This window comes from Brevibacillus sp. GCM10020057 (assembly GCF_042683565.1).
In the GTDB taxonomy this organism is placed as follows: Bacteria; Bacillota; Bacilli; order Brevibacillales; family Brevibacillaceae; genus Brevibacillus.
The window spans coordinates 113,730-169,734 of the sequence record NZ_JBHUJW010000023.1; the positions used below are offsets into that span (position 1 = coordinate 113,730).

Below are 56,005 nucleotides of genomic sequence, written 5' to 3' on the forward strand. Positions count from 1 at the left end.
ACGCACGTCATTTTCTTGCACATGTTCAAAACCCACTGCCAATGCAGGCCGACATGGACCCCGACTAGCGCCAGTACCAGGAAGGACACCGAGATATGGGTCATTTTAAACCAGCCTTCATTGCCCACGTGAATATTCGGAAATACGATACGGGAAACCAAAATTCCGCTGACAATAATAAAGGTCATGGAGAGCAGCAACAGCAGATTCAACGCATAACTGCCGCGAACTCTCCACGATAAGCCGCGATCGAACATTTTTACAGTGACTCGCTTCACCCAATCCAAATTCAGAAGAACATGCGTGATGTAGGCAGCAGCAAAAAAGAGACCCGCGATTTCATGAAAGGCTAACCCGCCTAGCACATTTTTGTTGAAGAACAAGACAAACAATACGGCCATGACAACATCAAGCAAAAACTTTACATCATTGATTTTTTTCATTCTCTCCACCCTCCATAATTGCCTGTAAGTACTGTAGCGCTCGAATCTTTCATTCACCTTTGAAAAATTGGATTTTCGTAATAAAATTTATGATAGGCAATTCAAGAGGGATGAATATTTATGTAACGTATACAATATTTGCGCAGCAGCTTAACATGAAGACCATGGTTATGATACAGGAAAAAATAGCGATTTTATCAAGTTTCCCCATGGCAATCCAACTTAACATACCCTCTTGTCCATGTAAGATACCATTGCATAATTGCATGAAATACTCAACACTTTACACGCACATTTAACAATATTTGCCATTTTAATTTAATTTATTTCTCAATAACCTTTTGTATATTTCTGGGAGGGCTGTTTATGAATCCAGCTGATTTTGCGCCGACCCCGCAGAACTTACAGCAAGTCCTGATAAAAGCATGGTCTCTCCAATCAAGCTCAAAGTGGACTCCAAATAACCCTGCACGGGGACAGTGCGGAGTGACAGCTTTAGTCGTAAATGACTTACTCGGCGGCGAAATTGTGAAAACGCCATTACCTGATGGCGTTCACTTTTACAACCGCATTTCGGGACAGCGATACGACTTCACCGAGTCTCAGTTCAGAGAACCTATCGTCTATGAAGATCAGTTATCAAGTCGGGAAGAAGCCTTCCGTGATACGAATGCAGAACAATACAACTACCTGAAACATGCGGTAGTAAATTTTCTGTCCCAATATCTCCCCTGACAAATAAAAAAAGAGAACCCCGTATATAGGGGCTCTCCCGTTTTGGCAGACTAGATACCGTCCTTCTCCAGATCGGCGATCAGCGTCTCGAAAGTGGCTTCGACTTGCTCCCACTCTTCGTCGTCTTCGATCGGCTGGAGCATGTCCGTGCCGTCGTAGCGCAGGAAGTGAACTTCATACTCTTCCTCGTCCTCCTGGTCGACAGGCACCAGCACCAGGTAGCTGCGGTCTTCAATGTCAAAAATGTACATGATGCGGAAGTCGCGTGGTTCCTCGGTTCCTTCTTCGGTCAGGGCGATCACATCGCCCACTTCAAATTCTTCGTGCATCTCTTCACTCATCTTGGGTCACCTCGATTTTGCGTCCAAATATCCCTGGAGGATCAATGTGGCCGCCATTTTGTCAATTACCGTTTTGCGCTTTTGACGACTGACATCGGCAGAGATAAGCATACGCTCCGCAGCCATCGTCGTCAACCGTTCGTCCCACATGTGGACGGGAAGAGAAGTACGTTCCTGCAGAAGCTTCCCGAATGCCTGACACATTTCCGCGCGCGGGCCAATCGTGCCATTCATGTTTTTCGGCAGTCCGACCACAATAGCTCCGACCTGGTACTGGGCGATCAGCTCTTTCAAACGGGCCAGATCCTTTTCCTTGGACTGCCGTTTGATAGTCTCTACCCCTTGGGCAGTCCAGCCCAGCTCGTCGCTGACCGCGACACCGATCGTCTTGTCGCCAACATCCAATCCCATTAAACGTGTCATATTCGCAGGTTTACTTGCGTTCGGACAAGTAAACGGTCACCAACTCTTCTATGATTTTGTCCCGTTCCAATTTGCCAATCAGGCTGCGCGCGTTGTTGTGACGTGGGATAAACGCCGGGTCGCCAGAAAGCAAGTAACCGACGATCTGGGTGATCGGGTTATACCCTTTTTCCTGCAGGGCCTTGTACACCTCTGTCAATGTCTCTTGCACATCCGCCGCATTCGCTTCCTTTGGCACCGTGAATTTCATGGTATTATCCAACGAACTCACAATCAACACCTCGATTTCCTCTGAGACTAATAGCCCTATGGCTTTTTGCTACCCAATGTATTCGACTTCGGACGAGCCTACTCCTTGTCGATTTCAGAAAATAGTTGTCCAGAAGTGTTATTTCGCCACTGCCTGACTTTTTACGAATTCGGCTACAGCGTCCAGCGCTTCCTGCAGCTTGGATGGGTCTTTTCCGCCCGCTTGCGCCATGTCTGGACGGCCACCGCCGCCGCCGCCGCAGCGTGTCGCTACTTCCTTGATGATCTTGCCGGCGTGGATGCCTTGCTCCATCAGGTCTTTGGTGACCCCTGCCACGAGGTTCACTTTCTCTCCATCTACTGCACCGAGGACGATGACAGCGGAGCCGAGTTTGTTTTTCAGCTCGTCCACCATGCCGCGGAGGTTATCCATATCGACAGCCGAGGCACGGGCAGCGAGCACGTTGATACCGTCCACCTGCTTCAGCTGGTCGGTCAGGGAAGCTGCTTCGATATTGCCCAGCTTGGCGCGCAGCGATTCGTTTTCACGCTGCACCTCTTTCAACTGCTGCTGCAGCCCTTCCACGCGCGCAGGCACCTCTGCCAGGACAGGTGCTTTCAAGGCTTGCGCCACTTCTTTCAGCGTCGCGAACTGCTGGTTCAGGAACTGATAGGCAGCACGTCCCGTAACAGCCTCGATCCGGCGTGTACCTGCGCCGATTCCGCTCTCGCTCACAAGCTTGAACAGGCCGATTTCCGCCGTGTTGTTCACGTGGCAGCCGCCGCACAGCTCCAGGCTGTAGTCGCCTACTTTGACGACGCGGACGACGTCGCCGTATTTTTCGCCGAACAGCGCCATGGCGCCCATCGCTTTCGCTTCTGCCAGCGGTTTGTTGAAGATCTCGACAGCGAGGTTTTCCCACACTTTTTCGTTGACAATCGCTTCGATGCGCTCCAGCTCTTCCGGCGCGATCGCGCTGATATGGGTGAAGTCAAAGCGCAGTCTTTCCGGCGCGACCAAGGAACCCGCCTGATTGACATGCGTGCCCAGAACATCCTTCAACGCCTGGTGCAACAGATGTGTCGCGGTGTGGTTTTTCGTAATCGCCAGACGCGCTTCCCGATTGACCTCTGCGTGCACTTCATCGCCTTTGCGCAGCGTGCCTGCTTCGACGATCACGGAGTGGATGTTTTGGCCTTTTGGACCTTTTTGTACGTCCGTCACTCGTGCCTTTACGGCGTCAGAGACCAGGAAGCCTTCGTCGTTGATCTGTCCGCCGCTCTCTGCGTAGAAAGGCGTTTTGCTCAAAACGACCTGAACCGTCTGGCCTTCTTCTGCCTCATCCACCAACTGGTTGTCCCAAATGATCGCTTCGACCTTTCCTGTTGCTACCAATTCAGTATACCCAACAAATTCGCTCGTAACCGTCAGCTCGGACAACGGACCGCCCTGAATCTGCATGCTGTCTACGTCCTGACGGGCAGCACGGGCGCGCTCGCGCTGTTCTTCCATCGCTTTGTCGAAGCCGTCGCGGTCTACCGTCAGACCCTGCTCATCCGCAAAGTCTTCCGTCAGATCGACCGGGAAGCCGTAAGTGTCGTACATTTTGAACACATCTTGACCGGACAGCTGCGTTTTGCCTTCCGCCTTGGCGGTTTTCACCATTTCGGAGAGGATCGCCAGCCCGTCGTTCAATGTTTCGTGGAAACGCTCTTCTTCCGCACGGATTACTTTTTCGATGAACTCGCGTTTTTGCACCACTTCCGGATAGAATTCGCCCATCATGTTGCCGACAGTGGCAGTCAGGCTGTACAGGAACGGTTTTTCCACGCCCAGCTTTTTGCCCATGCGCACGGCACGGCGCAGCAGACGGCGGATGACGTAGCCGCGACCTTCGTTGGAAGGCAGTGCCCCGTCCCCGATCGCAAACACGACAGTACGCGCATGGTCCGCGATGACTTTCAGGGCAACGTCCATTTCCGCGCTCGACTTGTAAGCGACACCGGAGATTTTGCTCGTCTCCTCGATCAGCGGGAACAACAGGTCGGTTTCAAAGTTGTTGTCCACGCCCTGGAGGATGGATGCCATCCGCTCGAGACCCATCCCGGTATCGATGTTTTTCTTCGGCAGCGGCGTGTAGGTGCCGTCCGGATTGTGGTTGAACTGGGAGAATACCAGGTTCCACACTTCCAGATAGCGCTCGTTTTCGCCGCCTGGGTACAGCTCGGGATCGTTCGGATCGTTGCCAAACTCCTCGCCGCGATCGTAGAAAATCTCTGTGTTCGGGCCGCTCGGGCCTTCGCCGATGTCCCAGAAGTTGCCTTCCAGACGGACGATGCGCTCTTCCGGAATTCCGATTTTTTTGTTCCAGTATTCAAAGGCTTCTTCGTCTTCCGGGTGAATTGTGACGGAGAGCCGCTCCGGATCGAAGCCGATCCATTTCGGGCTGGTCAAAAATTCCCACGCCCACTCGATTGCTTCTTCCTTGAAGTAGTCGCCGATGGAGAAGTTCCCCAGCATCTCGAAGAACGTATGGTGGCGTGCAGTGCGCCCTACGTTTTCGATGTCGTTGGTGCGAATCGATTTTTGCGAGTTGGTAATACGCGGATTGTCCGGGATGATGCGTCCGTCAAAATATTTTTTGAGGGTCGCGACGCCGCTGTTGATCCACAGAAGGGACGGATCGTCGATGGGAACCAGAGGAGCACTCGGTTCAATGCGATGTCCTTTTTCCACAAAGAAATCCAGGAACATGCGGCGAATTTGATTGCCTGTCAGTTTCTTCATTTCCATTCTCCTCTTATGAAAAAATAAAAAAAGCCCCCATCCCCTCAGGGACGAGAACTGTTTTTCTCGCGGTACCACCCTGCTTACAGGCTCGCCTTCCGTTCGGGAGACCATGCCTGTCGCTTTCCGGGCCGTTAACGGTGCCAAGCCGCCGGTTTTTTCCCGGTCTTAGGAGTAGCCTTCTGTCGCACTTCTTCTGGCCGCCTTCTCAACCGTGGGGCGTCCTCTCTGTAGAAGGGCTGCGACGTACTCGTTCCCTCATTGATCAAATCCAGTATTGCTTTGTTCGTATTATAAATTTTTTGGGCGATCACTGTCAACTTTCATGAATCATGAGCGCGATGCGGCTGATCACGACTTTGCAGACCGCCAGCACGGGCACCGCCACGATCAGACCGATAATCCCTCCAACCGCTTCACCGACGAGCAAGGCCATGATGATCAGCAGCGGATGCAGATGCAGGGAACGGCCGACGATATTCGGTGAGAGAATGTTGCCCTCGACCACCTGAATGACGATGTTGACGACGAGCACGAGGAGCAGTGTCTTCGTGGAGATCGTCAAGGCCACGACGACCGCCGGTGCTGCCCCGATCAATGGTCCGATGTAGGGGATGATGTTTGTCAGGCAGACGAAACTGGCGAGTACGAACGGATACGGCATATCTACCAGCCAGTAACCCAAATAGGCGAACAGGCCAACCATGAGCGCGACCATCATTTGACCGTGTATGTAATTGCCGAGCGATTCGTTAATATCCCGCAGCACGACAAGAACCTGCTTGCGGTAGGCGCGGGGCACGATGGACATCCCTGTCTCGTGCAGCTCCTTCATATCTTTGAGCAGGTAAAAGGCAATGAACGGGACGACCGCATAGGCGAGCACCTTCCCGAGCGAGTTGCGCGCGTTGTTCACCAGCTCTGTAACCGTATGCGACATCCGCTCGTGCGACTGGATGATGACCCGATCCACTCCATGCGAAATGCTGTCCGGCAAAAAATATTTATGTGCTTCCCACTCGCTCATCCATTTATAGTACCACTCCGACAGCCTTGGCAAATCGTCGGACAGCTCCACCAGTTGCTTCGTAAAGATCGGAATGGCGTTGACTGCGGCAATGGCAATGATGAGGACGAACGAAGCGTATATGAGCAATACGGCTATGAGCCGCGGCATCCTGCGTCTCTCCAGCGCCTGCACGATCGGATGCAGCAAATAGGCAATGATGAGCCCTGCAAGGACGGGCGCCAGCACTTCCTCCAGCAAATGCAGCAGCTGCGACAAAACAGGCCGAAGCAACCACAACAGATTGGCGATAATCAGGATGGCGATGAGCCAAAGGGCTGCGGCGAACAGGCGACTGCGCCGGAGTTCATCCACGCTGACAGACCTCCCTTCCTATTCCCGTATCTCTTAGGCTGTCACAGCCGCACAAAAAACATGTGCCCTATTGACACATCAGAATCCTCGAAGTAGTATGATAATACAAGTGGATATCTCCAAAGGGGAGTAGCTTTTTCGCAACATAGTCGTCATTACGGGAGAAATCCCCGGCTATGTTGGCAACATGTAGCTAATGTTGTAAGCAAGACCTTTGCCTGACAGGTGAAGGTCTTTTTGTGTATGTTCGCGACCTTTTCCTGTACAGGGAAAGGTCGTTTTCTTTTCCCCCTTTTCTGCAGACAACTGGAGGTATCAAGAAAACGGCCGGGGGATTCATACTTTCCAAGGACAAGGAGGAAGAGAAATGGAACTGTTGTTTACCCCTGAATTTTGGTCAGCGCTGTTCGCCATCGTCGTCATCGACCTGGTGCTTGCCGGCGACAACGCAATCGTCATCGGCATGGCCGCACGAAATCTCCCCGCCCATCAGCAAAAGAAAGCAATCATCTGGGGAACGGTCGGGGCCGTTATCATTCGTGCATTGGCGACTTTGGCCGTCGTCTGGCTGCTCAAAATCCCTGGACTATTGCTCGTCGGCGGTCTGATCCTCGTATGGATCTCGCTGAAGCTGCTGGTTCAGGATGACAGTCACGAAAACGTAAAAGCCAGCGGCAGCCTGGGCGCGGCCATCTGGACGATCATCGTGGCTGATGCAGTGATGGGCCTCGATAACATCATCGCGGTCGCAGGTGCGGCACACGGCGAATTCTGGCTGGTCATCATCGGGCTTGTCATCAGCGTCCCGATCATGGTCTGGGGAAGCACCCTGATTCTGAAGATCATGGAGCGTTTTTCGATCGTCATCTACATCGGCTCCGCTGTGCTGGCATACACGGCAGCGAACATGTTCACGTCGGAAAAATTTTTCGCGCCTTTCTTCGCCGCTTATCCGTGGGTCAAATGGGTGTTCATTGTTGCCGTTGTAGTCGGCGTCCTGTTGACCGGACGGATGAAAAGCCAAAAACAGAAGGAAAAACAAAAACGGCTCGCCGAGCAGCCGTAATCCTCTCCACGATTGCCGGCGATAGCAATAGTGTATGCACAAGCGGCGCCACCTGCGCATGGATCAGGTGGCGCCGCGCCATTTGCCAACACCTCCATTCCGGCAGGCAGGCGAAGGCTTCCGGTGTCAAGGACCACAGAACAAAAGGCTGACACCCCGACGAGCAGGTGTCAGCCCTCCATTTACTTCCAAACTACCGAGCGACGGCACGCATCAGTTTGCGTCCCGTTTTCATCATGCGCTGCATATTGCGCATGGAAAAGGGCAACCGGTTCCAGTTCAGGGAAAATCCACTGCGGCGACGCGGGGCCATCAAATAGCCGATGACGGCCACGATTCCGCTTGCGGCCAGGACGCGCAACAGGCTTTTCATTACCATGAGCGTGCCACCTCCAGTTGTTTTGGCCGCTCAGTTACATATTGAACTGAGCGCTTACCGTCTGATCCTCGATAAACAAATCGTTGAGCGAATGCAGCGAACCGTCTTCTTCTACCTGGTAGACAGAGGCAATCTGCTCGCCTGTGACGCTCATCTCTATGAAGCAATTCCAGCAGTAGTACTGATTGGTACCAATCTTTCCTACGTCTTTGGAACTGCAGTTCGGGCAAATGACACGCATTACGCTTATTCCTCCCTTTCACGCCTGGCTACGAACAATGGTCCGGCACGATCAGGTTCTCTTCCCCGACGATGACGGAAGCCGGCGCGGACAGGCGTTTTCGCCCTTCCGTTACATCCGCGAACCAGCCGTTGGACAGTTCGTACCCTACAAGTTTCTCCCAGTTCGCTGAAAAGTAAACGTCTTCCAGTCTGCCCAGGAGTTCTCCGGAAGCGGTAATGACCGCTTTCCCTTTTAATTTTGTCTTTCCCGTCACGATGCCGACTGGTTCCAGCCCGGCGAGATGAGGCAGGGGCGTAATCGCGTCTTTTCCCGATACGGTAAGGCAGGACTCCCCTACCGCGTAGATTCGATCGGCAGGAATGTAGGTACCTGAATGGAACCAGCCCTGTTCGCTCAGCAAGACTCCGCGTACATGCCAAGTGGAATCACAAAGAATGTCACAGACGGTGCCAATCGTCTCCCCAGTCTGGAGGCAGACGACAGGCAAGCCGACTACATCCATTGCCTTGCGCATGTGGGACATCCCCCTTCCGCCCTTTTAGTATCTGGCGAAAGAAAGCGGGGCATGCGACGCAAATGGTTCCAGCTTCACTCGTGCCGCAGCCGCTCTTCCAAATAGCTGTACCGCACGCCTTCCTCATCGGTTTCGACAGCGGTGCGGAACGCCTCCGGATCGCCGCACATGATGAGGAACGATTTGCTGCGCGTGATCCCCGTGTACACGAGCTTGCGTCGCAGCATGCGGTAGTAGCTTTTGACGAACGGCATGACGACGATGGGAAACTCGCTGCCCTGTGACTTGTGGACGGAGCAACAGTACGCCAGCGTCAGCTGATGATACGCCGAGCGTTTGTACGTCACTTCGCGGCCGTCAAAGGATACGACCAGCATCTCTTCGTTCTCTGCGTTTTCGTTCGGGAAAAAAATGGCGACAATTTCGCCCATGTCTCCGTTGAACACCTGTTCCTCTGCGTTGTTTACCAATTGCAGAACTTTGTCGCCTGTGCGAAAAACCGTCTCTCCAAACACGACTTGCCGCTTCTGGGGCGTTTTTGGATTGAACAGCTCCTGCAGCTCTTCATTCAACCGGTTCACCCCGGCATTGCCTTTATAAATAGGGGCCAAGACTTGTACATCTTTTGCTGTATATCCTTTCTTTACGGCCCCGGAGCAAATTTGTTTCACCGCTTCCGGTACATCTTGTGGCGAACTTGTGAAAAATCGCCGATCCGGAGTCGTATCCAGCAAATCCGCCGGTACATGCCCTTTGCGGACGTTATGCGCCAGACGGATGATCGTGGACTCTTCGGCCTGCCGGTAAATCTCGGTCAGCTGGACGAGCGGCACAAGGCCGGAGCGGATCATATCCTGCAGCACGTTGCCCGGTCCCACCGATGGCAGCTGATCCGGGTCGCCGACCATGATGATCTGCATGTCGTCCGGGATGGCGCGAAACAGTTGATTGGCCAGCCAAATATCGACCATCGACATCTCGTCGACGATCAGCAGCCTGCCGCGAATGGGATTTTCTGCATCGTGCTCGAAGCTCTCACCCTTGTAGCCGAGCAGCCGGTGGATCGTCATGGCCGGCAACCCGGTCGTCTCCGTCATCCGTTTGGCCGCACGTCCGGTTGGCGCGACGAGCAAGATCGGGAACGGATTGTCCTCTCCGTACTTTTTCAGATCCAGCGACAGGCCATGCAGCTGCGCGAACACGCGGCAAATCCCGCGAATGACCGTCGTCTTCCCTGTTCCGGGACCGCCTGTGAGCAGCATCAGACCGGACGTGATCGCCTGTTCGATCGCATCCCGCTGCGTCTGGGCGTACGTAATCGCCAGCTCGTCCTCGACGGCGCCGATCGCCCGGTAAAGCTCCGATGCCGGAAAAGACCCGAACTGATCGCGGGTGGATAAATGGCGCAGCCGCTTTGCCAGGCCGAGCTCCGCGAAAAACAGGGAAGGCAGATACACCCGATCGTCCTCCCAGGCGACTTTGCTGTTGACGAACAAGGCTTCTACGGCATAGGTAATGTCTTCCGCCGCAAAGTTGTGACCTCCGCACTCGTCCAGCAACCTCTTCGTTTTTTCGCACAGCTCGTCCACTGGCAAATACACATGCCCTTCCGAATAGGACGCCTCCTGCAGCGTATACAGAGCGGCCGCCTTTACCCGCTCCTCGGACGACGCCGCGATGCCCGTCGAGCGCGCGATGTCATCCGCCCGCTTGAAGCCGATCCCCTGAATATCTTCAATGAGGCGGTACGGCTCTTCCTTCAGCACTGTCATCGTCTCCAGCTTGTACGTCTGGTAGATGCGCAAGGCCATGTTGACGCCGATGCCAAAATCGTACAGGAACACCATCGCGCTCTCCAGTGAGCGATGCTCGATGACCGATTCGTAGATGATCTTGGCGCGCGTCTCCGATATGCCTGGCACCTCCGCCAGCCGCTCCGGATAGTCGGCGATGATCGCGAGGGCGTCTACCCCCAGATGCTCCACGATGCGCTTCGCCATTTTTTTGCCGATGCCCTGGAAAAGCCCGCTCGACAAGTACCGCTCGACGCCCGCGATAGTCTTGGGCGTCTCCCGTTCGTAGCGCTTGGCGACATATTGCTGGCCAAAACGGGCATGCGTCTTCCACTCTCCGTAAAAGGTGTACAGCTCATCCGGGTGAGGACGCGGGAAGTTGCCGACGATCACAACCTCCGATTCCTTGATGGACTCGGTTGTCTCTTCTATCTTTAGACGGATGACTCCGTACCATGTTTCCTCATTATAAAAAATCTCCTGTGTAACAAAGCCGCGTATGTACGTCTCCGCAAACAAGGAAATGGACTGCTGCTGCTCCAACTTGCTCCCTCCTTACCCAGCTCGATTCTCGTTCCCATTCAGGAAGGAAAAAATCCACTTCGTACAAAGTGGATTTTCCCGAAAACTCTTGTTAAATTGTAAAGCGTTTTCCCTGCCATGACAACCGTTCGGCCATTTTCGCCGGCGCGGCGGCTTTTGCTGTGATCTCCTGTGAAACCAGCGAGGGCTCGCCATTTATTGGATTACCCTGTGATGACTGTGGTAGAAACGGGAGCAAAGCTGGCGATCTCCAGAACGACTACGGTGTTCATTGAAATGCTCTGGCCATTCGGTACGGTGATGGCAAGCGATCCGACCCCTGTTGCACCCGGCGTATAAACGGACAGGTCGGCCATCTGCATCACACCGTTGATGTATACGTTATAGTAGGCGTTGTTCGCATCCAGGGTCGGCAATTCCGTAATCGTGTTACCATCGTCCCCCATGAAATCGGCGGCATCGATCGTCAAAGTCGTGGGACCATTCGTGTTGGCAGGTACCTGGTAAAACAGCCTGGTCAACGTGGGTTCCAAGGTTGTCGTCGTCGTCGCGCCTACGACAATTTTCATGATTTCCAGCGCCATGTGAAATCACCCTCCTTTACGCATCTGCTTTTATTTTATGTGGACTTGCTGAAAGCGTGTGGGACGAGTGACACTGCGAAACTCCCCATTTTGACGGACTGTATACAAGCTCACGTTATGTCGCAGGCATGACAATCTTCACGAACTGCAGCATGATGATGACTCCAGCCTGGGGGATGTCCGACGTCTTCACCAGCAGCACCCCGCGCTTCACCTCGTACACAATCGGCGGCTGCAGCATCCCGTTAATATAAAGGTTGATATAGGACACTTGATCGGGGTCAAGGATCGGCGAAGAGTCGTATTCTAACAAGCGGTCCTGGTCCGTAAAGGTGCGTGTCGTTCCGCTGGCAATCGCACAGTAGTAGTATATCTCGGTCTTGAGTAGCCGCTGTTGCTCGACCATTCCCGGAAAAATTTCCGGACATCCGGCTGGCACAGCGAGCGAAGATCCAAGCGACCGGACGTATCGAGGGCGCATATCCTCCCCCCTGTTCACAGACATTTGCTTCCAGAATATGTCGGCACTCTTGAATTGGAATAGTTTCCTACCTACCTGTGCAACGCAATTAACCGTTTGGATGTTTCCAAACGGTTGTCGCTTGCACAAAGCAATATTTTTCAACGTCTGTCCGTAAACTGCGCCGCCTATGCACGCTTGACCAGGCGATAGAAAATCTGTGCGACAGCATGCGCGGCCTTCCGCGCTTCTTCCACCGTATTGGTGATGCCAAAGCTAAAGCGGATGGCGGATTGGGCAATTGCGTCATCCAGATTCATCGCACGCAACACGTGGGACAACTCCAGCGAGCCGGATGTGCAGGCTGAGCCGCTCGAGGCAGCGATGTTCGCCAGATCGAGATTCATGAGCATCGTCTCGGTGTGGGCCCCGATGAAGCTGACATTGAAAATATGGGGCAAGACCGCTTCCGGATGCCCGTTGATACGGTAGGCAATCCCCGTCAATTTCCAGACAGACTCCATTTCTTCCTTCATCCGTCTGTATTTGGCGACGCGTGCATCCATTTCTTCTGCTGTCACCCTCGTCGCTTCTGCAAAGCCGACGATGCCCGCCAAATTTTCCGTCCCGGCCCGCCGTTTGCGCTCCTGAGAGCCTCCATGAACAATTGGGGAGATCGGTGTTTTGCGCGCGAGGTACAGGGCGCCGACTCCTTTGGGACCATTGATTTTATGCGCCGAGACAGAGAGCATGTCCACCGGCAGTTCCCGCACACTTATCGGCAGTACGCCAAACGCCTGCACCGCATCCGTATGGAACACGATCCCCTTTTCCCGCAAAAACGTCCCGATCTCGACAATCGGTTGAATCGTGCCGACTTCATTGTTTCCGTACATGATGGAGACGAGCACCGTATCCGGGCGCACCGCTTCTTGCAAATCAGCCAGTCGAACCATGCCGGTCTTGTCAACTGGCAAGTAGGTGACCTCGAAGCCTGCCTGCTCGAGGTATTCACAAGCGTGCAGGACAGCGTGATGCTCGATCCGGGAGGTGATGATGTGGCGGCCGCGCTCCCGCTGGGCCATCGCACCGCCGATGATCGCCAGGTTGTCCGCTTCCGTCCCACTTCCGGTAAAAATAAGCGACTGCGGTTCGGCATCCATGAAAGCGGCGATCTGGTCCCTCGCCTGCTCCAACGCCTTGCGCGCCTCCCTGCCGAAGCCGTGCACGCTGGATGGATTGCCAAACACCTGCGTCAAATATGGCATCATCGCTTCCACGACACGGGGATGAACCGGCGTAGTGGCAGCGTGATCAAAATACATCATGTCAGACACGGATGTCACCTTCTACGTACTTGGTAGCTTCTAATCAATTGACTTGGGTCAAATGTAAAACATGTAGCTGTCCGAACGGCCATCGTCCTCATAGCTGATCAGGTCTTTCAGCGTCGTGGAATCGAGCACGGCGGAAATGCTGTCGCGGATGCGCAGCCACAGATAGCGCTTCGCTGGATCTTCCTCTTCCGCAAACTCGACCGGGCTGATCGGCCCCTCCAGGACGCGGATAATGTCGCCAGCCGAAATTTCTTCCGGCTGCTTGGCAAGCACATAGCCCCCGTAAGCGCCGCGGATGCTCTTGACCAGGCCTGCGTTGCGCAGCGGCGCGATCAGCTGCTCCAGGTAGTGTTCGGACAAATCGTGACGCTGGGCGATGCTTCGCAGGGAAGTCGGCCCTTCTCCGTTACGGTTGGCCAACTCCATCATGATCGTCAGCCCGTAACGCCCTTTCGTAGAAATCTTCACGTAGCAACTCTCCTCTTTCTGTGTCGTTTCCCCATTTTTTCCTGTTTACATGACTTGGCTCTGCCGGGACACACTAGCATCCAGGGGGTGAAGTATGATGGCGACAAACAAACGGTCAGAACGGGGCCGAAACCACCCGTCTGACACCTTGTACGATCAGCCGGCAGGAACGATCGCTCACAAAGCCCGTTACGGAGCCAGCGAGCAGAGCAAACAACCGAATGAAAACGGCGATTTGCCAAACAAGCCGGGCGGAGATGTCCGCACCTGACGGGTTCCTCCCCCTTTATTCGGGGGAGTTTTTTCTTGTCGGCAACCCGCGTTCATCCAGCTTTTTTCGCTCTTCCTGGAACTTTCGGATATGTCGCTCGTAGCCGTAATCCTTCGGCTGGTAAAAGGAATACTGCACGCCATCCGGCAAATATTGCTGCGGTACATACCCATATGGGTAATCATGCGGATATTTGTATCCTTTGCCATGCCCCAGCTTGGCCGCACCTTTGTACGCGGCGTCGCGCAAGTGAATCGGCACAGGCTTGTGTCCGTCCTGGCGGATGCGCTCCAGCGCGGCATTGATGCCGTTGTACGCTGCATTGCTCTTCGGGGCCGTCGCCAGATAGGTCGTCGCCTGCGCCAAAGGAATGCGCCCCTCCGGCATGCCGACCAGATCTACGGCCTGAAAACAGGCAACGGCGACCGCTATCGCTTGCGGATCAGCATTTCCGATGTCCTCCGATGCGGAGATAACCAGCCTGCGGGAAATGAATCGCGGGTCTTCTCCCGCGTCGATCATGCGCGCCAGCCAGTACAGGGCAGCATCCGGGTCGGAGCCGCGTATGGACTTGATGAAAGCGGAAATCGTGTCGTAGTGATTGTCCCCGCTCTTGTCGTAGCGCACGGCTCTGCGCTGGATAGACTCGACGGCCACCTCCAGCGTTATCAGCACGCGCCCGTCCTTATCTGAGGGAGTCGTGGTGACAGCCAGCTCCAGTGCATTCAACAACCGCCGGGCGTCTCCTTCTGCGTAATGGATCAAATGCTCGGCAGCCTCGGGCGTCAGCGTGACGGACAGATCCCCCAGCCCGTTCACCTCGTCCGTCAGCGCGCGATCCATCACCTGCTTCAGCTCCTCATGCGACAATGGCTGAAGCGCGAAAATCTGGGAACGGGACAGCAGCGCCGGATTCACCTCAAAGTAAGGATTTTCCGTTGTCGCGCCGATCAAAATGATCGTTCCTTCTTCCACATACGGCAGCAAGGCGTCCTGTTGGGATTTGTTGAAGCGATGAATCTCATCGACAAACAGCGTCGTCCGCTGGTTGTCCATGACGAGCCGTTCCCTGGCTGCCTCCACCACTTTCCGAATATCCGCCACGCCAGCCGTGACTGCATTCAACTCGGAAAAATGGGATCTCGTCGACCGGGCGATGACTTTCGCCAAGGTGGTCTTGCCGGTTCCCGGCGGTCCGTAAAAAATCAGGGAAGACACCTGATCCGCTTCGATGGCGCGCCGCAAGAGCTTTCCCGGTGCGAGGATGTGCGACTGTCCGATGACCTCCTGGATCGACTGCGGCCGCATCCGGGCAGCGAGCGGCTTTTGCCTGCCTCCCCCCTGCTGGTCAAAAGCAAACGAAAAGAGATCGTCCATAGGTATCTATCCTTTGATCGGCTGCCAGTCCAACAGGTCGCGCACCACGACGCTCGCCAAAATCAATCCGGCGACAGATGGAACAAAGGCGTTGCTTGCCGGGGGCTGCCGCACTTTGCTAATCGGGGAATTCGGGTTGGTGACGATCTGCTCGCGCACGTCTGAGCGCACGGTCACTGGAATCTCACGGGAATAGACCACTTTCACTCCTTTGTAGATTCCCGCCTTGCGCAGCTCGCGGCGAATGACTTTCGCGATCGGGTCGTAGCTCGTCTGCGAAATGTCGGCCACCTCGAAGCGGGTCGGGTCCATTTTGTTCGCCGCGCCCATGCTGGAGATGATGGGGATGCCCCGGCGCTTTGCTTCCTTGATCAAGTGCAGCTTGGCAGACATCGTGTCCATGGCATCGACAATATAGTCTACCTCATGAGCGAAAAACTCGTCAGCCGTTTCGGGGGTGAAGAACATGTTCAAGGTCAAGACCTCGCACTCCGGGTTGATGGCGGCGATCCGTTCCTTCATCAGTTCAGCTTTTTTCTGTCCGATCGTATGGAGTGTCGCATGGATTTGCCGGTTGATGTTCGTAATGTCCACGACATCCTTGTCCACCAGGACGAGCTTGCCTACACCGGTACGGGCCAACGCCTCGACCGTAAACGAGCCTACCCCGCCTACACCGAGCACCGCAACGCGGCTATTTTTCATTTTTTCCAAACCTTCGGGACCGAAGGCCAATTCACACCGGGAAAATTGATGAAGCATTATCTTGTCACCTTTCATTTCATCAGAGAAATTATTATCCATCGGAAAAGTAGGATTCCAGCCAAAAAAGGAGCCCCATTATGCCGTGTTTCTCCTTAGTTTTGAACCTGCTAATCGCAGGTGGGTGTCTTGCCCAACTATGACAGACGTCCACGCTAACGGAGGCATGCCTTTATAGTTGCGGACGAAAAACTCCCTAAACAAACTTTGTGGCTCAAAACTATCGGATATCACGTACATCGCAGGGCTTCATGTTAGTATTACCACTGTATCAAATCGTCATACGGTTGCGCAAGTCGCTTACGCTTCTACCTTCTCTTCTTTTTCTGCGGTTGTGGCGATATGCAGGTCGGACAGCTGTCTTGGCGCTACGACGTCCGGCGCATTGACCATCAGGTCGGTCGCGCTCGCCGTTTTCGGGAAGGCGATGACTTCGCGCAGGTTGGTGCGTCCCGCCAGCAGCATGATCAAACGGTCCAGACCGAGAGCGATCCCGCCATGCGGTGGCGTACCGTAATCAAACGCATCGAGGAGGAAGCCGAACTGCTCGCGCGCCTCTTCCGGCGTAAAGCCGAGCGCCTTGAACATTTTCTCTTGCACGTCGCGCTTGAAGATCCGCATGGAACCGCCGCCGAGCTCGTATCCGTTGAGTACCATGTCGTACGCCTGGGCGCGGATTTGGCCCGGGTCGGTGTCGAACAGGTGCAGGTCTTCGTCTTTCGGACGGGTGAACGGATGGTGCAGGGCCACGTAGCGCTTCGCCTCTTCATCCCATTCGAGGAGCGGAAAGTCTACGACCCACAGGAACGCAAACTTGCTGTGGTCGATCAGGCCGAGCTCTGCGCCCAGCTTGGAGCGCAGCGCACCCAGAGCGTCTGCCACCACTTTCGGTTTGTCTGCCACGAACAGGAGCAGGTCGCCGTCTTCGGCAGACAGTCGTTTTTTCAGTTCAGCGATTTCTTCTTCCTTAAAGAACTTCGCGATCGGCCCTTTGACCTCGCCGCCGTGGAAGGCGATGTACGCGAGCCCTTTTGCGCCGTAGCGGTTCGCAAATTTTTGCAGGTCGTCTGCTTCCTTGCGGGAGTAGTGTCCGCAGCCTTTCGCGTTGATCGCTTTCACTTGTCCGCCGCCTGCAACGACGTTCGCGAACACTTTGAAGTCGCTGTTTGCTACCAGGTCGGATACTTCGGTCAGCTCCATGCCGAAGCGCACATCCGGTTTGTCGGAGCCGTAGCGGGCCATTGCTTCCGCATAGGTCAGGCGCGGGAACGGGGTCGGGATGTCGATGCCCAAAGTTGTTTTGAAGACGTGAGCGACCATGTTTTCCATCAACGGCAAAATTTCTTCCATCGACAGGAACGAGGTCTCGATGTCCACCTGGGTAAATTCCGGCTGGCGGTCAGCGCGCAAGTCTTCGTCGCGGAAGCAGCGCACGATTTGGTAGTAGCGCTCCAGACCGGATACCATCAACAGCTGCTTGAACAGCTGCGGAGACTGCGGCAGCGCGTAAAACTCGCCGGGATGCACGCGGGACGGCACGAGGTAGTCGCGCGCTCCCTCCGGCGTGCTCTTCGTCAGCATCGGTGTCTCTACTTCCACGAAGCCGTTGTTGTCGAGGAAGTCGCGGAACGCTTTCGCCGCTTTGCTGCGCAGCATCAGGGAACGTTGCATTTCCGGACGGCGCAGGTCGAGGTAGCGGTATTTCAGGCGAACCTGCTCATCGACGTCGATGTCGTCCTCGATTTGGAACGGAGGCGTTTTCGCTTCGTTCAAGATTTGGATGTCGGAAATGTGTACTTCGATTTCACCGGTTTGCAGTTTCGGATTGACCGCTTCCGGTGCGCGTTTGACGACGGAGCCTTTTACGACCAGGACGTATTCGCTGCGCACTTTGTCCGCCAACTCCCACGCTTCCTTGTTGTGCTCCGGATTGAAGACGATCTGCACGATCCCTGTGCGGTCGCGGAAGTCGATGAAAATGACGCCGCCAAGGTCACGGCGCTTTTGTACCCAGCCGTTCAGGACGACTTCCTGTCCTACGTGTTCTGTTGTCACTTCTCCGCAATGTACGGTGCGATATTGCCATGCCATGTTGAGAATCCCCCACTTAGTTCTGGTTTGTATGATGTAGTTTGGCGTTCAGCTCGGAAACGAGGCTTTCCCGTTTGATCTCCTGCTGCTCGCCTGTTGCCATTTCCTTGAGCACGACGGTGCCGTTTGCAAGTTCGCTCTCGCCAATGATCGCCGTAAAACGCGCTGACAGGCGGTCGGCTTGCTTCAGCTGCGCTTTCATTTTGCGGTCGAGATAGTCCAACTCGGCGGCAATGCCTGCCTGGCGCAGCTGATCGACGAGGACGAACGCCGCTTTTTTCGCCTCACTTGTCTGTACGACCACGAAGCAGTCGATGCCGCCGCTGACCGGCAGCTGTACGCCTTGCTTTTCCAACGCCAGCAGCAGCCGTTCGATACTGAGCGCAAACCCGATGCCCGGCATGTCGTCGCCGCCCAGCTCCGCTACCAGTCCGTTGTAGCGTCCGCCGCCGCACAATGTTTCTACCGCGCCAATTTCCGCCATCTTGATTTCAAAGGCGGTCAAGGTGTAGTAGTCGAGTCCGCGGACCAGACGCGGATTGACGTGGAACGGAATGTCAAGGGCAGTCAGATAGCCTTTTACCGCTTCAAAATGCGCGGCCGACTCCTCGCTCAAGTAATCGAGGATCGACGGCGCGTCCTGGGTCAGCGACTTGCACTTCTCGTTTTTGCAGTCGAGCACGCGCAGCGGATTGCGGTCGATCCGGGATTGGCAGTCTTCGCACAGCTGCGTACGCACGCCGTTCAGATGCGCCAGCAAATGCTCGCGGTGACGGGCGCGGTCTTCCAGCGTACCGACGCTGTTCAGCTCGACGCTCAGTCCCGTCAGTCCCAGCTCCTGATAGAGGCGGATGGCGAGGCCGATGACCTCTGCGTCAATCGCCGGATCGCTGGAGCCGATCGCCTCCGCTCCGAACTGCACGAACTGGCGGTAGCGCCCTGCCTGCGGACGCTCGTGGCGGAACATCGGGCCGAGGTAGTACAGCTTGGTAGGCTGGTTCGGCGAGCCGTACAGCTTGTTTTCCACGTAGGAACGGACGACACCGGCAGTCCCTTCCGGACGGAGCGTCAGCGCGTCCGTACTGCGCGGATTGGCGACGCTGTACATCTCTTTTTCCACGATGTCGGTCGTCTCTCCCACGCCGCGCTGGAACAATTCCGTGCTTTCAAAAAGCGGCGTGCGGATTTCCTGGTAGTTGAAGCGGCGGCACAGCTCGCGGGCCTTGGCCTCCACGTAGTGCCACAGCTCGACGGTACCCGGCATGATATCTTGCGTGCCGCGAGGAATCTGGATTCTCGTCATTTCAAAAGGACCCCCCATTCAAAATAAAAAAGCCCCCCGCCTCCTGACATGCAGCTAGGCCACATGTCAGGGACGAGAGACCGGTTTGAACTCCCGTGGTGCCACCCTGATTTGAGCACCCTTTTGTGCAAGCGAAAGGGTACTCCTCTTCATAAGCCGTTAACGTCGGCGCACGCCTGCCAGTTACTGGGGAAGCTGGTCAGCTTCAGCCGTTCACTGCGGTCTTCGGGGATGTCATTCACCAAGTCGTCATACAAAAGCACTTTCAGCCACGGTGCTTTCTCTCTGGTTATCCGGTGCTCGGCTACTTGTTCCCGTCATCAGATCTGATGATGTCAAGTTTGAAAAGATATTGTGAATCATAGCAAACCTGCCATCCGAAAGTCAACAGGCGCTGTCGTAAAACTTTTTTTGCAAACCAGTTATCAGGCCAAGGCTTGCTTGCCCGACTTGCCAAAATAGACGGCATCCAGATCGCGCAGCTTTTCTTCCACAAGCACGCGGTACGTTTCGTTGTACGTCTTGGGGTCTTTCGGGTTCGCCCAGCGCGTCAGCTTGCCGCTGCCCGGCGCCATCAGCTTGGAGACCGCTCCGCAGCCCAGTCCGAGAATCGTCTGGACCTCTTCCATGATCATGATGTTGTAAATGCTCTCCTGACCCGGCTTGGAGTAGCCGACGTTTTCCAGATTGCCCAAGATGTTCTTTTGCCGATACAGGTAGTACGGATCGTAGCCATGCGCGCGCGTCCACTGCGACGCCAGCTCCATCATCTTCCCGATCTCGTCCCGGCTCGCCACCTTGTAGCGCTCCTTGTTCTGCGTCATCTCGGAGGCGCGCTTGAAGGACAAGGTATGCACCGTCAGCGAGGCGGGCATGAGCTTTTCGATCTCGCCCAGGCTGTGGGCCAGCTCCGCCACGCCTTCGTTCGGCAGGCCGATGATCAGGTCCATGTTAATATTCGTAAGCCCCATTTCCATTGCCAGATGGTACTTCTCGATCGTCTCCTCGACCGTGTGATGGCGGCCGATCGCCTGCAGCGTCTCCTGGGTAAACGACTGCGGGTTGATGCTGATCCGGTCGACTCCCCAGCGCTTCATGACCACGAGCTTGTCGCGAGTGATCGTATCGGGGCGTCCCGCTTCCACGGTCAGCTCCCGTACGTCGTCCATATGCGGGAAAGTGCGGTACATCGTCTGGAACAGCCGATCCATGTCCTCGGCGGTAATGCTCGTCGGCGTCCCTCCCCCGAAGTAGATCGAGGTGATCCGCTGATCGTTGTCCGCGAGCCACTTGCCGATCTGCTCCATTTCGTAGTGCAGCCCTTCGAGAAACGGATTGACCGAAGCGGTATGGCTGCGGATCGCATAGGCAGGAAACGTGCAGTACGCGCATTTGGTCGGGCAAAACGGAATGCCGATGTACACCGACAGCTCCTGGTCGATACGGTACAGGTCAGGTACGACCCTCAATTGCCGATCCACGATTTCCTGCAGCAACTGCAGCTTGTAGGGACGCAAAATGACGTCTTCCTGCAGGCGGCGGTGGGCTTCCTCGCGCGGAACGTTCGCCACATTCAGCTGATGCAGCAGCTTGGTCGGACGGATGCCGGTCAAAATTCCCCAGCCTTGCTCGATCCCGGTATATTCTTCCAAAAGCAAGAGCAACGCGTAGCAGAGCGCCTGCTTGGCCGTCTTGCGCATCGCCTTTTCTTCGCGGGACACATATTCGCGACCGACCTGATGCCGGATGCGGCGGACACCGTCATACAGCTCGCCTGTCGCCAGAACACCGTCCTCTCGCCGGGCAAGCTCCAGCCGCAGTCGCAGCCCCGGTTCCTCGGTCCATTCGCTTGTAAAGATCAGCTGCGGATCTTCGTAAAACAACGCGAGAATCAGCGACAACTCCCGCTCGAACGCATGTCCCACACACGATACTTGAATCATTGGTTCACCTGCTTTTCAGTATGCCACACTCCATCTTAGCCGACCGAGATTCCGCCGGTCAACCATCCAAGTGGCATCCCTTCCAAGCAATCCCGTCCATTATTTCCGTTTTCTGCGCAAATGCTGGACATCCCGCACACTGTTCTGGAACTCCCTGGACATTTCCACATCGCCTAGCGTCGATTCCTTTTCCAAAACATCGTGAAAATCGACGGAAAACAACTTGCGGTTCAGCTCCTGGGCGAATGTCTCCTTCTCGGACTGTCTCACGCCGCATTCCTCCTGATGCAATGTTGTCTCCCTAGTATTGCCATTCGAGAGCAAATCAAATCCGCAAAACGAAGCAGAAGTTGTCGGAGAATGCAGGAAAAAGCCGGATAGAACACGAAACATGTACCTTTACCAAAATGATGCAAAAGTTCGCATGGACAATCGCAAATCAGCTGGAAAGGATGTCAAATCGTGTTTCGTCAATTGTTCCTGAGGTCATTCCTGACTATCGCATGCGCCGTTTCCATCCCCGTCACTTCAGCTTGGGCCGCAGGTTCTGTTCAGGTATCCGTAGACAAGTTGAATGTCCGCTCGGGTCCAAGCCTTCAGGATTCCGTTATCACCACTTTGCCGATCAAGACGGTGTTGCCCGTCCTCTCGACCAAAAACGACTGGATTCAGGTGAAACTGCCAAACGGTAAAACAGGCTGGGTCGCCAATTACCTCGTCAAGCAGCAAGGAGCCTCCGCAGCACCGATCTCCCAGATTGAGAGCACCACCACCGATCTCAATGTCCGCTCAGGCCCCGGCCAGACTTATTCCGTCGTTCAGACAATCAATCCCGGGACGCGCTACCCGGTCGTGCAAAAAAGCGGGCAATGGGTCCAAATCCAGCTTTCGGGCCAGAGCAAAGGCTGGGTCGCCGGCTGGCTGGTCAAGGAAAGCACAGCCGGCACGCAAACTGACGGGACTTCCCCTGCCGGCAGCAGTACGGCAAACGCACCGGCAGCATCGGCTGCATCGGCTGCGCAGACGAAACCTTCCGCAGTCAAAGGGGCGAGCCTGACGCTGGACTTCGCGCCCTACGTATATGCGACTCCCGATGCCAGCACTCCGGCGATCGGCCAGCTGCATGCAGGTCAGAACATCACCGTCCTGAGCAAGCAAAACGGCTGGATTCAGTTTCCATATGAAGGTGTCAACGCATGGTTCCCCGCGGAAGAAGGCGCCGTTTCCTCGCTGCCACCTGACACGGGCTTAGGGACCGGCAATCCGTCAGTCCCGGCTCCTGCGGGAAGCGGCAACGTGACCGCGCCTCCTGTCAGCACGCCTGCACCCGCTGCGAAACAGACTGCCAAGCCAAATACGGACGGCCTCAATTTGCGCAGCGAAGCCAATACGACGAGCGCCATTCTCGGGACGCTGCCGCTGGGGAGCACATTGACGGTGCTGGAAAAGCAAGGGGAATGGTACCATGTCCAGACGCAAGAAGGCAAAACAGGCTGGGTCGCAGGCTGGCTCGTGACCGTGTCAGATGCCGGGACTTCCCCGCAGACTCCGGCTCCCAGCGGCCCTTACGTCACAACCATCAATCCCGACACGAACATCCGCTCCGGACCCGGTACCGAGCACGCGGTCGTGTCGCACGCCCAGCCAGGCGAGAAATACGCGATCGTCAGCAAAAACGGCGACTGGTTCCAGGTGACGTTGGGCAACGGAGAGACCGGCTATATCGCAGGCTGGCTCGTATCCGCCAGCGGCACCCCTGCCGTCACCCGCTCGAACGAACTGGTCGGCAAAGTGATCGTAGTCGACCCCGGCCACGGCGGCAATGACACCGGCGCTACCGGCAACAGCTTTTCAACGCTGGAGAAAACCGTGAATTTGCAAGTCGCCCTGCTTTTGCGCAACAAGCTCGAAGCGGCAGGAGCGAAAGTGATCATGACCCGTGCGGACGACCGCAAGCTGACCTTGCAGCAGCGGGTGGATGTTGCCGTGAACAACCACGCGGACATTTTCGTCAGCGTCCACCACAACACCCATCCGAATACGGCTACGAACGGATCGATCGTCTTTTATTACAACCAGGGCAATTCCAGCAAGCTGGCCTCCCTCGTCCAAAACGAGCTGGTCAAGGCGACCAACTACAAAGATTTGCAATCCCGCTTCGGCGACTACTTCGTCCTGCGGGAAAATCCGGTGACAGCGATTCTGGCGGAGATCGGCTTTCTCTCCAATTACAACGAGGAAATCCGCGTCCGCTCGGAAAAGCAGCAGGATTTGGCGGCGGAAGGCTTGTACAAAGGGATCGTTCAGTACTTCTCCGCGCAAAACACACAAGGCAGTTGAACGGCATTACCTTTCGTCAGCAAAAAAAGAACGCAGGAACAGGCTCCTGCGTTCTTTTCCATATCCAGATCAGGCTGCGCCCATGGCTTGGCGCAGCCGGGTTTTCCCATCCAGCCGAAGCAGCTTCCTCAATATCCCGGGCGCTTCTCCCACGGCTCGACGACTCCGACGATGGACGGCTGATCCGCACGAACGGCCCGGATCACGCCTTGGGCGATCTCCTCATTCGTCAGCCACCGCGACTCGTTCCCTTCGAGCACAAAACCGAGAATGATGCGCCGGTACAGTAGATGGTCCGCCACCGGCTCGCGTGGAGGCTCGATCCACGCCCGACTGCCGCAGACGTGAAACAGGCGCCACTCCCGCTGTTGACGTGCAAGTGACTGTATGACCGCTGGCAGCGCTTCGCTTGCTGTACTGTGAATCCAGGCGACGACCAAATCGATAGAGCCACGTTCACAGAGCAGATGCGATAAAGCCTGACGCAGCTTCTCTGTGTCATGATAGTCGAGTGGCAGCAACGTAAACGACTCCGGTGCCACCGCCCCCGAGCATCCCGCAACACGCTCCAAGCGCCGCCGATCGCGGCCAACCACGGTTACGTGATAGCCCGTCTCCGCCAGCCAGCGCGACACTTCGGCCAGCATGCCGCTCCCCCCGATGACCAAAGCTTCTCGTCCCACATACTGCCCCCCTCTTCCTGCACTACGATTCGACGATCAAAGTAACTGGGCCGTCGTTGAGCAGGCGCACGTCCATCATCGCCCCGAAGCGGCCCGTTTCGACACGCAGCCCTTTTTCCCGCAGCTTCGCATTAAACAGCTCGTACAGCGGCTCTGCGTGCTCGGGTCTCGCTGCCGCCATGAAATTCGGGCGCCGCCCTTTGCGGCAATCGCCGTACAGCGTAAACTGTGACACGGACAAAATCTGCCCGCCCGTCTCCTGGACCGAATGGTTCATCTTGCCTTCCGCATCTTCAAAAATGCGCAGATTGGCAATTTTATCCGCGACGAACTCCACTTCCTTCTCGCCGTCCTCATGGGTGATCCCGACGAGCAGCAGCAAGCCGTGCTCGATCTCGCCTACTACTTCCCCTGCTACCGTCACACTCGCTTCTTTCGTTCGTTGTACGACTACTCTCATCTTAAGTCCATTCCCTTCTTTCGTTCACTGCAGACGCTGTGCAAACAAAACACCCAATCCTCGAAGGATCAGGTGCTCAAAATCCGGCGAACCGAATAAATATCTTTGATGCGTTTGATGCGCTCCACGACCTTTTGCAAATGATCCACGTTGCTGATAGAGATCGTCATGTGAATGGTCGCTACGCGGTTTTTGTCGGCCTTGCCGCTAACGGCAGCGATGTTCGTCTTGGTCTCCGCCACGACCTGCAGCACGTCATTGAGCAGTCCGCTGCGGTCACTGCCGGTGATTTCGATCTCCACGTTGAAATTGTGCTTGAAGTCCGTGTCCCATTCGACGTCGATCAACCGTTCCGAGCATTCATCCGTCAGGACGTTCGGACAGTCCGCCCTGTGCACGGAGACGCCCCGTCCCCGCGTGATGAACCCGATGATCTGGTCGCCTGGAACGGGCGTACAGCAACGGGAAATGCGCACCAGCAAATTGTCTACGCCGCGCACTTTGACCCCGGACTCGCTTTTTCCGGTATGCTGCGGGTTCGGTTTGTATTCGGGGATGACCGGGTTTTGTTCTTCCCGCTCCCGGCGCAGCTTGTCGACCAGACGGGTGACGATCTGCGAGGCGGTAATCCCGCCGTAGCCGACTGCGGCAAACATGTCTTCCGCGCCCTGGAAGTTGAAACGGGCAGCAGCTTCCTTCAGGTTTGCCTCCGTCATGACTTCCTTGACCTCAAAGTTGCGCGCCTTGATCTCGGCCTCGATCATTTGCTGCCCTTTGGCGACGTTTTCTTCCCGCTTCTCTTTCTTGAACCACTGCTTGATTTTGTTGCGGGCATGCGCGGACTTCGCTATTTTCAGCCAGTCCCGGCTCGGTCCGTACGAGTGCTTGGAAGTCAAAATTTCCACGATGTCGCCGGTTTTCATCGCGTAGTCGAGCGGCACGATTTTTCCGTTGACCTTCGCCCCGATCGTGCGGTTCCCCACCGCAGAGTGAATCCGGTAGGAGAAGTCGAGCGGCACGGAGCCTTTGGGCAGCTCGACGACGTCGCCTTTTGGCGTAAAGACGAAGACCGTATCGGAAAACAGGTCCTGCTTGAGGCTTTCCATGAACTCCTGCGCGTTGGGCGCTTCCTCGGAGCCGCCTTCGATCATCTCGCGCAAGTTCCCCAGCTTCTCCGCGAACGACCCCTGGACCACGCTCTTGCCTTCTTTGTAGGCCCAGTGCGCGGCGATCCCGATTTCTGCCGTCTGATGCATATCCCATGTGCGAATCTGCACTTCCAGCGGCTCGCCTTTGGGACCGATCACGGTCGTGTGCAGAGACTGGTACATGTTCGTCTTCGGCATGGCAATATAGTCTTTGAAGCGGCCAGGCATCGGCTTCCACAGCGTGTGCACGATCCCGAGCACCGCATAGCAGTCGCGGATGTCGTTCACGATGATCCGCAGCGCAAGCAGATCGTAAATCTCGTTGAACTGCTTGTTCTGCTTCGTCATCTTTTTATAAATGCTGTAGATGTGCTTCGGCCGTCCGGAAATTTCCGCTTCGATGTTGAGCTCGCCCAACTTTTCGCGGATCGTGTCCGACGCTTCATTCAGGTAGGCTTCGCGTTCTACCCGTTTCTTCTGCATCAGGTTGACGATGCGGTAATACTGCTGTGGATTCAGATAGCGCAGCGCGGTATCCTCCAGCTCCCATTTGACGGAAGCGATCCCGAGCCGGTGAGCCAGCGGTGCGAAAATTTCCAGCGTCTCGTCGGAAATCTCCCGCTGCTTTTCCTCGGACATGTGCCGCAGCGTACGCATGTTGTGCAGGCGGTCAGCCAGCTTGATCATGATGACCCGAATGTCCTGGGCCATGGCAATCAGCATCTTGCGGTGGTTTTCCGCGAGCTGCTCTTCCTTGGATTTGTACTTGATTTTTTCCAGCTTGGTCACTCCGTCTACCAGGAGTGCCACATCCGGTCCAAACTGTTCGCGGAGGTGATCGAGCGTAATTTCCGTGTCTTCCACCACATCATGCAGAAAACCGGCGGCAATCGTCACCGCATCCATATGCAAATTGGCGAGGATGCCTGCAACCGCGATGGGATGCATAATGTACGGAACGCCGGATTTCCGTACCTGGCCTTCATGCGCTTTCTCCGCCAACTGATACGCACGGGTAATCAGGTCCAAATCCGCTTCTGATAAATACGTGCTTGCTTTCTTTACTACCTCATCAATGCCGGTAATCATAATTCTCTTCCCTTATCCTCTCGTAAGAAAAACTTCTTTGCAGAAAGAAGCTGGTCCTTTATTAAGCGGAAGTTTACCGCAGTCATACGTTCAGAAAACCTTTTTAACGAGGCCCATTCACGGATGAGCAGCCGCGTATTCGTGGGCTCCTGCTATCAGCCTGCCAGAAAAGGCTGCCGAGGAAACGATGGTATAAAAAAAAAGTCCTGCGAAGCCGTTTCAAAAATCGGTCATGCGATAGGATGGAAAATGAGTATCATGTCTATTTCATATTATTATCTTGCATGTCGTTCGTGTTGTAAAGCTGTATTCCACTGTAAAGTATGAACAGTATTAGAAAATTGGAAACCTTCACCCCAATGGGCAAATAACCACATTTGCTTACGGGCTTTTACGGGTTAACCATATTATAAGTTCTGATCCGGGAAACAAAAAACGGGCACTCAGCCCGTTTTTTGCTCGTTTTGCATTAATATTGCACCAAAGATTTCACCGGAATTTCCCCGATTTTTTTGCGGCCGTCCAGGTAAGACAGCTCGATCAGGAACGCCGCTCCTACGACTTTGCCGCCGAGCTGCTCGATCAGGTTGATCGTCGTCTCGATCGTTCCGCCGGTCGCCAGCAGGTCGTCTGCGATCAACACGCGCTGTCCTGGCTGGACGGCGTCGATGTGTACAGCCAGAGCATCCTTTCCGTACTCGAGGTCGTAGTCCGCCTTGATGGACTCGTATGGCAGCTTGCCAGATTTGCGAATCGGGACAAAGCCGATGCCCAGCTCATAGGAGAGGGGCGCGCCCACGACGAAGCCACGGGCTTCCGGACCTGCGATGACGTCAGCCTGAACTTCACGCGCGAACAAAGCCAGCTCCTGGATGGCGGCGCGGTAAGCCGGGCCGTCCTTGAGCAAGGTCGTAATGTCCTTGAAGCGAATCCCTGGCTGCGGGAAGTCAGGAATGACGCGAATGTACTGTTTGAAATCCATAAATAATTCCTCCTATACGGTGGACACTTCCACCAGCTGATGAAACGTGCGGATCAACTCATCGGAAGAAGACAGGAGCAACTCCGTGGCAAGCTCTGCTTCTTCCTTCCAGGCCATGTATATTTGTGAACTCTCCAGAGGGCGTTTTCCCTTGGGGGTTTGCAGCCGATACTGACCCGGCTCCTCTGCAAGCAGCCCCAGCTCCGCGAAAATGGCGATCATGCCATCCAGCAACTTCCGGTTCCACTTCAGCCTGCGCGCCAAAGCGTCCAGATGAATATGCGGGACAATGGGCACTTGCATGAGAAATTGGTAAAGCTGCTTGAAATGCTCCCTGCCCGGGCAAGAAAGCCTTTCCATTCCCAGGTCCGGATCACCAAACAGGCAGTAGATTCTCTCCGCCTGGCTCACCTGGTGCAGGATCGCTTGCAAGTCGGCGCGGCGCTTGGGCAGGTCGTACAGCATCACGTTTTGCCATACCGGCAGCGGCTCACCTGGAGCCTTTTCCGCACCGGCGTACCAGATGAAACGGGCCTGCTCCGGGGTCGCCCTGGCGTGAAAATATTCGTAGCTCTCCTCGCGAAAGACGACGGTCCAGGAACCCGGCTCGCCAGCGATTTGCAGCCACTTTTCCCACTTGTCCCGGCTGCCGCGCCAATCGAACACCTGCTGATGGGGCACGGACAGGTCGCGAATGGTCAGCTGCGGTTTGCGATTCCCGTTCCACTCGTTGACCGACAGCTCGCCCAGCACGTTGAACCTGGCTTTCGAGGTAACCTGTTTCGTGACATGCGCCCAGTTAAAGCCGATGGCATCAACGGATGTCCCTGCTTTTTGCAAGGTGCATTTCAGATGATTGTCGTCTCGCCCGATGATCCTCAGACCGCTCGCCTCCACGCCTTCGAGCAGGACGAGCGGCGTCGGATTGCCCATTCCGTACGGCGACAGCCGCTCCAGCTGCTCCGCTGCGTCGAGACTGATCTCCTGGATGTCCATGGCGACATCGACCTTGGTCAGCGGGATGAAATCGTCTGCGGTCAGCCATTCGTCTGCCAGCTCGTTCAGCCTTTTCCGCAGCGGTTCGAGATTTTCGACCGGGAGCGTCATACCGGCAGCCATCGTATGCCCGCCGTAATGCGGCAGCCACTCCTTGCACGCGGTCAGCGCCTCGTACATGTCAAAACCGGCGATGCTGCGGGCAGAGCCTTTTGCTGTACCTTTGACAGGGTCGATCCCCAGCACGATTGTCGGCCGGTAAAAATGCTCGACCAGCCGTGATGCGACGATGCCGACGACCCCGACGTTCCAGCCTTCCCTGGCTACCACCAGCACCTTGTTCTCCTCTGGCGGATACTCCTCGCGAACGATCCGGATCGCTTCCTCCGTCATGGACTGGACAAGCTCCTGGCGTTCGCGGTTCAGATTATCGAGCGTCTGGGCGCACTGCTCGGCTTCCTCGGGATCTTCTGTCGTCAGCAGCTTGACTGCCGCTTCTGCCGTCTCCAGCCTGCCGCTCGCATTCAGGCGCGGTCCGAGAGCAAAACCGACGTGGCCTGCTGACAGTTCGCTGTCGGCAAGCCCGCTGACGCGAATCAACGCCTGCAGCCCAATGTTTCTGGTCTGGTTCAACCGCTTGAGACCTGCCCGGGCCAAAATGCGGTTTTCGTCGACCAGCGGAACGAGGTCTGCGATCGTCCCCAGCGCCGCCAGGTCCGCCAGGTGCAGGGGTGCTTCCCCCAGCAAGGCATGTCCTACCTTGAAGGCGACGCCGACACCGGCCAGCATGTCGAACGGATAGGAGCAGCCCGGCTTCTTCGGGTTGATCACAGCAAATGCCTCCGGAATGACAGCCGGAGGTTCATGGTGGTCAGTTACAATGACATCCAGACCCAGTTCTTTGGCGTATTCCACCTGCTCGACCGCACTGATCCCGGTATCGACGGTGATCACCAGCTTGTAACCGCTTTGCTGCAAGTGTGCCAATGCGTCTTTATGTAACCCGTATCCTTCCGTAAACCGGTTGGGAATGTAGTAATCAAATACCGCGCCGAGCTGGCGCATCAAATGTACCATGAGCGATGTCGAGCTGACTCCGTCTGCATCGTAATCGCCGTAGATGCAGATCGGCTCTTTCCTCTCGATAGCCTGCCTGATGCGGTGGACGCTTTGTTCCATGCCATCCAGCAGATATGGATCGTAAAACAACTCCGGGCCTGCCTGTAAAAAATCGCGGGCCTTCTGCGGCGAATCGATGCCGCGAATTACCAGCAGCTTGGATACCAGCGGAGTCAACCCACATTCGGCAGCAATGGCCGTCGCCAATTGTTCGTCATAAGCAGCCACTTGCCAGCGTGATTTCGCTTTCAACATGAGCCACCCCTCCAATCCCCATTCATTATAGAGGATGGAGGATGAGACTGACAACTGCGTAAAGCAAGCGCTTCCCTTACTCGTGTTCCTGCGGCCTTGGATCATAGGGATTGATATGGACAAAAACATCCCTCACTTGCGCGTGCTTCTCCATCAGTTCGCGCTTGACCTGTTTGCCGATCCGATGCCCCGCCTCGACTGTTATGTGCGGGTCCACCCCGACCTTTACATCGACGATCAAGTAGTGTCCGTGCTCCCTCGCCCGCAGCGTATCGATGCGCAATACGCCCGGCACGCTGCTGATCGTCTGCCGCAGCTCTACCGTGTCTTCTTCATGCAGGACGTGATCCAGCGTGCTGTGAATGGATTCCATCAGGATATTGTAAGACATTTTCAAAACCAGCACAGAGACGAAGATCCCGGCAGCGGGGTCCAGATACAGCATCCACGGGACGGACAGCCGTTCGCCTGCAATCGCGCCTCCAATCCCTACCAGCGCAGCAAACGACGAGTAGACGTCTGACCGATGCTCCCACGCATTCGCAATCAAGGATTGGCTGTTCAGCTTTTTGCCAAGGTTGTACTTGTAGCGAAACATCCATTCCTTGACGCCCATGGAGCCGATCGCTGCCCAGACGGCGATAAAACCCGGCGCTTCCAGCGGCGCAAAAAACGACTTGATGGAAGACTGGGCAATCTCGAAGCCGACGACCACAAGCAGTACCGCCACGATAATGGCCGAGATCGACTCCGCCTTGCCGTGGCCGTACGGGTGATCTGCATCGGGAGGCCGCTCTGCCGCACGCAGGCCGATCAGCACTGCCACCGAACCTACCACATCCGAAGCGGAATGGACGGAATCGGCAATCAATGCCTGCGATTTGGCAAGCAAACCGATGACGAGCTTGATCGCAGCCAAGGAGAGATTGCCCACGATCCCCACCCATGCTCCAAACTGCGCTTTCGCGAGACGATCATCCATGATAGCGACGCCCCCTTTTCCCACTTGATTCCTTCGGAGAGCAGAAAACCGCGGGGAATCCCCGCGGCACTTCAACCCTATTTACAAAAAATCATACTGCTATTGTGCTTTCTTTTTGCGCATATTCCGTTCTTTCAGGTTCACCCAAATTTGAGCGGCGATGAAAATCGAGGAATACGTACCACTCACCAGACCGAACAGCAGCGCCAGCGAGAAGTTGCGGATGCTCTCACTGCCCAGCACGGCAATCGCCAATACGGTGAAAAAGACGGTCGCTACCGTATAGACAGAGCGGCGCATGGTCTGCCACAGAGACACGTTGACGAGATGCTCCAGGTCAGGAATGGTTTTGGACTTCATCGTTCTTAGGTTTTCCCGAATCCGGTCAAAAATTACGATCTTATCGTTGATCGAGTAACCGAGAATGGTCAGCAGCGCTGCGATGAACGTCAGGTCTACTTCCAGTCCGAGCACCGAGAACAGGGCGATCGGGATGAACACGTCGTGAATGAGACCGACGACGCAGGCAATCCCGAACAAAAGCTGGAAGCGAATCGCAATGTAGATCACAATCCCGATTGACGCGATCGCGACAGCAATCGCCGCTTTTTTCACCATCTCGCGGGCGATACTCGGGTCCACCGTGGAGACCTGCTTGTTCACCTGATCCCCGAATTTGGCCTTCAGCCCTTGCTCCAGCTTCATCATCGTGTCAGAGGACACCGTCTGGTCAAAACGGGTGAACGCCTGATACGTACCATATGGCGTCACGGGTGTAAAGGCTACATTCGGAATTTCCTTCTTGATGACGGCCTCTACATCAGCCACCTTGAATTCTTTCCCGATGTACAGGTCAAGACGGGTACCCGCTTTGAAGTCTACCCCCAAATGCAGGCCCTGAATCAAAATGAACAGCAAGCCAAGGATGATAATCGCGGAAGATCCGATAAAAAACTTCCGCCGGTTTTTAACGATATCAAAACGGACGACCGTGTCGCGGTTATTAAAGCTCACCGATCTCACTCTCCTTTACTCCGAACCAGAACGGCTTTTTAAACATGTTGGAGCGGACTACCAGCCAGAGGAGGAATCGAGACCCGAACACGTTGGTAATGATACTCACGACGATCGTCATCGCCAGGACGACAGCAAAACCTTGGATGGAGCTCGTCCCAAAGTAGAACAGCACGCCTGTCGCAATCAGCGTGGTGATATGCGCGTCCAAAATGGTGATCAGGGAGCGGCGTTCACCGGAGCGAAATGCCGACAGAATCGTCTTGCCGGAACGAATTTCTTCCTGAATGCGCTCGTACGTAATGATGTTCGCGTCAACCGCGATCCCGATGGAGAGAATGAAGCCGGCAATCCCCGGCAACGTAAGCGTCGCGTCCATCCAGTCCAGGACGAGCAAACAAAAATACGTAAAGCCCGCCAGTGTAATATTGGCAATCATTCCCGGCATACGGTAGACGAGCAGCATGAACAGGAAAATCAAACCGGCACCGATATACCCTGCGTAAATCGTCTTCTGGAGGGCGAGAGCACCCAGCGAAGCCCCTACCGATGTTACCTGTTTCTCAATCAGTTTGGCAGGCATCGCCCCGGAGTTCAGCAGGTCAGCCAGCTCTTGCGCCGATTCCTGGGTGTAATCCCCGGTAATTTGCGCGCTTCCGCCCGTGATGACCGACTGAATGGTCGGGTTGGTCTGCAAGTTATCGTCCAGATAAATCGCCATGCGTTTATGTAGATTCGCACGCGTGACATCTTCCAGTTTTTTGGCGTCAGAGAATTTGACGGTTACCAATGGGCGTTTCAGATCGTCGTAGCCGACAGCTGCGCCGTTCGGAGCGAGGTCGCTGCCGCGCAGAATGGTTTTGCCCGATTCGTCGCGGAACGTCAGTACAGCCGGTTTTCCGATTAGCTCGCGAAGCTTGTCCTGGTCAGCCGATTGTGAAGCGATCTTGACGCGAATCCGGTTTGGCAGTTCCGTGTCGATGACGGGCTCTGCCACGCCGCCGATGTTAATCCGTTTCTCAATCATGTGTGCGGTTGATTTGAGCAATTCAATGTCAACCTGATGTCCGGCTTCCAGCGGCTCTACTTCGTACAAAATTTCAAAGCCGCCTTGAAGGTCCAGACCGAGTGTGATCTTGCCTGCCACCTGCGTGGTCGTCGTTGCGAGCAGCGTGCCAAGCAGCCCCACAACAACCAGGAACAGGAGGAATCTTCCCCATTTTATCATCGCAGTAATACCCCTCTTTCGTAACAGGGTCCCGTCCCTTGACGAGAAACCAGTATGCCCATTATAGCGAAGTATGAAAAATCGTGTCAATTCACGCTGGAAAAGTCAACCATGGTAACCAACCCCTTGCCTTTGACCTTGCATGCGCACTTTCTTTCCTACGAATGTGCGCCGGGGAAGTTTCACTGCGAATTGCGATACATTTGAATCATCAAATAGTTCATGTACTTGTTCGGCTTCAGGGACAGGATATCGTTGACCAGACGGTGCATAGGCGGTATTTCCTTGTAGACGTGGCTGACACATTCCCAAATGTCTTCAGCCGTCACATTCTCGTAGCCGAGCAGAGCAAACTCCTCCGCCTTGCTCTGGCAAATACTTGAAACCTGACGAAACCAACCATCTTTTTCCGCTTGGTCCAACATTTGAATCCCCCCAAACTAGTCATGCCGGGTGCGGCACGTCCATATCCTGTAGTAAATGAAATTCCTCGCAAAGGAGCCTTCCATGAGACAGTCATTTTTTTACGGAACGGTCATCCTCATAACCGCCGGCGGCATCACCAAAGTGCTCGGGTTCGCCCACCGCATCATCCTCTCCCGCATCATTGGCGCAGAAGGGATGGGGCTGTATCAGATGGTCGTGCCCCTCTTGTACTTTCTCATTACGCTGACAACGTTCGGCTTGCCGGTGGCCATCGCCAAGCAGGTAGCAGAAACCGAAGCGGCCAACAATCCGCGGCTGACGCGGCGCTTCCTCGTGCTCGCGCTGTCCGTCACCGGCGCCATCAGCCTTGTCGTCTGCTCCCTCCTGCTGCTGCTTGCAACATGGATTTCAGGCGGGCTGTTCACCGACCCGCGCGCGCACATCGTCATGCTGGCCGCCATCCCCGTCATCCCCATCTCCAGCATTTCCCTCGTGCTGCGTGGCTACTTCCAGGGCAAGCAGAACATGATCCCGACAGCGGTCTCGCAGCTTCTGGAGCAGGTCGTCCGCATGGCCCTGGTCGTCGTCATGACGATCTCGTTTTTGCCTTTGGGCATCGAGTACGCAACCGCCGGGGCGGTAGCCAGCATCATCTTCGGGGAAGCGGCCGGGCTTCTGTACATATTGTGGCAATATCGCAAAGGAAGCAAAAAAACCGCTGCGCTCCTCCTGGAAAAGCCTTTGCTTCAGGCAGTATCAGCGAGTCGTGCAAGCCTTGGCCAATTGATCCGCGTCGCCTTTCCGGTGACCCTGAGCCGCCTCATCGGTTCCATCGCCTACGTGCTGGAGCCGATGCTCGTTCCGCCGGCGCTCGTCATCGCCGGATTTTCGACAGCCACCGCCACCGGACTGTACGGCCAGTTCGCCGGAATGGCCGTGCCGCTTTTGATGTTTCCGACTTTTCTTACGTATTCCTTGTCCGTTTCCCTCGTTCCTGCCGTCGCGGAGGCCGCCTATCAAAATAATGCTCCCCTCGTGCATCGCCGCATCTACCAATCGATGCGGATCACACTCGTAATAGGAGCACCTTGCACAGTGTTGCTGACGGTTTTCGCGGAGAGGCTTTGCGGACTGATCTACGGAAGCCAGTTTCAGGAGGTGGGCTTTCTCCTCAAGGCGATGGCTCCCTTTTCCGTCTTCCTGTTTTTTCAGGCGCCGCTCGCAGCTGCCCTGCAGGGGCTGGATTTCGCCCAGGTCGTGTTCCGCAACACGCTGATCGGCGCCATCGTCAAGACGGCCGCCATGTTCCTGTTTACGGCCCACCCTGCGTTCGGGATTCACGGCGCCGTCATCGCAATGAACATTGGCATTACGCTCGTGACCCTGCTGCACTTCGCCAGTCTGACCAAAAAGATCGGATTTGCGATCGACATCAAGGAGTTTGGCAAGATCGGCGCCGCGATGCTCGCCATGGGCTACTCCGGTTCGTACATGGCCAAACATTGGTTTACGGACGCATCGGCAGGACAGCTCCTGCTCTCCTGCACGCTTGCCAGCACGCTGCTCTACGTCGTCCTGCTCGTGGCCATGCGCGTCCTTGGCAAGCAGGATGTGCGCCGCATCCCGTGGATCGGCGAGCAGCTGGCCGTGTTTTTTCCCCGCCGCTAATGCTACTGCAGCGGCGGTTTGTCTTTTTTGTCCAGATACATGACGCCTCTCTCATCAATGCTGCAGAACGATACTTCCCGAATGTCGCGAATGCCGTACTTGCGGATTTCCCGCTTGAGCCAAAGCTCGTTTTGGCCGATCTTGTGCAGCGCTTCCGTCCGTATCCGGCCGTCGAGGATCAGCGGAATCGGAAGCCCTTTGTAGGAAACAGGCTGCGATTGCGCCCGCTCCGTCAGGCCGATGTCTTCGCGCTTGACCGGCTCCTTTCGCTCTTTCAGAAAGACGCTCATCTGGCCGGTCGGCTCCAGTAAGGCGAACTCGACGTCGGCAATATTTTTCACGTTTTTTTGCCGCAAATGCACCAGCAGATCATCCATGTTCAGACGATTGCGCTGCAGCGCCGCTTCCCTGATCTCTCCGTTTTCAATGATGACATCCGCGGAGCCGTCCACGATATCGCGGACTTTTTTGCTTTTCAGCGAGATGTACGCCATGATAATCTCCAAAACTCCGATGAGCAACATCGGTATGTAAAACAGGATCGCCGGCTTGTCGATTTCCTCAATCGCCAGAACAGCCATTTCCGCGAGCATGATGGAAATGACCACGTCAAACACAGACAGCTTTCCCAGCTCCCGTTTTCCCATCAGGCGCAGCATCACCAAAAGAAAAAAGTACGAAAACAGGGTGCGAAGTAACGCCGTTGTCATATCTTCCAATCGTGCCGCCCCCCCACTCAACATTTGTTAGTAGTCATGTGCATCAGGGGGCGCAACTATTACCGCCAATTACAGCCACTTTCGCTTGCGGAAAATGTGCAGCATGGCAAAGGTCATCGCGAGCATGATGACGAGTGCCACCACCAGCATGTACGGCTCTGCCTGTTCGCCGAGCCAAGAGAAAGTGTTCATCCCGAACAGACCGGTAATAAATGTAAGCGGCAGGATGATGGTGGAAATGATGGTCAGCACGCGCATCGTCTCCGTCGTCTTGGCGCTGATAATCGTGTAGTAGGTGTCCAGCGCACCGTTTACCAGATCGCGGAACGTCTCCGTCGAGTCGGCAATCCGCTCCAGGTGGTCGGTCAAGTCGCTGTAGAACGGAACGTTTTCCTCGGATATGTCGAAAGAATAACGGCCATTGACGTTGGCGAAAATTCTTTTTTGAGGCATAATCACGCGACGAATCAAAATAATCGTTCGCTTCAGCGCCAGGAACTCTTCGGTGATTTCCTCCATCTGGTGCTCGTAGATCTCGTCCTCCAGCTCGTCAATCCGCACGCTGATCCGGTCGATAATCGGGAAGTACTCATCGGTGATCCCGTCCACAATGGCGTAAAGCAAATAGTCGGGGCCCCGGTTCAGGTACGAAATATTGCGATGGCACATGGCCGCAATTCGCCCGATGGTATTCATCGGCGATTTGTGAATCGTCACGATGTAGTTTGGGCCGAGAAACACGTTCAGTTCTACGGTCGTAATTTCGTCGTCGCTCTCTTCATTGTAGCGGAGGGCGTGAAAGACAAAGAAATAGTAATCGTCGTACTTGTCTACCTTGGCACGCGGACTGACGTGCAGACAGTCCTCAATTGCCAACGGGTGAAAGTCGAAGATCTTGGCAATATAGGGAAGTTCGTTGTTTCCTACGTCGTACAGATCGATCCAGAGCAAATCCTCCGGTGATTTCAGCCATTGATCCTTGGTAGACAGATCAACGTCGTGAAACATCTTCTGTTCCGAGTGGTTGTAAAAGTACGTTTTAATCATCTTTCTTCACCCCCGTCTCATTCCCCATCCATCATACGAAAATTCCTTTCAATGTTCAACGCGAAGATGAATACGTCGCCCAAGCCTTTCATATAGATGGTACAAACAGTTGACCAGCGAGGGGGTAAATCGCGTGCGGAGTGCATCCACCTCTGTACTGACAGGTCTTTTGTATACGCTCGGCCTCGTCCTGACCGGCGCATTGCTCGCTACTTTTCTTCTCAGCTTTACCGATCTGCGCGAAAGCTCACTGCCCTATTTTACGTACGTCATCAACGTCATCGGGCTTTTGACCGGCGGATATGTCACCGGGCGGCGCTGCGGCGGCAAAGGCTGGTATTACGGCGGACTCACAGGCATCACGTACTTCATTCTCGTATTGCTCATCGGCTTTCTCGGCTTTGACGCTCCCATGCAATGGGGGATGCTGCTCTTTTTGCTCGGCGCGTTCGTGCTGGCGGGTCTCGGCGGCATTCTTGGGGTAAACTCCAACAACTCCGGCACCAGGCCGAAAGGAACCAAGCCCAGACGGTAGACGCACCGTATCATGGACAGGAACTAAAAAAAGCAGGCGGGCATCCCACCTGCTTTTCCTGTATTCGTCTTGCTTGTTCCGGACGCCGGATTACTTCGCTTCCTCGGCTTCTTCCGCTTTCGCTGGCTCTGCCTTGGCTGGCTCCGCTTTCGCCGGAGCAGCTGCATTGCTGGCGGACACGACGCTGTTGATGGCACCGCGGTCGAACGTCACGTTTACATTGTGTGCGACACGCAGAGTAACCGTGTCATCCGTCAGGTCCGTAATCGTTCCGTGCATGCCGCCGATGGTGATGATTTTGTCGCCTTTTTTCACGGCTGCCAGCATGGCATTACGCTGCTTCGCTTTCTTTTGCTGCGGACGAATCAGCAAAAAGTAGAAAATCGCAAACATGATGATGATTGGTAAAAAGCTTTGCAAGCCCTCCATGTAAATCCCCCTCGATTAAAAAGATCTATCTTCACCCAAACCATATTGAGCGAAAAACTGGTCGCGGAAATCTTGCAAACGGTCTTCGGCAATCGCCTGGCGCACCTGCTCCATCAGCTTCACGAGGAAGTGCAGGTTGTGGTACGTCGTCAGCCGAATGCCAAAGGTTTCCTCCGACTTGACCAGGTGTCGGATGTAAGCACGCGTGTAATTCTTGCAGGTGTAGCAGTCGCAATTCGGGTCCAGCGGCGTAAAGTCGCGCGCGTACTTCGCATTGCGGATCACCAGCCGCCCCTGGCTCGTCATGCATGTCCCGTTGCGGGCGATGCGTGTCGGCAGGACGCAGTCAAACATGTCGATTCCGCGGATCGCTCCCTCGATCAAGGCGTCCGGAGAACCGACTCCCATCAGGTAACGGGGCTTGTTCGCCGGCAGAAGCGGGACAGTGCTCTCCAGCACTTCGTACATCAGGGAGAAAGGCTCCCCTACGCTGAGGCCGCCAATTGCATAGCCCGGAAAATCCATCGAGACGAGATCGCGGGCGCTTTGCGCGCGCAAGTCGTGGTACATCCCGCCCTGGACAATCCCGAACAAGGCTTGTTCGTTCGGACGCGCATGCGCCTTCAGGCAACGCTCCGCCCAGCGCGTCGTCCGCTCCATCGATTTCTGGACGTAATCGTACTCTGCCGGATAAGGGGCGCATTCATCAAACGCCATAAAAATATCGGCGCCCAGCGCATTTTGAATCTGGGTCGCTTCTTCCGGACCGATGAACAGCTTCTCCCCGTTGAGGTGGGAGCGGAAGGAAACGCCCTCTTCTGTTATTTTGCGCAAGTTGCTCAAGCTAAAGACCTGAAATCCTCCGGAATCAGTGAGGATGGCGCGGTCCCAATTCATGAATCCGTGCAGTCCACCCGCCTCACGCACGATCTCGTGACCGGGGCGCAGGAACAAATGATAGGTATTGCTGAGAATAATCCCGGCCCCCATTGCCTTCAATTCCTCGGGGCTCATCGTTTTGACCGTTGCCTGGGTGCCGACCGGCATAAAGACAGGCGTGTCGATCGTCCCATGCGGCGTATGCAATTTGCCGAGACGTGCTCCGGTTTGCTTGCATGTCTTGATTAATTCGTAGCGTACAGCCAACTCTTTGCACTCCTCAAGCTATGTATGTAAGTCCTTCCTATTATAAAAAAATCTCACAGTGAAGTAAACCCACATGACCTGGCAGATATATAAACAAATGCGAATGTCCACAATTTGTCTACAGAATCAGCATGGCATCGCCAAAGCTGAAGAAGCGGTATTCTTCTTCGATCGCGCTTCTGTAGGCGCGCAGGACGTTTTCTTTGCCTGCCAGCGCGCTCACCAGCATGACCAGCGTGGACTTCGGCAGATGGAAGTTCGTCAGCAGGCCATCCAGGATGGAGAACGTGTACCCTGGATAAATGAAAATGTCCGTCCAGCCCGAAGTCGCCGTCAGCTTGCCGCCGTTTGCCCTGCCAACCGTCTCCAGCGTACGGCAGGAGGTCGTGCCCACCGCGATCACCCGTCTTCCCTCCGCCTTGGCCTGATTGACGATCTGCGCCGTCTCTTCCGGAATCTCGTAGTATTCGGCATGCATCACATGTTCCTCGACCGTATCGGCTGCCACCGGGCGAAACGTCCCCAATCCGACGTGCAGCGTGACGTACGCCAGCTGCACTCCTTTTGCCGCGATCTGCTCCAGAAATTCTTTTGTAAAATGCAGGCCGGCAGTCGGCGCGGCAGCCGAGCCCCGCTCCCGGGCATATACTGTCTGATAGCGCTCCCGATCCTCCAGCTGCGCGTGAATGTACGGCGGCAGCGGCATGGACCCGAGCTGGTCGAGAATCTCGTAAAAGATGCCGTCATAATGGAAGCGGACAATCCGCCCGCCGGTCTCCGTCACATCCTCGCACGTGCAGCGCAAGAGGCCGTTTCCAAAGATAACCTCTGTCCCCGGTTTTACCCGCTTGCCAGGCTTCACGAGCGTTTCCCACCGGTCATCCCCCAGCGATTTTAACAAGAGAACCTCGATCTTGGCTCCCGTTTCCGCCTTCTCCCCGATCAGCCGCGCAGGCAGCACGCGGCTGTCGTTCATCACGAGGACGTCTCCCGGAACGAGGTGATGGATCAGGTCCGTAAAACGCTGGTGCGAGATTTCTCCCGTCTTTTTTTGCAAAACCAGCAGCCGGGAGGAGGTCCTCTCCTCCAACGGGTGCTGGGCGATCAAATGTTCTGGCAGTTCAAAATCAAATTGTTGCACATCCACAAGCTGTTGCTCCTTTTATGACAGTTCATGTGTCCTCTCGGCGTTATGGCTCGATGGTCACATCCTGGTAGTAGTGTTGCAAGATCTCTTTGTAGTCATACCCTTGTTGTGCCATCGCTTTCGCTCCGTATTGCGAAACACCCAGCCCATGACCAAAGCCTGTCCCCCGGAACAGGAACTTCTGCGTCTTGCTGGCTACTCGCCAGTCATCCGTTCCGCGGTAGATCAGGAACTCGTCGTTGTAGCCATTGGCGGAAACGGAGTCGTAATCATTTGCGCCCACGACCTGTACATCCCGTCCCGAATCCGGATAGTTCGTGCGCTTTCCGTTCGCTCCCAGCACGGTAAATGTGCCCATTTCCTCGACATCGAACTTGGTACTGCGGAGGGTGCTTCCCCCTTGCTGGAAAATAGAGCGATGGGCGTCAGGAGAAGATACAGCAATCTTCGTGCCGTCCGCTTCCATTTCCAGCACCCGTCCCGACGGCCCGCGCTCCGTCACCCGCAAGCTCTCCAGTGCAGTGGAGACGCGCGGCGCATTGCTCTTGGCCTGATTGGCGTTGATCATGCCCGCTACTTCCGCCGGGGTGTACGGACCTCTCGTCCACGAGAACGCATTTTCTTCCGGTTCCTCCGCCACGATTGTCACTTCTGCCCCGATCGGCAGGGTGGCAAGCACCCGGTGGTAGGCGGTACTCGGTCCGGAGCGAAGATTGGTGCTGTTCGTGCTGACGACTCCCAGCCGCAGTCCGACTGGATTGGTTCCTCCGCTCACTTTCACCAGATCGCTACGAATGTATCCGAGAGAACCGTCGCTAAGGGAAACGAGATACCAGATGTTCGCCTTTTCCAGCGGCTCGGTATCGTCGCTCATGACAGGCCGCAGGTAAGGGACAGGATTGCCCCACACTTCCGTGCCATCTGCAGTCATCCCGCCTGCGTCGGAATAAAACAGCGATTCCGCCACTTTCCCTTTGTAGTAGATGACCTCGCCTTCCGTCTCGTCCACCGCTTCCCGGATGTCTCTGGATTCCTTTTGATAGCCGTAGTAAGCCTGCTCGTACACCGTATCGGACACGTTCGCCACGCCGTACTTGTTGCCTGAGCCGACAGCGCGGGTACGGGCGAGCACAGCCTGCGCCTTCAGCGCTTCGAGAGGCCAGCCCGGTGCCATCTCCGAGCCTACCACGCCGTACAGGTACTCTTCCAGGGAAAGCTCATTGACCAATGTCAGGTTGCCCTTGTATTCAGACAGTTCCATCTCCCCGCGATAGGTGCGCTGCTCGCGCTCTGCGACGCCGATCAACGGGACGGAACCGGCTTTTTTCGGCTCGACAGTCAGCTTCACCTGCGGGGAAAACATGTATTTCCAGATCGTATCGCTCTTGGAGCCGTATACGTCCTGCTTGAGCACGACGTACGACTTCGCACCAGGCTGCTTGTACGTGCCGGGCACAGCCGCAGCCGCCTTGCCCGCCAAGGCGTTCAGCGCATCCTGGGTGGCCTCATCTCCGATCCAGACAGCGTACGTGATTTTGCTCCTGTCCGCCACGAGTACCGGGTACGCGGCAATACCTGCCGCCTCGAACCGCGCCTGCCGGTTCTGCGCTTCCTTCAGGCTGTCGTAACGCCCTGCTTCCAGCCGCAGCGGCCCTTTGACGACCGGCTGCTGTCCCGTCGCCTGCGCGATGGTCTTCGCCTGGTTGGCGGCAGCCTGGTAATTGTTATAGGTGCCGCTGACGATCTGATAGACTACCTGGCCGCCGCGCTTTGCGACCTGAATGCTGCCTTCGTATTTGCGCTGGCTCATTTGCTGCGCGATCTGCTGGGCCAAGTTCCAGTCGCTCGTCTCCGCCACGATCAGATGATATTCGTCGACCCGAAAACGGGCGTCGTCTCCGCCCAAATTCGGCAGCTTTTCTTTTCCATCCGGACCGGACAAGGTAACTTCCATTCCTTTTTCCGACGTAAGCGTGACAGCTGGTACCACGCCCCGATAGCCTTGTCCAGTATCTACAAAGAGGGCCACCCGGATATTTTTGCCAGCCGCTTCTGCAGGCGTGTAACCTGAGAGAAGCACGGCTGACAATACACCCGCTGAAAGGACTTTTCCCATAACTTTCTTCCACATGACGTCCATCGTCCTTCCCTTCCTTAAGTAGTGTCGAAAACTGGCATGAACCCCCATGCTTTTCGACATACCCAGCTCGTTCTCCTTCCTCTTTTCGGAATTGCTTTGTTTTTCGGCAGCATCATGAAAAGGGAACCATCGGGAATGAATCCCCAATGGTTCCCTTTTCATTTAAACAAGCGAAATAGATAGGTCAAAAGCGACAGCACGATACTGATAACGATGCAGGTGACGACAGGAAAGTAAAACTTTACGTTTTCTTTTTCAACCACGATGTCGCCCGGCAGCCGACCCAGCGGCAAAAACCTGCCGCCGATCTGCCACACTAGCCCGATCACAATCAGTACGGCACCGCCGATGACGAGAAGTTTGGCTATCGGATTCACGCTTTCATCTCCCTGCCAAAATGCTGGTACGCGCTGGGGGTCAAGACCCGGCCCCGCGGGGTGCGCTGCATGAAGCCAATCTGCATCAGGTACGGCTCGCAGACATCCTCGATCGTTTGCGACTCTTCGCCGATCGTCGCCGCGATGGTGTCCAGACCGACGGGACCGCCGTCGAAGCGCTCGATGATGGCGAGGAGCAGCTTGTGGTCGATGTGGTCGAGGCCGCACGCGTCCACCTGCAGCCGCTCCAGCGCTTCCTTGGCGATCTCGGTCGTGATGACGCCCTCACCTTTGACCTGCGCGAAGTCCCGCACCCGCTTGAGCAGCCGGTTCGCGACGCGCGGGGTGCCTCTGGAGCGCTTGGCGATCTCCTCGGCGCCGCCTTCCCGGATCACGACTTGCAAAATATCCGCCGCCCGGGTGACGATAAACGCCAGTTCAGGAACCGTGTAAAACTCCAGCCGATTAACGACGCCGAACCGGTCGCGCAGAGGGGCAGACAGCATGCCGGCGCGGGTCGTCGCTCCGACCAGGGTAAACGGCGGCAAGTCGAGCCGCACGCTGCGCGCGCTGGGGCCTTTGCCGATGATGATGTCCAGCGCGAAGTCTTCCATGGCCGGGTAGAGCACTTCCTCCACACTGCGGTTCAGCCTGTGAATCTCGTCGATAAACAGGACATCCCCTTCCTGCAGGTTCGTCAGGATCGCCGCCAGATCGCCCGGCCTCTCGATGGCAGGGCCGGACGTCGTGCGAATGTTGACGCCCAGCTCGTTTGCGATGATTTGCGACAGCGTCGTTTTGCCGAGGCCCGGCGGACCGTACAGCAAGACGTGATCGAGCGATTCCTTGCGCATCTTGGCAGCCTCGATAAAAATCTTCAGGTTTTCCTTGACGTGCTGCTGCCCGATGTATTCGTTCAAATAGCGAGGACGCAGACTCAGCTCCGCCGCATCTTCTTCCCAGTCCATCTGCGTTGTAATGATTCGCTGATCCACAGTCCTACCCCCTCATGAGCAAAGCGAGTCCTTGCTTGATAAGCTTCTCCACGCCATCGCCTTCCCTGGACTTTTCGGCCAGCGCATTTCTGATTTTTTGCAGCTCGCCGTCGGAATAGCCCAGAGCAGTCAAGGCTTCCAGCGCTTCGTTCAGCGACGACACGGCCTCTTCCCCGGCAGTCAGATCGCCGGCAGCGACCGTGAAAATCGCAGACGGCGTGTACCCTGCCAGCTTATCCTTCAGATCGATAATAATCCGCTGCGCGGTCTTCTTGCCGATGCCTGGAAACTTCGTCAAGTACGTCACGTTTTCCTGTTGGACCGCCATGACGAGCTGCTCCGGTGTCGCCGCTGCGAGGATCGCCAGCGCGCCTTTCGGGCCGATGCCGTTTACATCCAGCAGCTTGCGGAACAGGTCGCGTTCGTCCCGGGTGGCAAAGCCGTAGAGCAGAATCGCGTCTTCGCGCACGTGATGATGCGTGTACAGCTTTGTCCGGCTGCCCTCGTAGCGGACGAACTGGTACGGATTGGGACAAAACAGGCGGTAGCCGATGCCCCCCGTCTCTATGACGATGTATTCGGAATCAAGGTAGCACAAGGTCCCTTCTACAAAATCAATCATTTCTGAACTCCTTCCGAAATGGAAATAAACGCGCGGAACTGTGCATGCGTAATGGCAATTCCCAACGCATCCGCCACATCGTCAGGCTTCGGCACTTCCTTTAGCCGCAGAAGCAGCTTCGTCATTTCCTGAATCTGTTTTTTTTCGGCTCCGCCCCAGCCGGTCACTGCCTGCTTGACCTGCATCGGCGTGTACTCGTACACAGGCACGCCTGCGAGTTCTGCCGCGAGCAGGATCACGCCGCGCGCCTGCCCTACCGTGAACGCCGTCGTCACGTTTTTGTTGAAGAACAGCTTTTCCACGGACATTTCATCGGGACGATACGTCTCGATCAGGCTTTGCATAGCTTCAAAGATTTGCTTGAGCCGCAGAGGAACCGGCAAGCCTGCCTCTGTCTGAATGCTTCCGTACTGGACGGGGCGAAGCTGGCTCCCCTGTTTATCCAACACCCCAAACCCTACGATCGCAATGCCGGGGTCAATTCCCAAGATGCGCATGGCCAACTCTCCATGTATGTATTCTATCTTCTACTGTATCACAAAGCGCCCGAAAAGCGAACATGCATTTCCATTCAAGCGGCCGTCCCGGGCGAAAAATGAAGAACCCGCTCCCTGTTGCGAGAGCGGGCCATACGGTGTCTTCGCCTTAGTGTTTGTTCAGTCCCTGCAAATCCGACACATCGTGCTGCATGTGGGCGTACTCATCCACGCCGCTCTGCATCTGCTCATTGATCCTGTTGATCTGCTGGAAATTGAGCTTGTTGTGTCCCTGATTCAATTGAACGTACAAACGCTGGTGGAACTGGTCTTTGTAGCTACCTCTAGGCATCGAAGACATGCTAAAAGACTCCTCCTTCAAAGTTCACCGTATGCCCTCAGTATGGCAAAACCGCGCTCCGGTTATCATGCCAAGATTTACTCGTCGATTGTTTCATCCGGTGGAGACACTATCAGGGTGGAGGTGACCGACTTGCAAATGGTCAGGCTGTGCTTGCTCCAAGCCATCTGGCTGGCTGCCCTGTTCCTGTGTTCAGAGGGCAATGCGGAAGCGAAGACAGAAAACGATATTCTCATCTCTGTATCGGTGTCACCGGATGCCAGATTCGTCTCGACTCTGGAATTTTCTGATTCGCATTCGCTCATCCGCGAGTTGAACCGCACTCCTACGATTCCTGCCAGCTTTTCGCCAGATTGGACGCGCGCCCGGATCAAAGCCGGGAACCGCGATCTCGCCTTCGATTACATGGACAGGCTGCTTGATCCGAAAAAATCGCGCCAATACCTTCTGTCGCAGTCCCTTAGCGCAAAACTGGAGGAACTGGTGCAAACCGTGGAGAAAGCCCACTATGGCAAGGCGATTCACTGGGAGAAGGTCAAGCACTCGTTTGGCAGGATGAAGTACGCGACCGTGATCGACCTGGAGACGGGAGAACGCTTTAACGTCCAGCGCAGAGCCGGCAGCCGGCACGCCGATGTCCAGCCGCTGACTCGCAGCGACACACAGATCATGAAGCATATTTACCAGGGAAAATGGAGCTGGAAGCGGCGAGCGATTCTCGTCGAGGTGGACGGTATCTACTACGCAGCATCCATGCACGGCATGCCGCACGGGGCCGGAGCCATCCAGGGCAACGACTTTCCCGGCCACTTTTGCATCCATTTCACGGGCAGCTCTACTCATCTTCGCAAGGAGCCTGATCCCAGCCACAGCCTGATGATCCTGAAGGCAGCGGGCGCTTTGCCGCACAAAATTTTGGAAGCTGGCCCAAAAGAGTTGGTCGGCTACTTTCTGACCTCCCTCAACGAGCATGACAGCCATTCGCTGCGCATGATGACAGACGCCTCCCGCTTGCCGGCCGGGCTTGGGGACATCGAATCGGTGCGAAAGCCCGAAGACATCTCCTCCCCGTCTGCGGACTTGTTTATGGTGGAGATCCCTGTCCGGGTTGACTACTCGCTGCGCTCCGGCGGTCAACGCTCCGGGCGCTGTCGCTTTCTGCTGCTGCGCTCTGCCCCCTGGGAGCGTTGGCGAATCGTCGATGTCGTCCTACCGTAAGACAAAACAGGCTGTCCGCATCGGCAGCCTGTTTTTCTCATTCGTGGGCACAGTCACTCTGCATTCAATTGAAATTCTCCATAGGTGGACAGCACGCTGTTGTACTCGGCCAGATCCCGCACTCGGATGCCGCGCTTCAAGTTCTCCACTTCCTCCTTGGGCAGGCTCGCTTCCATCTTGGCCGTGTCGATCCGGTAAAAGGTCTGCACGACTTCATGGTCTGCCGGAAGGCCGTGAAACAGCGTGAGCGTCCCGTCAGCGGACAGGCCGAAGTGGCCGTTTTCCTTGCACTCCGGCGAAATGTCGTTTTCCCGTTTCATCAGGATCATTTTCGTCGCATCTGCTGCGACAATTTCCCAGCCTTTGTAATCTGCCATCGCATCGGCAAGATGATTGAGAGCGACCGGTTTGTGTTCTTCATCCCGCACTCCGCACAAATAGCTGCGAGCGAGCACGAATTCGTAGGATTTTCCTGCAGCCTCCAGCGGTTGGCCACTTCCGCCCGCGAGCAGCTGCTTGAGTGCGGCCGACTCTTTGCCGCTGTTTTGCGTAAAGACGACGCCAGCAATCAGTCCCGTCAGCAGGGCAAGCACCCAAGACGCAACCACCATCCATTTTTTGTTCATGATCCGATTGAACCCCTTCACTAGCCTTTTCTTCCTATTCTCGCCAGAAAACGGGGTCTGCATACCTGAACTCTCAAGATTCGTAATTTACTACAAATTTACAAGGAATATCTACCAAACCCGGATTTTTAATGATAAACTTATTTTGCTCGGTTATTATTGTATAATTATGGAGGTAATCCGAAACATGAAAAAAGCAAACAAGCAAATGCTGGCTGCATGTCTGCTCAGCACATCCTTGGTTGTTAGCGCACTCACCTTCCCTCTCACCCCTGTCAGCGCTCAAACCAATCCCTCTCTCAAGCTGCGCCTGCTCGAAACGACTGACATCCACACCAATATCGTCAATTACGACTATTATCAGGACAAGTCCACCGACGAATTCGGCCTCGCCAAAACCGCTACCCTGATCAAAAAGGCGCGCGAAGAAGTCACCAACAGCATGCTGTTCGACAACGGCGACCTGATCCAGGGCAACCCCCTCGGAGACTACGTAGCGAAAATCGATCCGCTCAAAGACGGCGAAACCCATCCGGTTTACAAGGCGCTGAACCTGCTCGGCTACGATCTGGGCAACATCGGAAACCACGAATTCAACTTCGGCCTCGAACATCTCGAGCGCAGCATCAAAGGCGCAAACTTCCCTTACGTCAACGCGAACGTCTACGTCGATGACAAAGACAACAACCCGGCCAACGACAAAAACCTGTTCACGCCATACCAAATCCTCGAACGTACCTTCAAGGACGAGAGCGGCAAGGACGTAAAACTGAAAGTCGGCGTAATCGGTTTCGTTCCGCCGCAAATCATGCAATGGGACAAGAATAACCTGGAAGGCAAAGTCATCGCGAAAGACATTCTGGAAACCGCCAAAAAATACGTGCCGGAAATCAAAGCGAAAGGCGCTGACATCGTCGTAGCGGTCGCTCACTCCGGACTGGGTCCGGTAGAAGCAGCCGCCAACCTGGAAAACGCCACCTACCAGCTTAGCAAGGTAGAAGGAATCGACGCCATCCTGTTCGGCCACTCCCACCTTGTGTTCCCAGGCCCTGGCTTTGAAAATATCGAAGGCGTAGACAGCACAAAAGGTCTCATCAACGGCAAACCGGCTGTCATGCCAGGCTACTGGGGCAACAACCTGGGCGTAGTCGACCTGACCCTGACGCAGGAAAACGGCAAGTGGAAAGTGGCTGAAGCGGCGACCAAAGCAGTTCCGATTTACGATTCCAAAAACAAAGTTGCCCTGACCGGTGTAGATCAAGCCATCGTCGACGCCGTGAAGGAAGATCACGACCATACCGTGGAATGGGTGCGCTCCGCCGTAGGCACCACCACATCCCCTATCTTCAGCTACTTCGCCTTGGTGCAGGACGATCCATCCATCCAGATCGTGACCAACGCGCAGAAATGGTATGTGGAGAAAAACATTCAAGGTACGGAATACGAAGGCATCCCGGTCCTGTCCGCAGGCGCTCCGTTCAAGGCAGGCGGCCGCAACGGCGCAAGCTACTACACCAATATCCCGGCTGGCACCATCGCCATCAAAAACGTTTCCGACCTGTACATCTATCCGAACACGCTGAAAGCTGTGCTGGTGAACGGTTCCCAGCTGAAAGAATGGCTGGAACGCTCCGCCGGACAGTTCAACCAGATCGACGTGAACAAGACAGACGAACAAGCGCTGGTAAATGAAGCGTTCCCGACGTACAACTTCGACGTCATCGATGGCGTGACTTACCAGATCGACGTCACACAACCGTCCCGCTATGCAATTGACGGCAAGCTGGCGGACGAAAAAGCGAGCCGCATCAAAAACCTGTCCTACAACGGCAAGCCTGTGAAACCGGAAGACAAGTTCATCGTCGTGACCAACAACTATCGCGCAGGCGGCGGCGGAAACTTCCCGGGTCTGGACGGCAAAAACATCGTGATCGACTCTCCGGATGAAAACCGTCAAGTGGTGATCGACTACATCCTGAGCGAAAAAACGATCAACCCGGCCGCTGACCAAAACTGGTCCTTCGCGCCGATCAACGCCAAAGTGAACGTCACCTTCACAACGTCTCCGGAGGCCAAACCTTTTGCAGAGAAAATGTCCAAGCTGAAATACATCAGCACGCTGGATTCGGGCTTTGCGAAATTCAGCATCGACCTTTCCAAACCGGCATCCAAATAATGTAAAGAAGCTGATGGCATCTTGCCTTCAGCTTCTTTTTTCGTATGTGCGCCGGGATACGCGCCTGTCGGGGGACCTCTTTTCAACCTACAAAATGGTACTGCCCCCATGGCGAGCGTTGAAAAATTTGTTCCCCCGCCTGCAGGAAAGCCTGCCGTTCGTGGAAGAGCCTTCCTTCCATCTGCACGAGCTGCAGCACGCCGCGCATATGGTATCCGGGCCGATTGCTGTACAGGCCGGTGACTTCCCGCAAAAAGTTGTCCGGGTAGCGCAGCAGCTGGTGAACCATCCAGATTTGCGTGTCGCTTAAATAGTTGATCTTGCTGTACGCTTCTATCGCTTCGACGAACGAGCCAATCCGGTATTCCTGGAGGAGGAGCATCCTCGACATCAGCTGCACAAGATCGACCAACTGCACGTCATGACCGACGGTGTCCAGATCGATCAGGTAGCAGCTGCCTCTCGGCGTCAGCAAAAAGTTATGGCTCGCGACATCCCGGTGAGCCAGCGTCCCTCTCTCCACCGCCGCAAACATTTCCGGCGTCAGCGGCAGCCTGTAAGCAGAATGCAGCAATTGCTGGCCATCCTGTATGATCGAGGGGCTCATCTGCAGAATGATTTGCTCCAGCTTCGTTTGTGGACCGTTTTGTTCGATTTCCCACGTGATTCGTTCAAACTGCTCCAGCCTGCTCTCCCATTTGTCCAGAAGCGCCGCCTTCCCTTCATACGCATACGTGTGCGCGACAGGAAACCCTTGCGCCGCCACGTGGAAACGGGCAAGCGTCTCTGCGCTTTTCTTCACATCGTATAGAGAAGCATTGTCTGCTTCCCGTCCATCGATCATTTTCATAATCGTGTAATAGCGGTCTTCATAGGGAATAACTTTTGCTCCCCCTGCATCGGACACGTATTTGACCGTGTGCAGAAAGCCTCTTTCCCGCAAAGCATCCGAAAGCTGCGTGACCCACATTGCTTTGTCCAGTTGCTTATAGCCCTTGATGATCCAATGACCCCGGTCGGTCTTGAGCAAATTCACATTTCGTTTCGGTTTTACCGAGTGAATTTGACAGCGAAATGCTTTTTCAAGAGATGCTATGAGCCCTTTGTTCATAGCGAAACCGTTCAGTATGACGAGGATTGTTCGTGCCCATCGCCCCAATGCGGCCACAGCCCCGCATCGGGCAAGGAAGTGAACCGCGAAGACGGTGGGAACATCATGTTGTTCGGGTTCACTGACCCGCGGCCTCTCTTGGAGCCGCGACTGGCTTTTCGCTGTCTGCTTTCCGGGGAACATTCACAAGAGGAAGACGAGCAAGACGATTCTTCTACGACTTCAGCCCGGACTCGCGGACGTCGCCTGGGCTGTGGCGGAAACGGCAGCGGCATAGCTCCAGGCGGCATTGGCGGGCAAAACGGAACCATCGGCGGCAGCGGCATATACGGCCCGAACGGCGGCATCGGCCTGATCATCTGTGGCGATACTTGCCCTGGGAACGGCATCGGCATCATCGGCGGTGGCGGGAAAATCGGCCTCATCCACGGAACCGGGAACGGCGGGCACGGCGGTATCGGAAACGGCATCGGCGGACGCGGCCGGACTGTCGCTTGCGGGCGAACCTGCGGCTTGGTAGTTGTCTCTGGACTTACCTGCGGCTTGGTTGTCGCCTCCGGACTCACTCGTGGCTTGGTTGTCGTCTCCGGGATCACCTGTGGCTGCCGTGTCGGCTGTGCCTGGATCGGAGGGTACGTCGGCGGGCACGGCGGGCAATATTGGTTGTACGGAGCCGCTGGTGGAAACGGACTCTGCGTAGGCGCAACCGGCGGCTGGTAAATATACGGGCTCACCTGCGTCGGCGGTACGTTGGGATGCATGTACGGACTTAATTGCGTCGGCGGCACGTTCGGTGGATACAGGTACGGACTTACCTGTGTCGGCGGAACCGGGCGCGGCATCATCGGCGGCTGCTGCACATTCGGAAGCGCGGGCTGGGTCGGCAGCGGTGCAATCGGCCTTGGCGGCTGCGGCAACGCCGGGGTCAGCATTTCCGGCATGACGCTCGGTGTCGGAGCCGCTTCCGCCTTCTCTTTCACAGGCGCTTCCGTAGGCTTCGGTGTGGGACTCGGTGTGGGAGCCTGCGACTCTGACTCAATCTGCATTTCCTCTTCTTCAGGCTCTATCGGCCTGCGCTCGATTTCCTGCGGCACTTCCTGTTCCAGCTCTTCTTCCGTTATCGGTCTTTCTTTAACATGGGGCGATTCGCTTGATGGCGACTGAGATCGTCTTGGCTGGGGACGAACCGGTACGCCTCTGGACGGAATCTTAATTCTCGCCCCAGGGTAGATCGTATCGGGAGTCTTGATCTGACTGTTCAAGCGCAGCAATTCCTTGTAATCGACGCCGTATCTCTTGGCGATCTTCCACATGGTGTCGCCTTTTTGGACTACGTGGATTCTCAAAATTTCTCCTCCCTCGCGTAAAACTCCCTACCATGGTATGCACCCATGGGCGTTTTGCTCCTGGACGAGCCTTTTTCCCGGGAGTAAGAAGGAGAGCAGCAGGATAAAAAAAGAAGCCAGCTCTAGGAGTTGACTTCCTGTCTGTAAAACGGATACGTCCCCAGTTGGCGCACTTGGCAGCCGATCGCTTCGATCTCGGCAAAAGCCCCGGGAAGCAGGACGTCATCCATTTTTTGTTCGATGTCGATGACAAAAAAATAGCTGCCTAACCCTTTCTTGGTAGGGCGGGATTCGATGCGGGACAAGTTGAGCTTGCGCCACGCAAAAGCGGCCAATACCTGATAGAGCGCGCCTGGGAAATCTTCCGGCAGCGTCACCAGGATCGTCGTTTTCTCCCGGTTGGACTCCGGCAAATCCAGCGACTGTTGACCGACCAGGACAAACCGGGTGTAGTTGTTGGAAAAATCCTGAATATGCGGCCGTACGACCTCCAACGGATAGATGTCCGCATTCAGGCGCGTTCCGATCGCTGCCCACAGCTCTTCGGGGTGCTCGCTCACCGTCTGGGCTGCCAGCGCCGTGCTGTTCACATTTTCCACTACGGCTTGCGGCATATGCTCCCGAATGAAATGAAAGCTCTGGGCAATGGCCTGCGGATGCGACATGACCCGCGTGATCGCAGACAAGGGGACTTGCTGTTCGCGCCTGGCCATCAGCAGGTTTTGGGTAATCGGCAAAGCCAATTCCGCCAAGATCGGCAAATCGACTTCGTGAATCAGCCAGTCCAGCGTGGAATTGACGGTACCCTCGATGGAATTTTCGATGGGAACGATCCCGTAATCCACTTCCTCTTTGGCAACTGCATTCAGCACTTCAATAATGCTCGGGTACGGCACGTAATCAATCGGCAACCCGATCGGCAAGGATCGGGCTGCTTCTTCGGAAAACGTCCCACGCGGCCCGAGAAAAGCAAGTTTCTTTGGCATGGCGTTTCTCCTATCCACTTTACTCTACGTCTGATGGATTTCGACCTGTACGCCATGTTCGTCCGGCAGCAAGTTCATCACGCGGTACGAGATGCCATGTCCGTTCATCACCCTGTCGACAAATGTTTGCAGGCTCTCCCGCTGCTGCTCTGTGGAGAAGAAGCACAAGATCGTTGGGCCTGCACCGCTCAACGCTGCGCCCCATGCTCCGTTGGCTGTTGCTCCGTCCAAAATATCTTTCAGGCCAGGGACAAGCGCTGCGCGATACGGCTGATGCAGCCGATCTCCCATCGCTTGTCCCAACAGGTCAAGCCTGCCTTGTGCAAGCGCGGCCACCAGCAGACTGCTATGACCAACATTATATACAACATCCTGCTTACTGTACACCTGCGGCAAGACGTTACGCGCCTTTTCCGTGGACAGTGAAAACTCGGGAATGACGACAAGCGCCTGCAATCCTGTCGGCGGCGCGAAGCGAATGTAAGGAATTTGCGCATCCTCCTCGTCCGGCATCGTTGCCACGACAATCCCCCCGAACATCGAGGCACCCACGTTGTCGGGGTGCCCTTCCAGCCTTGTCGCCATCGCAAACAGCTCGTCGCGGGTAAACGGCTCGCCGGCCAGCTCGTTCGCGGCGACCAAGGCCCCGACGATCGCTGCGGCGCTGCTGCCGAGGCCGCGGGTAAGCGGAGCGTCGCTGGAAGCGCGGATCGCCAGCTCGGGTGCAGGCAAGCCCGCCTTTTCAAACAGCTGCGAAGCCACCTGATAGAGCAGATTGCTCTTGTCAGCAGGGGTCCCTGCCAGTTCTTTTCCCAACAGTTCAATCGTTGTCCGGTCACTTCGCTCCATTTCTACGACCGAGTACAGTTGAAAAGCCAGGCCCAGGGCATCAAACCCTGGACCCAGATTAGCTGTGCTGGCCGGAATGGTGACCCTCACGAGCTTTCCTTTCATGACCGAACCTCGCTCCCTTGTTGGCTGACCAGCGCCATGACGGCTTCGCGAGTGGCAGGAACTGAACGCGGCTCCTCCCCTACCAGTTTGAGGGCGATATTCGGGTCCTTCAGACCGTTTCCGGTCAGCACGCAGGCAACCTTTGCTCCCTGTGGCAGTTTGCCTGCCTCCTTCAATTTCATGATGCCTGCCAGAGACGCTGCCGAAGCAGGTTCGCAGAACACGCCCTCGCTCTTGGCCAGCAATTGGTACGCACGGAGAATTTCTTCGTCCGTCACGCTGTCCACCAGGCCGTTTGACTCGCTGATGGCGTTCAACGCGCCTTCCTTGCTAGCCGGGTTGCCGATGCGAATCGCCGTCGCGACGGTTTCCGGGTTCGGCACAGGCTGCCCGTGCACAAGCGGCGCCGCTCCTGATGCCTGAAACCCGAACATGCGCGGCAGGCTGTTCGATCTGCCTGCTGCCTTGTACTCCTTGAAGCCTTTCCAATAGGCGGTGATGTTGCCCGCATTTCCTACAGGAATGGCGAGAATGTCTGGTGCGTCTCCCAGCGCATCGCATACTTCAAAGGCGGCAGACTTCTGCCCTTCGATGCGGTACGGGTTGACCGAGTTGACGAGGGTGATCGGCTCGTTCGCCGTGATTTCCCGGACAATACTCAGCGCTTCGTCAAAGTTGCCGTCGATCGCGATGACTTCCGCGCCGTATGCGATGGCCTGGGCGAGCTTTCCAAGCGCGATGTTTCCGCTCGGGATCAGCACGATGCAGCGCAGGCCGCAACGGGCGGCATACGCAGCAGCGGCTGCAGACGTATTTCCGGTCGACGCGCACATGATCGTGGTGCTGCCTTCCTCTACGGCTTTCGCAACCGCCATCACCATGCCGCGATCCTTGAACGATCCCGTTGGATTCAGCCCTTCGTATTTCACGTACAGCTCGACGCCCAGCTGCCTGGAAAGGTTGGGCGCGTGAATCAGCGGCGTGTTCCCTTCATGCAGGCTGACGAGCGGCGTTTTGTCCGTTACCGGAAGAAATTCCCGGTAGCGCGCGATAATGCCCGATTGTCGATCATTGCTCATTTTTGTTCTCCCCCTTCAACTCGGTAACAACTTTTCACTTTGGTGACGATGTCCATTTGCTCCATATCGGCCAGCACCCCGTCCATATCCCGCTTGGAAGACAGGTGGGTAATCATGATGAGTTCGGCCTCGCCGTCGTTGTTGTACGGCTGCTGGATCACCTGCTCCAGCGAAATGTTCTTGTCGGCGAGCAGCTGCGTGATTTGTGCGAGCACGCCGCGCCGGTCGGCCACGACGATGCGCAGGAAGTATTTGGACAACTTCTGTTCGTCGTCCTTGAGCACTTTCTCCTTGTATGGCGCGACCATGCCGCGGCCGTTGACACCGAGCTTGCGGTTTTTGACGACAGTCACGAGGTCAGAGACAACGGCGGTTGCCGTCGGCAGTTCGCCGGCGCCCGGACCGTAGAACATCGTCTCGCCTACCGCTTCCCCGTGCACGTACACCGCATTGAACACGCCGTTGACCGATGCCAGCGGATGGGATTTCGGGATCATCGTCGGCTGCACGCTGACTTCGATCGCTTCCCCGTCCCGGCGGGCAATACCCAGCAGCTTGACCTCGTAGCCGAGCTGTTTGCCGTAGGCGATATCTTCCTTGCTGACGGAGCTGATCCCTTTGACATCCACG

General features: G+C 55.8%; 56 protein-coding genes, 1 other RNA gene, 1 pseudogene and 1 other annotated feature (2 of these 59 only partly in view). Of the genes and pseudogenes, 10 read left to right on the forward strand and 48 right to left on the reverse strand.

Annotated features, from left to right (window positions below):
* Nucleotides 1–443: the 5' portion of a DUF4405 domain-containing protein gene (locus ACFSO0_RS07465; RefSeq protein WP_376878506.1), read on the reverse strand. It extends 361 nt beyond the left edge of the window; only the first 443 of its 804 coding nucleotides appear in the window; its start codon is at nucleotides 441–443; its stop codon lies beyond the left edge, outside the window.
* A gap of 366 nt (nucleotides 444–809) precedes the next feature.
* Here ACFSO0_RS07465 and ACFSO0_RS07470 point away from each other — a divergent pair, with 366 nt between their 5' ends.
* Nucleotides 810–1,178 (forward strand): YunG family protein, encoded by a 369-nt coding sequence (locus ACFSO0_RS07470; RefSeq protein WP_376878508.1) that lies wholly within the window; start codon nucleotides 810–812, stop codon nucleotides 1,176–1,178.
* A 50-nt stretch (nucleotides 1,179–1,228) separates the two neighbouring features.
* On the opposite strand, the gene ACFSO0_RS07475 is transcribed toward ACFSO0_RS07470, so the two are convergent.
* The 5 genes from ACFSO0_RS07475 to ACFSO0_RS07495 all read right to left on the reverse strand — a co-directional run bounded on the left by ACFSO0_RS07475 (nucleotide 1,229) and on the right by ACFSO0_RS07495 (nucleotide 6,360).
* A complete protein-coding gene (locus ACFSO0_RS07475; RefSeq protein WP_376878510.1) occupies nucleotides 1,229–1,519 on the reverse strand; it encodes a DUF1292 domain-containing protein in 291 nt (96 codons plus the stop codon).
* Nucleotides 1,520–1,525: 6 nt separating this feature from the next.
* The gene (gene ruvX / locus ACFSO0_RS07480) at nucleotides 1,526–1,942 is read right to left on the reverse strand and encodes a Holliday junction resolvase RuvX (RefSeq protein ID WP_376878512.1); all 417 of its coding nucleotides are present in this window, start codon (nucleotides 1,940–1,942) and stop codon (nucleotides 1,526–1,528) included.
* A 10-nt stretch (nucleotides 1,943–1,952) separates the two neighbouring features.
* Nucleotides 1,953–2,213 (reverse strand): IreB family regulatory phosphoprotein, encoded by a 261-nt coding sequence (locus ACFSO0_RS07485; protein WP_007727936.1) that lies wholly within the window; start codon nucleotides 2,211–2,213, stop codon nucleotides 1,953–1,955.
* A gap of 117 nt (nucleotides 2,214–2,330) precedes the next feature.
* Nucleotides 2,331–4,979, reverse strand: a complete 2,649-nt coding sequence (gene alaS, locus ACFSO0_RS07490; protein ID WP_376878515.1) for an alanine--tRNA ligase — start codon at nucleotides 4,977–4,979, stop codon at nucleotides 2,331–2,333.
* Nucleotides 4,980–5,295: 316 nt separating this feature from the next.
* A complete protein-coding gene (locus tag ACFSO0_RS07495; protein ID WP_376878517.1) occupies nucleotides 5,296–6,360 on the reverse strand; it encodes an AI-2E family transporter in 1,065 nt (354 codons plus the stop codon).
* 367 nt (nucleotides 6,361–6,727) lie between these two features.
* Here ACFSO0_RS07495 and ACFSO0_RS07500 point away from each other — a divergent pair, with 367 nt between their 5' ends.
* On the forward strand, nucleotides 6,728–7,426 hold the full coding sequence (locus tag ACFSO0_RS07500) for a TerC family protein (protein ID WP_376878519.1): 699 nt from the start codon (nucleotides 6,728–6,730) through the stop codon (nucleotides 7,424–7,426).
* Between the two features lie 193 nt (nucleotides 7,427–7,619).
* On the opposite strand, the gene ACFSO0_RS07505 is transcribed toward ACFSO0_RS07500, so the two are convergent.
* From ACFSO0_RS07505 to cymR, 8 genes are all read right to left on the reverse strand, one after another.
* A complete protein-coding gene (locus ACFSO0_RS07505) occupies nucleotides 7,620–7,805 on the reverse strand; it encodes a hypothetical protein (RefSeq protein ID WP_376878521.1) in 186 nt (61 codons plus the stop codon).
* A 34-nt stretch (nucleotides 7,806–7,839) separates the two neighbouring features.
* A complete protein-coding gene (locus ACFSO0_RS07510) occupies nucleotides 7,840–8,046 on the reverse strand; it encodes a hypothetical protein (RefSeq protein WP_376878523.1) in 207 nt (68 codons plus the stop codon).
* Nucleotides 8,047–8,074: 28 nt separating this feature from the next.
* The gene (locus ACFSO0_RS07515) at nucleotides 8,075–8,563 is read right to left on the reverse strand and encodes a PRC-barrel domain-containing protein (RefSeq protein WP_376878525.1); all 489 of its coding nucleotides are present in this window, start codon (nucleotides 8,561–8,563) and stop codon (nucleotides 8,075–8,077) included.
* A 74-nt stretch (nucleotides 8,564–8,637) separates the two neighbouring features.
* Nucleotides 8,638–10,899 carry an SF1B family DNA helicase RecD2 gene (gene recD2, locus ACFSO0_RS07520; protein ID WP_376878527.1) on the reverse strand — a complete coding sequence of 754 codons (2,262 nt, stop codon included), beginning with the start codon at nucleotides 10,897–10,899 and terminating at the stop codon, nucleotides 8,638–8,640.
* Between the two features lie 203 nt (nucleotides 10,900–11,102).
* The gene (locus ACFSO0_RS07525; RefSeq protein WP_376878529.1) at nucleotides 11,103–11,483 is read right to left on the reverse strand and encodes a DUF4183 domain-containing protein; all 381 of its coding nucleotides are present in this window, start codon (nucleotides 11,481–11,483) and stop codon (nucleotides 11,103–11,105) included.
* A gap of 115 nt (nucleotides 11,484–11,598) precedes the next feature.
* On the reverse strand, nucleotides 11,599–11,964 hold the full coding sequence (locus ACFSO0_RS07530) for a DUF4183 domain-containing protein (RefSeq protein WP_376878531.1): 366 nt from the start codon (nucleotides 11,962–11,964) through the stop codon (nucleotides 11,599–11,601).
* A 167-nt stretch (nucleotides 11,965–12,131) separates the two neighbouring features.
* Complete coding sequence (locus ACFSO0_RS07535) at nucleotides 12,132–13,280, reverse strand: cysteine desulfurase family protein (protein ID WP_376878533.1); 1,149 nt, start codon at nucleotides 13,278–13,280, stop codon at nucleotides 12,132–12,134.
* A 48-nt stretch (nucleotides 13,281–13,328) separates the two neighbouring features.
* Nucleotides 13,329–13,748 (reverse strand): cysteine metabolism transcriptional regulator CymR, encoded by a 420-nt coding sequence (gene cymR / locus ACFSO0_RS07540; RefSeq protein ID WP_376878535.1) that lies wholly within the window; start codon nucleotides 13,746–13,748, stop codon nucleotides 13,329–13,331.
* 97 nt (nucleotides 13,749–13,845) lie between these two features.
* Between cymR and ACFSO0_RS07545 the strand changes: the two genes are divergently transcribed.
* Nucleotides 13,846–14,019, forward strand: a complete 174-nt coding sequence (locus tag ACFSO0_RS07545; protein WP_007782328.1) for a hypothetical protein — start codon at nucleotides 13,846–13,848, stop codon at nucleotides 14,017–14,019.
* A 15-nt stretch (nucleotides 14,020–14,034) separates the two neighbouring features.
* On the opposite strand, the gene ACFSO0_RS07550 is transcribed toward ACFSO0_RS07545, so the two are convergent.
* The 7 genes from ACFSO0_RS07550 to ACFSO0_RS07580 all read right to left on the reverse strand — a co-directional run bounded on the left by ACFSO0_RS07550 (nucleotide 14,035) and on the right by ACFSO0_RS07580 (nucleotide 21,765).
* A complete protein-coding gene (locus tag ACFSO0_RS07550) occupies nucleotides 14,035–15,396 on the reverse strand; it encodes an AAA family ATPase (protein ID WP_376878538.1) in 1,362 nt (453 codons plus the stop codon).
* A gap of 6 nt (nucleotides 15,397–15,402) precedes the next feature.
* The gene (locus ACFSO0_RS07555) at nucleotides 15,403–16,158 is read right to left on the reverse strand and encodes a tRNA threonylcarbamoyladenosine dehydratase (RefSeq protein ID WP_376878540.1); all 756 of its coding nucleotides are present in this window, start codon (nucleotides 16,156–16,158) and stop codon (nucleotides 15,403–15,405) included.
* Nucleotides 16,159–16,226: 68 nt separating this feature from the next.
* Nucleotides 16,227–16,409, reverse strand: a non-coding RNA gene (gene ssrS / locus ACFSO0_RS07560) — 6S RNA.
* Between the two features lie 49 nt (nucleotides 16,410–16,458).
* Nucleotides 16,459–18,249, reverse strand: coding sequence for an aspartate--tRNA ligase (gene aspS / locus ACFSO0_RS07565; protein WP_376878542.1), 1,791 nt, complete (start codon nucleotides 18,247–18,249; stop codon nucleotides 16,459–16,461).
* Nucleotides 18,250–18,265: 16 nt separating this feature from the next.
* The gene (gene hisS / locus ACFSO0_RS07570; protein WP_376878544.1) at nucleotides 18,266–19,552 is read right to left on the reverse strand and encodes a histidine--tRNA ligase; all 1,287 of its coding nucleotides are present in this window, start codon (nucleotides 19,550–19,552) and stop codon (nucleotides 18,266–18,268) included.
* Nucleotides 19,553–19,617: 65 nt separating this feature from the next.
* Nucleotides 19,618–19,882 (reverse strand) — a binding site (T-box leader).
* Nucleotides 19,883–19,977: 95 nt separating this feature from the next.
* A complete protein-coding gene (locus ACFSO0_RS07575; RefSeq protein ID WP_376878546.1) occupies nucleotides 19,978–21,495 on the reverse strand; it encodes a coproporphyrinogen III oxidase in 1,518 nt (505 codons plus the stop codon).
* Nucleotides 21,496–21,594: 99 nt separating this feature from the next.
* Nucleotides 21,595–21,765, reverse strand: coding sequence for a hypothetical protein (locus tag ACFSO0_RS07580; RefSeq protein WP_376878548.1), 171 nt, complete (start codon nucleotides 21,763–21,765; stop codon nucleotides 21,595–21,597).
* Nucleotides 21,766–21,957: 192 nt separating this feature from the next.
* Between ACFSO0_RS07580 and ACFSO0_RS07585 the strand changes: the two genes are divergently transcribed.
* Nucleotides 21,958–23,835: an N-acetylmuramoyl-L-alanine amidase family protein gene (locus ACFSO0_RS07585; RefSeq protein ID WP_376878550.1), complete on the forward strand. Its 1,878-nt coding sequence runs from the start codon at nucleotides 21,958–21,960 to the stop codon at nucleotides 23,833–23,835.
* Between the two features lie 128 nt (nucleotides 23,836–23,963).
* On the opposite strand, the gene ACFSO0_RS07590 is transcribed toward ACFSO0_RS07585, so the two are convergent.
* From ACFSO0_RS07590 to ACFSO0_RS07630, 9 genes are all read right to left on the reverse strand, one after another.
* A complete protein-coding gene (locus tag ACFSO0_RS07590; protein WP_376878552.1) occupies nucleotides 23,964–24,518 on the reverse strand; it encodes a short-chain dehydrogenase in 555 nt (184 codons plus the stop codon).
* A 22-nt stretch (nucleotides 24,519–24,540) separates the two neighbouring features.
* A complete protein-coding gene (dtd, locus tag ACFSO0_RS07595; protein WP_376878554.1) occupies nucleotides 24,541–24,978 on the reverse strand; it encodes a D-aminoacyl-tRNA deacylase in 438 nt (145 codons plus the stop codon).
* A gap of 68 nt (nucleotides 24,979–25,046) precedes the next feature.
* The gene (locus ACFSO0_RS07600; RefSeq protein ID WP_376878556.1) at nucleotides 25,047–27,215 is read right to left on the reverse strand and encodes a RelA/SpoT family protein; all 2,169 of its coding nucleotides are present in this window, start codon (nucleotides 27,213–27,215) and stop codon (nucleotides 25,047–25,049) included.
* Nucleotides 27,216–27,684: 469 nt separating this feature from the next.
* Nucleotides 27,685–28,197, reverse strand: coding sequence for an adenine phosphoribosyltransferase (locus ACFSO0_RS07605; protein WP_376878558.1), 513 nt, complete (start codon nucleotides 28,195–28,197; stop codon nucleotides 27,685–27,687).
* Nucleotides 28,198–28,209: 12 nt separating this feature from the next.
* Entirely contained in the window at nucleotides 28,210–30,567 is a 2,358-nt protein-coding gene (recJ, locus tag ACFSO0_RS07610; protein ID WP_376878560.1) for a single-stranded-DNA-specific exonuclease RecJ, read from the reverse strand.
* 76 nt (nucleotides 30,568–30,643) lie between these two features.
* Nucleotides 30,644–31,549 carry a cation diffusion facilitator family transporter gene (locus ACFSO0_RS07615; protein WP_376878562.1) on the reverse strand — a complete coding sequence of 302 codons (906 nt, stop codon included), beginning with the start codon at nucleotides 31,547–31,549 and terminating at the stop codon, nucleotides 30,644–30,646.
* Between the two features lie 99 nt (nucleotides 31,550–31,648).
* Nucleotides 31,649–32,563 carry a protein translocase subunit SecF gene (secF, locus tag ACFSO0_RS07620; protein ID WP_376878564.1) on the reverse strand — a complete coding sequence of 305 codons (915 nt, stop codon included), beginning with the start codon at nucleotides 32,561–32,563 and terminating at the stop codon, nucleotides 31,649–31,651.
* Nucleotides 32,553–33,791: a protein translocase subunit SecD gene (gene secD / locus ACFSO0_RS07625; protein WP_376878566.1), complete on the reverse strand. Its 1,239-nt coding sequence runs from the start codon at nucleotides 33,789–33,791 to the stop codon at nucleotides 32,553–32,555. Before secD ends, secF begins: the two co-directional genes overlap by 11 nt.
* A gap of 182 nt (nucleotides 33,792–33,973) precedes the next feature.
* The gene (locus ACFSO0_RS07630) at nucleotides 33,974–34,213 is read right to left on the reverse strand and encodes a post-transcriptional regulator (RefSeq protein WP_376878901.1); all 240 of its coding nucleotides are present in this window, start codon (nucleotides 34,211–34,213) and stop codon (nucleotides 33,974–33,976) included.
* 85 nt (nucleotides 34,214–34,298) lie between these two features.
* Between ACFSO0_RS07630 and spoVB the strand changes: the two genes are divergently transcribed.
* Nucleotides 34,299–35,885, forward strand: coding sequence for a stage V sporulation protein B (gene spoVB, locus ACFSO0_RS07635; RefSeq protein WP_376878568.1), 1,587 nt, complete (start codon nucleotides 34,299–34,301; stop codon nucleotides 35,883–35,885).
* Between the two features lie 2 nt (nucleotides 35,886–35,887).
* Here the strand turns inward: spoVB and ACFSO0_RS07640 are convergent, their stop codons facing one another.
* Nucleotides 35,888–36,595 carry a DUF421 domain-containing protein gene (locus tag ACFSO0_RS07640; protein ID WP_376878903.1) on the reverse strand — a complete coding sequence of 236 codons (708 nt, stop codon included), beginning with the start codon at nucleotides 36,593–36,595 and terminating at the stop codon, nucleotides 35,888–35,890.
* Between the two features lie 78 nt (nucleotides 36,596–36,673).
* Nucleotides 36,674–37,651, reverse strand: coding sequence for a magnesium/cobalt transporter CorA (gene corA / locus ACFSO0_RS07645; RefSeq protein ID WP_376878570.1), 978 nt, complete (start codon nucleotides 37,649–37,651; stop codon nucleotides 36,674–36,676).
* A gap of 133 nt (nucleotides 37,652–37,784) precedes the next feature.
* Between corA and ACFSO0_RS07650 the strand changes: the two genes are divergently transcribed.
* Nucleotides 37,785–38,186 carry a TIGR04086 family membrane protein gene (locus tag ACFSO0_RS07650; RefSeq protein ID WP_376878572.1) on the forward strand — a complete coding sequence of 134 codons (402 nt, stop codon included), beginning with the start codon at nucleotides 37,785–37,787 and terminating at the stop codon, nucleotides 38,184–38,186.
* Between the two features lie 90 nt (nucleotides 38,187–38,276).
* On the opposite strand, the gene yajC is transcribed toward ACFSO0_RS07650, so the two are convergent.
* The 9 genes from yajC to ACFSO0_RS07695 form a co-directional block, all read right to left on the reverse strand.
* The gene (gene yajC, locus ACFSO0_RS07655) at nucleotides 38,277–38,615 is read right to left on the reverse strand and encodes a preprotein translocase subunit YajC (protein WP_376878574.1); all 339 of its coding nucleotides are present in this window, start codon (nucleotides 38,613–38,615) and stop codon (nucleotides 38,277–38,279) included.
* A 15-nt stretch (nucleotides 38,616–38,630) separates the two neighbouring features.
* A complete protein-coding gene (gene tgt / locus ACFSO0_RS07660; protein WP_376878576.1) occupies nucleotides 38,631–39,761 on the reverse strand; it encodes a tRNA guanosine(34) transglycosylase Tgt in 1,131 nt (376 codons plus the stop codon).
* 118 nt (nucleotides 39,762–39,879) lie between these two features.
* The gene (gene queA / locus ACFSO0_RS07665) at nucleotides 39,880–40,908 is read right to left on the reverse strand and encodes a tRNA preQ1(34) S-adenosylmethionine ribosyltransferase-isomerase QueA (RefSeq protein ID WP_376878578.1); all 1,029 of its coding nucleotides are present in this window, start codon (nucleotides 40,906–40,908) and stop codon (nucleotides 39,880–39,882) included.
* Between the two features lie 43 nt (nucleotides 40,909–40,951).
* On the reverse strand, nucleotides 40,952–43,048 hold the full coding sequence (locus ACFSO0_RS07670; RefSeq protein ID WP_376878580.1) for a SpoIID/LytB domain-containing protein: 2,097 nt from the start codon (nucleotides 43,046–43,048) through the stop codon (nucleotides 40,952–40,954).
* A gap of 158 nt (nucleotides 43,049–43,206) precedes the next feature.
* Nucleotides 43,207–43,425: a DUF2905 domain-containing protein gene (locus ACFSO0_RS07675; protein WP_376878582.1), complete on the reverse strand. Its 219-nt coding sequence runs from the start codon at nucleotides 43,423–43,425 to the stop codon at nucleotides 43,207–43,209.
* Nucleotides 43,422–44,420 carry a Holliday junction branch migration DNA helicase RuvB gene (gene ruvB / locus ACFSO0_RS07680; protein ID WP_376878584.1) on the reverse strand — a complete coding sequence of 333 codons (999 nt, stop codon included), beginning with the start codon at nucleotides 44,418–44,420 and terminating at the stop codon, nucleotides 43,422–43,424. The genes ACFSO0_RS07675 and ruvB overlap by 4 nt, the downstream gene beginning before the upstream one ends.
* 4 nt (nucleotides 44,421–44,424) lie before the next feature.
* Nucleotides 44,425–45,042, reverse strand: a complete 618-nt coding sequence (ruvA, locus tag ACFSO0_RS07685; protein ID WP_376878586.1) for a Holliday junction branch migration protein RuvA — start codon at nucleotides 45,040–45,042, stop codon at nucleotides 44,425–44,427.
* Entirely contained in the window at nucleotides 45,039–45,539 is a 501-nt protein-coding gene (gene ruvC / locus ACFSO0_RS07690) for a crossover junction endodeoxyribonuclease RuvC (protein WP_376878588.1), read from the reverse strand. Before ruvC ends, ruvA begins: the two co-directional genes overlap by 4 nt.
* A gap of 148 nt (nucleotides 45,540–45,687) precedes the next feature.
* Entirely contained in the window at nucleotides 45,688–45,879 is a 192-nt protein-coding gene (locus tag ACFSO0_RS07695; RefSeq protein WP_376878590.1) for a hypothetical protein, read from the reverse strand.
* Nucleotides 45,880–45,996: 117 nt separating this feature from the next.
* On the opposite strand from ACFSO0_RS07695, the gene ACFSO0_RS07700 reads away from it, so the two are divergent.
* Nucleotides 45,997–47,097, forward strand: coding sequence for a hypothetical protein (locus ACFSO0_RS07700; protein ID WP_376878592.1), 1,101 nt, complete (start codon nucleotides 45,997–45,999; stop codon nucleotides 47,095–47,097).
* Nucleotides 47,098–47,150: 53 nt separating this feature from the next.
* On the opposite strand, the gene ACFSO0_RS07705 is transcribed toward ACFSO0_RS07700, so the two are convergent.
* Complete coding sequence (locus tag ACFSO0_RS07705) at nucleotides 47,151–47,723, reverse strand: BofC C-terminal domain-containing protein (protein ID WP_376878594.1); 573 nt, start codon at nucleotides 47,721–47,723, stop codon at nucleotides 47,151–47,153.
* Between the two features lie 187 nt (nucleotides 47,724–47,910).
* Here ACFSO0_RS07705 and ACFSO0_RS07710 point away from each other — a divergent pair, with 187 nt between their 5' ends.
* Entirely contained in the window at nucleotides 47,911–49,899 is a 1,989-nt protein-coding gene (locus tag ACFSO0_RS07710; protein WP_376878596.1) for a bifunctional 2',3'-cyclic-nucleotide 2'-phosphodiesterase/3'-nucleotidase, read from the forward strand.
* Nucleotides 49,900–49,981: 82 nt separating this feature from the next.
* Here the strand turns inward: ACFSO0_RS07710 and ACFSO0_RS07715 are convergent, their stop codons facing one another.
* Nucleotides 49,982–51,010, reverse strand: a complete 1,029-nt coding sequence (locus tag ACFSO0_RS07715; RefSeq protein ID WP_376878598.1) for a phosphotransferase — start codon at nucleotides 51,008–51,010, stop codon at nucleotides 49,982–49,984.
* Nucleotides 51,011–51,115: 105 nt separating this feature from the next.
* Between ACFSO0_RS07715 and ACFSO0_RS07720 the strand changes: the two genes are divergently transcribed.
* Complete coding sequence (locus tag ACFSO0_RS07720; RefSeq protein WP_376878913.1) at nucleotides 51,116–51,730, forward strand: hypothetical protein; 615 nt, start codon at nucleotides 51,116–51,118, stop codon at nucleotides 51,728–51,730.
* 39 nt (nucleotides 51,731–51,769) lie between these two features.
* A complete protein-coding gene (locus tag ACFSO0_RS07725) occupies nucleotides 51,770–52,174 on the forward strand; it encodes a hypothetical protein (RefSeq protein ID WP_376878915.1) in 405 nt (134 codons plus the stop codon).
* Between the two features lie 47 nt (nucleotides 52,175–52,221).
* Here ACFSO0_RS07725 and safA read toward each other — a convergent pair.
* The 5 genes and pseudogenes from safA to ACFSO0_RS07750 form a co-directional block, all read right to left on the reverse strand.
* A pseudogene (gene safA, locus ACFSO0_RS07730) lies at nucleotides 52,222–52,356 on the reverse strand (SafA/ExsA family spore coat assembly protein); the annotation flags it as partial.
* 122 nt (nucleotides 52,357–52,478) lie between these two features.
* Nucleotides 52,479–53,342 (reverse strand): prephenate dehydratase, encoded by an 864-nt coding sequence (pheA, locus tag ACFSO0_RS07735; RefSeq protein WP_376878600.1) that lies wholly within the window; start codon nucleotides 53,340–53,342, stop codon nucleotides 52,479–52,481.
* A gap of 24 nt (nucleotides 53,343–53,366) precedes the next feature.
* Nucleotides 53,367–54,296, reverse strand: a complete 930-nt coding sequence (gene thrB / locus ACFSO0_RS07740) for a homoserine kinase (RefSeq protein ID WP_376878602.1) — start codon at nucleotides 54,294–54,296, stop codon at nucleotides 53,367–53,369.
* The gene (gene thrC, locus ACFSO0_RS07745) at nucleotides 54,293–55,375 is read right to left on the reverse strand and encodes a threonine synthase (RefSeq protein ID WP_376878604.1); all 1,083 of its coding nucleotides are present in this window, start codon (nucleotides 55,373–55,375) and stop codon (nucleotides 54,293–54,295) included. The genes thrB and thrC overlap by 4 nt, the downstream gene beginning before the upstream one ends.
* A protein-coding gene (locus ACFSO0_RS07750; protein ID WP_376878606.1) for a homoserine dehydrogenase crosses the window boundary here: on the reverse strand, nucleotides 55,372–56,005 show its 3' end. 671 nt of this gene lie beyond the right edge of the window; 634 of the gene's 1,305 nt are visible here — the last part of the coding sequence; its start codon lies beyond the right edge, outside the window; it ends in the stop codon at nucleotides 55,372–55,374. Before ACFSO0_RS07750 ends, thrC begins: the two co-directional genes overlap by 4 nt.

What these genes read in the sequence shown, in the direction of transcription:
- ACFSO0_RS07470 (WP_376878508.1), top strand. Translation starts at nt 810, where the DNA reads ATGAATCCAGCTGATTTTGCGCCGACCCCGCAGAACTTACAGCAAGTC.
- ACFSO0_RS07475 (WP_376878510.1), bottom strand. Translation starts at nt 1,519, where the DNA reads ATGAGTGAAGAGATGCACGAAGAATTTGAAGTGGGCGATGTGATCGCC.
- ruvX (WP_376878512.1), bottom strand. Translation starts at nt 1,942, where the DNA reads ATGACACGTTTAATGGGATTGGATGTTGGCGACAAGACGATCGGTGTC.
- alaS (WP_376878515.1), bottom strand. Translation starts at nt 4,979, where the DNA reads ATGAAGAAACTGACAGGCAATCAAATTCGCCGCATGTTCCTGGATTTC.
- ACFSO0_RS07500 (WP_376878519.1), top strand. Translation starts at nt 6,728, where the DNA reads ATGGAACTGTTGTTTACCCCTGAATTTTGGTCAGCGCTGTTCGCCATC.
- ACFSO0_RS07505 (WP_376878521.1), bottom strand. Translation starts at nt 7,805, where the DNA reads ATGGTAATGAAAAGCCTGTTGCGCGTCCTGGCCGCAAGCGGAATCGTG.
- ACFSO0_RS07510 (WP_376878523.1), bottom strand. Translation starts at nt 8,046, where the DNA reads ATGCGTGTCATTTGCCCGAACTGCAGTTCCAAAGACGTAGGAAAGATT.
- ACFSO0_RS07515 (WP_376878525.1), bottom strand. Translation starts at nt 8,563, where the DNA reads ATGCGCAAGGCAATGGATGTAGTCGGCTTGCCTGTCGTCTGCCTCCAG.
- ACFSO0_RS07525 (WP_376878529.1), bottom strand. Translation starts at nt 11,483, where the DNA reads ATGGCGCTGGAAATCATGAAAATTGTCGTAGGCGCGACGACGACGACA.
- ACFSO0_RS07530 (WP_376878531.1), bottom strand. Translation starts at nt 11,964, where the DNA reads ATGCGCCCTCGATACGTCCGGTCGCTTGGATCTTCGCTCGCTGTGCCA.
- ACFSO0_RS07545 (WP_007782328.1), top strand. Translation starts at nt 13,846, where the DNA reads ATGGCGACAAACAAACGGTCAGAACGGGGCCGAAACCACCCGTCTGAC.
- ACFSO0_RS07550 (WP_376878538.1), bottom strand. Translation starts at nt 15,396, where the DNA reads ATGGACGATCTCTTTTCGTTTGCTTTTGACCAGCAGGGGGGAGGCAGG.
- ACFSO0_RS07555 (WP_376878540.1), bottom strand. Translation starts at nt 16,158, where the DNA reads ATGCTTCATCAATTTTCCCGGTGTGAATTGGCCTTCGGTCCCGAAGGT.
- aspS (WP_376878542.1), bottom strand. Translation starts at nt 18,249, where the DNA reads ATGGCATGGCAATATCGCACCGTACATTGCGGAGAAGTGACAACAGAA.
- hisS (WP_376878544.1), bottom strand. Translation starts at nt 19,552, where the DNA reads ATGACGAGAATCCAGATTCCTCGCGGCACGCAAGATATCATGCCGGGT.
- ACFSO0_RS07575 (WP_376878546.1), bottom strand. Translation starts at nt 21,495, where the DNA reads ATGATTCAAGTATCGTGTGTGGGACATGCGTTCGAGCGGGAGTTGTCG.
- dtd (WP_376878554.1), bottom strand. Translation starts at nt 24,978, where the DNA reads ATGAGAGTAGTCGTACAACGAACGAAAGAAGCGAGTGTGACGGTAGCA.
- ACFSO0_RS07600 (WP_376878556.1), bottom strand. Translation starts at nt 27,215, where the DNA reads ATGATTACCGGCATTGATGAGGTAGTAAAGAAAGCAAGCACGTATTTA.
- ACFSO0_RS07605 (WP_376878558.1), bottom strand. Translation starts at nt 28,197, where the DNA reads ATGGATTTCAAACAGTACATTCGCGTCATTCCTGACTTCCCGCAGCCA.
- recJ (WP_376878560.1), bottom strand. Translation starts at nt 30,567, where the DNA reads ATGTTGAAAGCGAAATCACGCTGGCAAGTGGCTGCTTATGACGAACAA.
- ACFSO0_RS07615 (WP_376878562.1), bottom strand. Translation starts at nt 31,549, where the DNA reads ATGGATGATCGTCTCGCGAAAGCGCAGTTTGGAGCATGGGTGGGGATC.
- secD (WP_376878566.1), bottom strand. Translation starts at nt 33,791, where the DNA reads ATGATAAAATGGGGAAGATTCCTCCTGTTCCTGGTTGTTGTGGGGCTG.
- spoVB (WP_376878568.1), top strand. Translation starts at nt 34,299, where the DNA reads ATGAGACAGTCATTTTTTTACGGAACGGTCATCCTCATAACCGCCGGC.
- ACFSO0_RS07640 (WP_376878903.1), bottom strand. Translation starts at nt 36,595, where the DNA reads ATGACAACGGCGTTACTTCGCACCCTGTTTTCGTACTTTTTTCTTTTG.
- corA (WP_376878570.1), bottom strand. Translation starts at nt 37,651, where the DNA reads ATGATTAAAACGTACTTTTACAACCACTCGGAACAGAAGATGTTTCAC.
- yajC (WP_376878574.1), bottom strand. Translation starts at nt 38,615, where the DNA reads ATGGAGGGCTTGCAAAGCTTTTTACCAATCATCATCATGTTTGCGATT.
- ACFSO0_RS07670 (WP_376878580.1), bottom strand. Translation starts at nt 43,048, where the DNA reads ATGGACGTCATGTGGAAGAAAGTTATGGGAAAAGTCCTTTCAGCGGGT.
- ruvA (WP_376878586.1), bottom strand. Translation starts at nt 45,042, where the DNA reads ATGATTGATTTTGTAGAAGGGACCTTGTGCTACCTTGATTCCGAATAC.
- ruvC (WP_376878588.1), bottom strand. Translation starts at nt 45,539, where the DNA reads ATGCGCATCTTGGGAATTGACCCCGGCATTGCGATCGTAGGGTTTGGG.
- ACFSO0_RS07695 (WP_376878590.1), bottom strand. Translation starts at nt 45,879, where the DNA reads ATGTCTTCGATGCCTAGAGGTAGCTACAAAGACCAGTTCCACCAGCGT.
- ACFSO0_RS07705 (WP_376878594.1), bottom strand. Translation starts at nt 47,723, where the DNA reads ATGAACAAAAAATGGATGGTGGTTGCGTCTTGGGTGCTTGCCCTGCTG.
- ACFSO0_RS07710 (WP_376878596.1), top strand. Translation starts at nt 47,911, where the DNA reads ATGAAAAAAGCAAACAAGCAAATGCTGGCTGCATGTCTGCTCAGCACA.
- ACFSO0_RS07715 (WP_376878598.1), bottom strand. Translation starts at nt 51,010, where the DNA reads ATGAACAAAGGGCTCATAGCATCTCTTGAAAAAGCATTTCGCTGTCAA.
- ACFSO0_RS07720 (WP_376878913.1), top strand. Translation starts at nt 51,116, where the DNA reads ATGTTGTTCGGGTTCACTGACCCGCGGCCTCTCTTGGAGCCGCGACTG.
- ACFSO0_RS07725 (WP_376878915.1), top strand. Translation starts at nt 51,770, where the DNA reads ATGTACGGACTTAATTGCGTCGGCGGCACGTTCGGTGGATACAGGTAC.
- pheA (WP_376878600.1), bottom strand. Translation starts at nt 53,342, where the DNA reads ATGCCAAAGAAACTTGCTTTTCTCGGGCCGCGTGGGACGTTTTCCGAA.
- thrB (WP_376878602.1), bottom strand. Translation starts at nt 54,296, where the DNA reads ATGAAAGGAAAGCTCGTGAGGGTCACCATTCCGGCCAGCACAGCTAAT.
- thrC (WP_376878604.1), bottom strand. Translation starts at nt 55,375, where the DNA reads ATGAGCAATGATCGACAATCGGGCATTATCGCGCGCTACCGGGAATTT.